Below are 55,491 nucleotides of genomic sequence, written 5' to 3'. Positions count from 1 at the left end.
GAGGGCAAACCCTGCTGGATCGGGATCGACCTCGCGAGCAAGGTCGATATCGCCTCAATGGCCATCGCCTTTGAGCAGGACGGCAAAGTGGTGGTGTTTGTGCGCCACTTCCTACCCGAGGACACGGTGTTCTCGGCGGCCAATAGCCAGTACCAAGGCTGGATGAATGCGGGGCGCCTGACGGCCACCCCCGGCAACGTGACCGATTTCGGCCAGATCGAGGCCGAGCTTCTGGACTGGAGTGCCCGCTTTGAGATCAAGGCCGTGGCCTTCGATCCCTTCCAGGCCACCCAATTCTCCACCCGGATGCTCGCCGAAGGCCTGCCCATGATCGAGGTGCGCCCCACGGTGCTGAATTTCTCCGAGCCCATGAAGCAGCTCGAAGCGCTCGTGCTGCAGGGCAAGCTCGCCTTCGATGGCGATCCGGTGCTCACCTGGATGGTCAGCAACGTCGTCTGCCACCGCGACGCCAAGGACAACATCTACCCGCGCAAGGAACGCCCCGAGAACAAGATCGATGGCGTGGTCGCCTGTCTCATGGCCTTGAACCGCCTGATGCTCGATGCTGGTGAAGCGGGAGTCATTGAACAGGGATTTGTGGTGATCAACTGATGTTCAAACTCTTTGACTTCTGGGGCGCAAGCCCCACCCCGACCGAAACGCCTTCGAGCGTCCGAGTTGAACCCACCCTTGGGATCATCGCCAATGCCGTGGCCTGCCCCGTGCCATCGTCCGATGCGATCCGGATGTTCGAGATCTTTGGCGACCCAACGACCTCGGCAGGCGCCGTGGTCAACGCCACCACCTCCATGCGCGTCTCGGCGGTCTTTGCCTGCGTGAGTCTCATTGCTGGATCCGTCGCACAACTGCCGCTTCCCGTGTACCGGCGAGACGGCCAGGCGCGCACCCGCATCGATCACCCCTACTGGTGGGTGCTGAACGAACAGTTTTGCCCCACCTGGGCGGCCACCGCCGGCTGGGAGTTTCTCGTCACCCAGATGCTGTTGCGAGGCGACGGCCTGGCCTATATCGACCGAGGGCGAGACGGCGCCATGCGCGCGCTCATCCCCTGGCCACGCGACCGGGTCGATATCGCCTGCCAGCGCGAGACCTCGCCGCGCAGCATCCACCGGCTGCAATACACCTTCTATGCCGATGAGGGTTACTTCACGGCAGACCAGGATGATGTGCTGCACTTGCCTGGCTTTGGCTTTAACGGGGCGCAGTCCATGTCAGTCATCCAATGGGGGGCTCGCAACGGGATCGGCATCGCCATTCAGGGCGACGATCACGCGGGGCGCTTCTTCAATAGTGGCGGCAAGCCCGAGGTGGCCATCCAGGCCGCTGGCCGCATGAGCCTGGATCAGCAGGAGGATTTTCGCGCCGCATGGGTCGCTAAATACAGCGGACCGACGGCCAACACCAAGATCCCGCTCATTCTCACCGAGGGGCTCGATGTCAAGGAGCTGACCATGTCGGCGGTCGACCAGCAACTGCTCGAATCGCGTCAGTGGCAGGTGATCGATATTGCCCGCGCCTTTGGCGTACCGCCCCACATGATCGGTGAGACGACGAAATCCACCAGCTGGGGCTCGGGCATCGAGCAGATGTACATCGGCTTTGTGCGCAACACCCTGGGCTCACATCTGAAACGCATCAAGGATGAACTGAACAGGAAGCTCTTTCGCACCCCTGCACTATTCGTTGAACACAACGTCGATGGCTTTATGGCGGGCGACAGTCAGGCCCAGGCCACCTATTTTGGCAAAGCGCTCGGTGGCCCCGGCGCCCAGGGTTGGATGACCGTCAACGAGGTAAGGCGCCTTAAAAACCTGCCGCCCATCGAAGGCGGCGACACGCTCTATCAGCCAGCCGTACCCGTTCCCACCAACCGCGACAGCACTCAAACCGACAACCTCCAATCACCCGAGAAGGATACCAATGAGAATCCCCAATCTGCTGCAGCTGGCGCGCGATAACGCAGCGCACTCGAAACCCCTACGCCTGCAGGCGAACGACCCGGAACCGACTATTTACCTGCATGGCGTCATCGGGGGCTTTTGGGGCGATATCGACGAAACGGACTTTGCCAAGACGCTGGCGGCCACCACGGCCGACGTCATTCACCTTCGCATCGACTCGCCCGGGGGCGATGTCTTTGCCGCACGCGCCATGATGACAGCGATTGCCCAGCACCCGGCGCGCATCGTCGCCCACGTCGATGGCCTGGCCGCCTCGGCCGCCACCGGCCTGTGCATGGCCTGCGACGAGGTGCGCATGAGCCAAGGCGCGGGATTCATGATCCACAACGCCTGGACGGTCGCCATGGGCAATCGGGACGATTTCATGGACGCCGCCGCGCTGCTGGAGAAAATCGACGCGGGGCTGGCCACCGACTATGCCCGCCGCACCGGCAGGCCCGTTGATGAGATCACCGCCTGGATGGATGCCGAGACCTGGTTTACCGCCGAGCAGGCGCTCGACGCGGGCTTTGTCGATCAGGTCGATCAGGTCGTGGGCAAACGTGAGGCTCGCGCCTGGAACCTGTCGGCCTACCGCCACGCGCCGACCGAACCGCCTGCGGCAGGCCCAAGCCCGGATGCGGCCCTTCTCGCCCATCGGGCGGCCATCGAGCGGCGATTCGCCCTCTTCGAGCGGCTGCCCGCATAGGTCTGATTTCTCCCTGCCCTCTCCTGCTGTTTCCCTCCTTTGGCCCGCCTCCTGGCGGGTTTTTCTTTTTCTACTTGAAGGATTCCCACCATGTTCCATCTGCAAGCCGAACGCGAACGGCGCACCGCCCTCGCCAAAGAAACCCGCAACCTCCTCGACCAACATCCCGGCGCCGCCTGGACCAACGACCACCAGAAGCAGTACGACGAGCGCGTGGCCGAGATCGAGCGCATCGACGAGGCCATTGCTCGTCACCAAAAGCTCATGGATCTCACCGCCGAGGAACATGTACGCACTGCCGTGCGTGATACGGCCCCGACAGGCACCAAGGACGAGGCCGTGGCCCTATTCGATAAATGGTGCCGGGGCGGCGACAACGCTCTCTCCCCCGACGAATGGCGAGCGGTGCGCAACACCATGTCGACCACCACCGACTCCGAAGGCGGCTACACCGTGCCCACGACGGTGGCCACCACCATTCTGGATGCCTTGAAGGCCTACGGCGGCATGCGTGCTGTGGCCGATGTGATCCGCACCACAACGGGCGAGGCGATGAACTTCCCGACCTCGGACGGCACGAGCGAAGAAGGCGAACTCGTGGGCGAGAACACCGCTGCCACCGATGCCGATATTTCCTTTGGGGTGAAATCGCTGCCCGTCTACAAATACAGTTCCAAAGTCGTCACAGTCCCCTGGGAACTGCTGCAGGACTCGAGCGCCGACATTGAAGGCTTCGTGCGGGACCGCCTGCAAAAGCGTCTGGGGCGCATCACCAACAAGCACTTCACCGTCGGCACCGGTTCGAGTCAACCGAACGGGCTCATCACCGCCGCCTCGGTGGGGGTGACCGGTGCGGTGTCCGCCACGGCGAAAATCACCTACGACGACCTCGTCGATCTTGAGCATTCAGTGGATCCAGCCTACCGGGCGGCAGCCTCCTGGATGATGCACGACGATATGCTCAAACTCATCCGCAAGGTCAAGGACACCGATGGTCGCCCCATCTTTGCCCCTGGCTACGAACAGGGCAACCCGGGGGGCGCCCCGGATCGGCTGCTTAACCGCACGATCACCGTCAACCAGAGTATCGCAAGCCCTGCGGCCTCGGCGGTGTCGCTCGCCTTTGGCGACTTCAGCTACTACAAGATCCGAGACGTCCTGGCCGTCACCCTTTTCCGGTTCACCGACTCGGCCTACACCAAGAAGGGCCAGGTCGGGTTTCTCGCCTGGATGCGCGCGGGCGGCAACCTCGTCGATGTGGGCGGCGCTGTCAAGACCTTCAAGCACGGCGCGGCGTCCTGATCACCCAAATCACTCAGTGATCCCCCCGGTGACTGCGCCTGAGTAGCCTGGCCAGTCACCACCCCCCTTCCCTATTTCTTCCCTCTATACAGAACACACGCTATGAGCAAACCCACCAAGGATGAAACCGTCGTCTGCGCCGTTCGCATGGACTGCATCTATGGCAAGCACGACGATGTGATTGAACTTCCCGCACCTGAGGCCATGGCGGCCGAGCAAGCCGGATTCGTTGACTCCCACCCGAACGCCATCGCTGCCATTCGGGAGCAAAAACCCACGGAGCAACAAACTTCGTAGGAGAGCAAGCCCATGTTACGTGTGACTGTCGCCGCCACAGAGGAACCCGTCACGGTCGATGATGTGAAGGTCATCTTGCGCTTGGGCGATACTGGTTTTGACACCGTACTGCCCGCCATGATCGTCGCTGCACGCGAGATCGTGGAGCGGCAAACGGGGCTTGCGCTTGCCTCGGCCACTTATGAGTGGACGCCTAATGCAGGTCGCACCGAGCCTTTGCCGCTATTACCGGCCGTAATCACCAGCGGCGAGGGCATCTACCCAATGACTCTGCAAACGACAGCCACCATTACTCCAGAGGCATTGAAGGCCGCCATGTATCTGCTCGTAGGTGACATGATCGCTAACACCGAAGCCTTCACCGAGCGCGCATTGGTCGAAAATCCTGCCTTTGACCGGCTCATCGCCCCTTATCGACGGGCACTTCCATGAAGGCCGGACAGCTCAATCGACGCATCGAGATCCAGGAGAAACAAGGCGGTCTTGACGAGTATGGCGAACCTATCCCCGGTCAATGGACGACTATTCACACCGTCTGGGCATCGATTCGCTTGCTCTCCGGGATGACCGCCGTGAAATCCAACATCGAAGTATCGGTCATCAACGCCAGCGTGCGCATCCGCTATCTCCCTGGTATCACAGCCGCCATGCGCATCGTCTACGACAACAAATATTACGACATCCAGGCTGTCCTGAACGATGAGGCAGGCCGTGTCTACACCGACATCCTTGCCAAGGTCGGCATCAATACTGGCTAACTCATCACTATGAATCATACCTACAAGGACGAGATCGACTCGATCCTCGCGCAACAGCGTCTGCACACCGAGCAGATCCAGGAATTGTGCGCGGTGGTCAAGAAGATCGAAACCGACACCGCTGGCATCGTGGACGTCTTCCAGAGCCTGAACGGTGCATTCAAGGTCCTGCACTGCATCGGCAAGCTCGCACGCCCCATCGGTTGGATCGCCGCTGCCATCACGGCAGTGGTCGCGGCCTGGACTTCCATCAAGCACGGAGTCATCAAATGAAAAAACCTCGCGGAATTCGTAATCACAATCTGGGCAACCTGCGCTGGGGTGATCCCTGGCAGGGCCTGGTACCAGAGAAGTGGCGCACCGACAAGACGTTTTGTCAGTTCGTGTCGGCGGCCTACGGCATCCGGGCCTTGGCCAGGACCTTGATCACCTACCAGGACAAGTACGGGCTTCGCACTGTGCGCCAGATCATCGGCCGCTGGGCTCCGGAGTCTGAAAACGACACGGCAGCCTACATCCGAGCGGTGGCCGCGCAAACCGGATATGCACCCGATGATCGGCTGGATATGCAGTCCTACCGGGATATCAAGGCGGTGACTGAAGCGATTATCCGGCACGAAAACGGTCGCGGAGTTCTGTCCACACCCAACACCTGGTACGACAGCCAGACCGTCGACAAAGGCCTGGCCCTGGCTGGCGTCGAGCCACCCAAAAGGGCGGCAGGGTCGGTTCCAATCACCCGCGAGACCATCGGTGCTACGGCTACCGGCGGGATGGGCATCGCCCAGATTGCGGACGTCTTGCCGCAGGTGTCTGACGCCATCAACCAGGCGAACGGCCACCTTTCAAGTGGTTCCGCTGTGCGCATGGGCATTGGCATCACGCTCGTAGCCATTGCCATCTTCATTGCCTGGGCGCAGGTACGACGCCACCAGGCGGGGACGCTGTGATGTGGGCGGTGATCTGGGCTGGCCTCTGGCCACGCGTTCAAGGGTGGGTGCTCATGGCGGCGGCCACCTTGCTTGTGCTCACCGGCGCCTACGCCGCCGGCAGCCGTGCCGCCAGACGATCAGCGCAGTTGGACGCCGCGCGCAAAAGCATCAAAGCCCAGAAGGAGGCCCGTCGTGTGGAACAGGAAATTGATGCACTGGACGATGATGCTGTGCGTCGTCGTGCTCGTCGCTGGGTGCGCGATCAGAGGCGGTGACTACTGCGACATTGCAAAGCCAATCTGGTGGGGCAGCACCCAAGGGTTGGAGGCCACTCCAAACCAGATTACGCGGCAAGTCATCAAGCACAATGAGCAATGGTCAGCGCTGTGCCTACAGAGTAATACGTCTCATTTACAATAACATCCGAAAATGCCGCTTATCTGCATCAGAAGACTTGAGAATCCGGTATTCCATTCCGCTGGCTACGGCGATCTGCTGAGCGAACTCTTTCTTGGCCTGCACCACTGCATCCTCAATCTGATTGTCCGCCTTCACCTCCACAATCACGTATTTCAGGCTGCCGTCGGGCTCTTCACGCTGAAAAATGAAATCGGGGTAGTAGCTTCGGACGAGGTGCGTTTCTGGGTCGATATATTGGATGAAGAAGTCCGATTGGCCGTGGGTCAGCATGCCGGTGAAGTATATCTTCTTCACCCGCTGTTCGCGCAGCAGATCCCAGAACAGCCAGTTTTCAGAACCTGAGTCAAAGCAATAGGTATCGAGATGGAAACTCTTGGCACGCTCGTCGTCCTTGATCTGAGAGTCCCCCATTCGGACGACTTTATCCTTCGCCGCAGATACCTCGTAGTAGCCGTTCGCGGGCACCTTGATTAGATCGACCTCGTATTCGTCCTTTCTCTCATATTCGTCAAGTTCGAACAACGAGCGAAATAGGCGAGGAATAATCTCGTCATAGAGTAACTCGTTGAACTCATTGGTGGCGGCCACCAGATCGTCAATGCCCTCCTTGGTGGTCTCCAGCAGCTTCTCAATCTCCAAGGGATTGCGATTGAGGTAACGCGACACCTCGGCTACCAACGTCATGGCCGAAAAGGTGCGCTTTTCACGGCGAGCGGTCAGATCGAACGTACGACTGCCTGAAGCGCGCGCTGCGTCGACAGCAGTCAGGCCGTCTTGCTGCGTTTCGATCAAGCGATATTTTTCAATGAGTTCGTTCCATTTTTCGCGATCGGATCTTTCCGGTATCAGCTCTTGCCCTGGGATCAGCTGCTTCTCCCGCATCTGATAGAGCTTACGCACACGTACAAGTTTGATCTTGACTGGTGGCTCAACCACCCGCACCTCTACGCGTTCCGTGTCCTTGCCTCCCTTCTGCAGTTCATCGACGCTGATGCGGAAATTCTGCTGCAATTCATCATTGAGTATATTGAGGTTGTCGCCCGACAAGAAAACATGGCCAGTGTGCTGCGCCTCGCCAATCGCACGCAGGCAACGCATCGTTGCCTGGAGCACAAATATTTTTGACTTGGGTTCACGGAACAGCCCGACGCCAAATAGTGACCGACAATTCCAGCCCTCGCGACCCTTGTTGACCAGTAGGACGAACTGCTTTTCCGAGCCTTCGGTGTCCAGCCGATTGAACTCGCGAATGTCGTCGTTGGTGGTGATCTTGCTGTCGCCCACGTTGACGAGAATGCGAGTGGTTGAAATCCCATGTTTGAGAAGCGCCCTCTCGACCGCCGGCTTTAATTCATTCATCAATTCCTCGATGGTGGCTGCGAAAAATGCCAACTTGGGCAGCAACCCTTCTGGACGCAAATCACCAGTTTCCTTTAGGAATTCTTCAACCGCGATATCCACAAACTCGTCAGTGCGCGTGTTGGCGTAACCGTGCAGCGTCACCTTTTTCAGGAAACCTTTGTCGATAGCCTCTTTCAGGCCATAGGCATAAACCACTTCCGGCAACACTTCACGCCCCACATAGGGCGTGCCCGTGTAGTTATAGCAGGCAACCACCCGCGTGCCCGTTGCGCTCAAGCTAGCGGCCAAGATATCGATAGTGGTGCGCAGGCTGGTGTCTGTTTCCTTCCCCCCCACGCCCATATCCTTGGCCAGCGCCTTGCCAAAAGCGTGGTGAGCCTCGTCCACGAAGATTCCCAACTGCTCCAGGCGGCGCAGCTTCTCGAAGCGCTGATTGGTGGTGAGTTCGCCTTCTTCTTCAGGTTGATCGAAGTTGTAGAGATCAGCGGCATCAGCATAAACACCGGTAGCGGTCAGTACCTCTCCGGTCGCACCGAATAGCATATCGACTGAAGTCTTCTCCTTTTGCTTGCGCTTGAGGATGATCTTCTGCGTGTTGGAGACGATAATATTGAAGCGGGATCGGTCAAGCGTATCCAGAGACGTACCCGCTTCCTCAAGATAATGAAAGCGCAGATGCGTGGTCAGGAAATTCACGTACTCAGGCGGAACCACTCGAGTCAGATCGAATGCTTCAATTTCTTTGAGTGATTGCAGCACCGTCTTGTCCGGTGCAAATACCAGCGCATTGTGGCAGTAGCGCTCATCCTTCGGAAACTTGTTGGCCAACAAGAACTCATAGAAGATGCAAGTCGCCATCAGGATGGTTTTGCCGGTACCCATCGTCAGCGCAAAGATGTAGTTCGGGTAGGCACGCGAATTCTTGCGCATCTTCTCGAATAACGCTTTGTACGAGGTCAGCTCCAGCTCATCAGATTCGCCGAACTGGAACATTTCCTGCCCCGCAGTGCCACGGAATGAGCCAAACCGGCGCCCCGCGAACTTGCCACTGCGCTCATACCATGCCTTAAAAACTTCCTCGACCTTGGCATTATCGAGGAACTCCTTGAGGAAGACATACGTTTCCAGCGCTTCGAACTGTGGCTGGCGCAGAAAGGATTTGGGGTTTCCGTCTGGATTGTTGAAATCAAGGTACTTGCGTGTCAACTCGCGGTAGCTTTGGCGCAACTTGCCCCGGTTGTCCTGCTGGAACTGCCACAGAAAACGAAAAAAGGCGAAATTCAGTGATGCACTAGTACTGCTGGCCGCCTTGGTGATGCGTTTAGTCGCCATGGCCAATGCTCCCTTCCCAGGACTCAGACAGCAGATCTGTGATTTTTACACGGATGGTGCCTGCATCCTCCGGGATATGGTAAACACCCTTGACCAGCTCGTTCTTACCCGGAATGTCCAGCACTGCTGGTTGCAATACCGCGCCGTCGTAATTCCAATCGATCAGCACGCTTTCGACTAGTTCCTTCCATTCCTCGACCGCTTCCTTTTGCAGCGAGAGTTTTTGCAACAAATTCATCGGGTAGAACTTCTCGATGACCAGTTCGCCTTTCTTGATGACCACCTTGGCCTGCGAGTCGCGCTTGAACTCCAGATCGGCCTTGTCGCGCAGGATGTCCACCACCTTGACGTGGATCTTGAAAGGCTCGGTGGCTAGCTCCAGTTGCGCGGCCAAGTCTGGCTCGTGGCCCATGCAGATAAGAGTGATATTCTCAACCGGACGGTTCGGGGACTCGTGCTGCTTGCGCTCCCACGCCTTGTAGTCGAAGCCCGCTATCAGCTCGTTCAAGTCTGCGCGGGTGGCTATGCGATTGACGGGCATGATCTTGACCATGCGCCCGTCCTTCTCGCCGTCGAACACTGTGCTGAATTCCAGCTTCTGTACTTCCAGCGCCTCGATCAGCAAGTCCTTGGCCTGAATCGGGTTGCGGAAGATGTCATAGTGGTTGACGTTGTAGACCTCGAAGCCGGTGAACCTTTGTTCGGATGCTTCAAGACGTTGTTGCCGCAACGTGTCAGCAAGGCCAAGTAATCGCTTGGTAGTTGTCTGGACTGCACCGAGATTGATGTCGGCGCCAATGAATCGGCGACCGAGCTTCATTGACGCTGCCTGCGTAGTGCCAGAACCCATAAAACAGTCGAACACGAGGTTCCCGGGTTGCGTGGAGGCCTTGATGATTCGCTCCACCAGGGCTTCCGGCTTTTGGGTGGGGTAGTCCTGACGCTCTTTGGCCACGGGATTCACCGGTGGGACGTCGTCCCACACAGAGTCAATAATGTCCCCTTCCACCTCATCAAGGTAGATGATCCTTGCGCCACCGCCCGTCGGGTTCACATCATCCCGATAGAGGCGTCCGTTCTCATCCTTCTTGAAGCGCTTGATGTAGTCCTCCCCGTGAGGGCGAAACTGCACCTGCCAGAAATACTCCTCGGAACATGCATAAGACAGAATCGTGTCGTGCTTCTGAGGGAACTTCTTGGTCGTTGAACGTTTGAACCCGAAGTAACTCCAGATAATCTCATTGCGGAAGTTATTCGGCCCGAACACTTCATCAAGGATCATGCGGATAAAGTGGTTCTTATGCCAATCGCAGTGAACGTAAATGCTTCCCTGCCTAGACAGCAGTTCACGGGCAAGGACAAGCCGCTCGTAGATAAACTGCAAATACTCGTCGTTCGTCCAGATATCTGTATATTGTTTCTCTTCAAAGACGCTTGGCTCGGATTCGGCTTGCGTCCCCTGAAGTTTTATCTTTTTCTTGTAGTCGGCCTTCGAGTCGAAAGGCGGGTCGATGTAGATCAGGTCGACCTTGCCCCTGAACTCCTTCAGCAAGTGGCTCATCACCTGAAGGTTGTCGCCCCAGAAAATCTTATTTCTCCAGCCATCCACCTCTTCGCCATGGACCTCTTTTAACTGCGCCGGGTAATACTGCGTCGAGTTGAAGGGACGCTTGCCGCGCCAGTTGAGCATCGGATAGCCCTTGATCGGCTCGAACTCGTACTTTTCGACATTAGTGATATCGCCTTCGGGCGTGGCCAGTTGCAGGTTCTCCTGCGTGGGGTTCGTTGTTGCCATTAATCGTTCTTCCTGAAAATCCAATTCTTATTGTCGCAATAAGGACGCAAGTCGCAACTCAGACACAACTTCGTCGGACGTGCCGCCATCTGGTAGTCTTGGTGCTCAATACGGTCCACGACGCCATCAAATCGTGCAATCGTCCGGTCGATGACTCGGTCGTCCTTCTTGAACGTGACGTACGGATTGCCACCATCTTCGCCCGTATAGTACAGGTGCATCCGGCTGACCTTCTGACCAGTGCGCTGCTCCACTAGGTGGGCGTACACCTCCAGCTGGTGCCGGTACTGCTCCAGGCGGCCGCGATCCTTCTCCATATCAGGCTTCTTTTCCGACTTGAAGTCAACGATCTCGACCGTGCCTCCCTCGCCTCGAATCAGATCCACGCTGCCCTTGAGGATATAGTGCTCCTTCACAAGAGAAATCTCGACCTCCGCCTCCTTGATGCGATCCCAATGACCGTTCTCGCGCTCGTAGTAGCGCAGAACATGCTGCAGCGCTGCCTGCTGCGACGAAGGGGCCAGATACACGCGCTCCTTCTTAGACAGCATGGCGTAATTGGTCGAGAACCAGCCCTTGATGCCTTCGATGGTGATCGTACCTTCTTCGCCACGCAGCACCGTCTTGTGAATATCCTCGATGGTCTGGTGCACCAGGGTACCGAAGAGCATCGGGCTCTCACGGATGGGTGAAAACTCCAGCTCCTTGAAGAACCGGTACTGCTCCGCACAGTTTTCGAACACAGTGATATGCGAGGTAAACGAATACTCACGCTTGAGGTTGATCTGCTTGACAGCGTCGAAGGTCAGGGCCGAAAGATCCGTTTCACGCCAACTCGGCACCTCATAAAATAAGCGCTCGAAATATTTCGATGGCGATTTCCCCAGGCCTCGTCCTTCACGCTCATGGGCTGCCAGCACCAGCAGGTTCTGTGCGCGTGAAAATGCCGTATAGAAAAGCCTGCGAAAGTCGAAGTGCTTCATCTGCTCCAGCGGCTCGAAGCGCGCCTTGGACAAATAGCCCCCCTCTTCCAGCAAGACGTCCAGGTCACTGTATTGCTTGCGTGGTACTGCCTCGAGGGAACCACAGACAACGACCGGAAACTCCAGCCCCTTGGACTGGTGGATGGTCAGAAACGATACGCAACCCTTTGGGGCATATTCGGCCTCATCCTCATATTCTCCAATCCCGCCTTCGGCCAGAAACCGTAAAAAGTGGTTGAACAGGTCGCGCAGGTTTTTTTGCAGAAACTCGGGGTTAAGCACACTGACATAGTGCAGGTACTCGAATTTCGTAAGCAACTTTGAAAAAGTACCCAAATTTCGAGCAGCACGCCCCTTATCCACGCCTTGGACCGCATCCTCGGTCAAGAAGCGGGAAAACAGCGGAAACTGAAGCAGTTGGTAAAACAGACCCGAGAACGAGTAATCGGTATTCTGGGCGAGGACAGCATGACGCTTGGCCAGCGGACGAGCCCATTCAAGCAGGGGCTTGTTTTCAGGCTTGCGCAGCTCATCCGTGAAGGGCTTGAAGCAAAGCTGATCGTAGTAGTCCCAGATCGACAGCGTGACGCCCTCAGCCCACGCCCGCACCTTGGGAAACTGAGGGAAAAGGAAAATCAGCGCGCCAATCATCAGTCGGATTTCCTCGCGTTCGAAGAACATGTTCGAGCGCGGCGAGAATACGGGCACGCCCTGCCCCTCAAGAAAGCGAGCCAGCGCCACCACCCTGTCGTTCTTGACTGAGCGAAATAGGAATGCGACCTGGTTCCAGTCCGCAAGCTGCCCCGAATCCTTCAAATCGTTCAAGAAGGTCAACACCTCGGCGTGCCAACTAGCGGTTTCGCCGTCGACGTCGCTGGCAGCCAGTCGCACTGCAGCAGGCACATCAGGGAAATCTGCCTCGCGCGGTTCAATCTGCTTGGCGAAGCGAAAAACCTGCGCGCCGTCGTCCCAGACCTGCTCTTTCATCCACTCGTTATAGACACGGATAATGTCGGGGTGCGAGCGGTAATTGACGGTAAGCCTGGTCTGCTTGCACCGGCCTTCATCAAATAATCCCGGAAACTCCAGGATATTGCGGATGGTAGCGCCACGAAAACGGTATAGGCCTTGATCGTCGTCTCCAACCACACAGAGATTGCAGCGATCACCGGCCAACAGTAACAGGATACGCTCCTGGATCGTATTGGTGTCTTGGTACTCATCGACCATCAAGTAGGTGAGTTTTTCACGAAGCTGCGCCAACACATCTGGCCGACCCTCCAGAAGCTGAAGGGCTTCATATTGAATGCCAGAAAAATCCAGCGCGTTGTTTTCAGCGAGCAGTTCCTGATACCTCGTAAAACAGGCCGCCAGTGCCCGAATCTCAGGCTCAGGTGCTGACGCCAACGTGATCGGATCTAAGGCCTCCTCACCGACCTTATTTACCCAAGCGAGCAAATTTTCCGACTGCTTCCAGCGGCCCCTCTGATCTTCACCCATCACGAGTTCGGCGTCGGGTAACGCTCGGAACTCCTTGATACGTTGGTACAAAAAGTATTGCTGGTCGAACTGATCAAATAGCGTGAAACTACGCTTGAGCCGCGTGAACTCCTGATAGTCCTCCAAAAATCTCAGGCAGATCGAATGGAAGGTTCCAAGGTACATCTCGTTCAGGTTGAACGTTACCCCGACCTCGGTCAACCGGTTCGAGATCCGGGTTGTGAGTTCCCTAGCCGCCTTGTCCGTGAAGGTGACGACCAGCAACGATTCCGGAGCAACGCCCTTCTCAGTAATAAGATAGACGATGCGCTCGACCAGCGTGAAGGTCTTGCCTGAACCCGGGCCAGCGATGATCAACACCGGCCCATCAGTAGCCACGATGGCTTCGAGCTGCTGAGGGTTTGCACGCGTTCGCAATGTCGACGCCGAAGCCATTGCCCTACGCTGCTGAGTCCCATCCATTTCGCTGTGCCCCTCCCCTACCCGCTTTGGTTATTGATCACATTTTGTCATAAGATGGCCGTCTGATCGAACAGAACGCGAACGGTTGTGCTGTACATGTTGCTCTCTACAAGAGGCAAGAAGATGACCACATCCGTACCAGGGAGATAGATGTGGCGACAAACTATGAACGAATCAGCCAGGAAAATCGGAGGAGGTACGGAACTGAGGGTGGCCAAAAATCCGGAGATCTGGCTGCCAGGCTTTATGACGACCGGACGCACTTCATCTTTGAGCTGCTGCAAAATGCTGAGGACGCTCTCAAAAAGCGTGGCAAATGGGGCGGCGAACGCAAAGTCTCGTTCACCCTAGACTCGAGCAAGTTGGTGATTTCGCACTTTGGCAAGCCGTTCGATGAAAATGACGTCAGAAGCATCTGTGATATCGCGGAAAGCACGAAAAGCGAATCATCTATAGGCCGATTTGGGCTGGGCTTCAAATCCGTCTATGCGATCACCGACCTTCCAGAAATTCGTTCTGGCGACGAAGATTTCGTCATTGAAGGATATGTCTTTCCGAAAGAACTACTGCGTTCTGCACGCAAAAGCGACGAGACGCAGATCGTCCTACCGCTGAAGCCAGGAGATATGAATGCGGTGGAAGACATCACTGCTGGATTCCGGCGCCTAGGCCCAAGAGCTCTGCTCTTCTTACACAACATCGAAGAGATCGGTTGGAGCGTCGAAGGCGGCCCATCAGGGTTCTACTTACGTAGCGCTCCGATCACACTTGCCTCAAGTGTCCAACGTATTCAGGTGATCGGCGGTGAGGATGGTGAACCCGAAGTCGATCAGAACTGGCTGGTGTTCCACCGCGACGTCTTCTCAGACGAAGGAAAGAGCATCGGGCGGGTGGAAATCGCCTTCTCAGTGGTCGCTGCAAAGGACGCGCCTGATCGCTGGACCGTTCGGCCACTGGCCAAGTCGCCACTAGTGGTGTTCTTCCCAACTGTAGTCGAAAGCCATTTTGGCTTTCTCGTGCAGGGGCCTTACCGCACTACGCCTAGCCGCGACAACATCCCGTCCGGCGACCCGTGGAACCAGCACCTGGTCAAGGAAACGTCTAGCCTTCTAGTCGATGCACTGCGCTGGATGCGGGATGAGGGCATGCTGAACGTCGCAACGCTACGCTGCCTGCCACTTGACCGCGAGAAATTTCCGCGAGATTCCCAGTTTGCACCGATGTTCGATGCCGTTCTTCAAGCATTCCAGGAAGAAGCCCTTCTCCCCGCCTCCGACGGCACGTATATCTCCGCCCTTCAAGCCAAACTGGCGCGTACGCAAGAGTTACGCGAGCTGTTCAGCCCGGAACAGGTTGCGGCGCTGTTCGGTTCTGAGATCGCCGCTTGGCTGTCCGGCGACATTACTCAGGACAAGGCACCCGAGATCCGCCAGTACCTGATGCGCGAACTCGACATCGACGAGATCACGCCGACGAAGCTGGTGCCGAACCTGACCAAGGCGTTCCTTGAGGCGCAATCCGACGAGTGGGTGTTGCAGCTGTATGAATTCCTGAGCGGCCAGGAGAAGGCACTGCGTCGCCACCTGGACACTGTTCCGCTCATCCGCCTCGATGACGGGACACACGTCGTCGCCCGCAAGAACGGAAAGGCCAAGGCATTCCTGCCCGGCGACACTGCCACCAGTTTCCCAACGATGCGCCGCGCGGTGTGTGCGACATCCGAGGTGCGCTTGTTTCTGATCTCGCTGGGCATCACCGAACCCGACCTGGTGGATGACGTCGTCTGGAACCTCCTGCCGAAGTACCAGCAGCAAGAGGTAGATGTGGGCAACGAGGCCTACGCGGCCGATATCGAGCGCATCCGTGCGGCCTTCAACACCGACTCAACGGCGCAGAAGGAAAAGCTACGGTCAGCCCTGCGCGACACCACCTTTGTGATGGCGGTCGACACCGGCGATGGCAAAGGCTACATCGACAAGCCCGGGGAAATCTACATCGCCGCCGACCGCCTGCAGCAGCTCTTCGCCGGTGTGCCCGACATCTTGATCGTCGACAACGAATACGACTGCCTCCGCGGTGAAGACATACGTGACCTGCTGGTATCGTGTGGCGCGAGTCGCTACCTCATCCCGCAAGCAACACCGTCGGGACTGGGAGATTCTGAGAAAGCGCAGATTCGCAGAGAAGCAGGTCTTGAGCGTGCGAGCTGGCAAAACGAGCCAAAAGACTTCACCCTTCGCGGGCTGGCGCAGCTGCTGGAGTTCTTGCCCACGCTGAAGCCCGAGGAGGCCGCAGCCAGAGTGAAGGTGCTGTGGGAGGCGTTGGCTGATCTGGAGGCGCGCGGGACTGCCGCCTTCTACGGCTCCTACGAGTGGGGCTACTCCCACGAGGCAAAGACCGCCCGATTCGACGCCGCCTTCGTCCGGACGCTCAATCAGGTCGCCTGGGTGCCCGACACCAATGGCGATCTCGTGCCACCAAGACTTGTGGTGTTCGACACCCTCGGCTGGAAGCCCAACCCGTTCCTGCTGACCAAAATCGCCTTCAAACCGCCGATCATTGACCAGCTCGCAAAAGAAGCTGGCATTGACCCTGCCGCTCTCGAGTTGCTGCGAAAGCACGGCATCACCAGCGTGGCGGACCTGGCCTTCAGGCTTGGAATTGCTGAGCAGCCTCCAGAGTACAAAACGTCTGATGAAGCTCTGACCGGTGAGCCTTCTACTGAGGAAGAAGCGGACGACACCGATTCGTGCGGTGATGACGTCTACGGCAACGCGAAGGACTTGTACGGCGACGATATGCCGGAAATTCCGCCGGGAACGCCTGACCTAAGCGGCAGCGACCGCCCGACGAGAGGCGCAGGACACGACAGTCAGGGCCGAACCGGCACTGGGACTTCACGCGGAGGTGGTCAGAGCAACGGCGCGGCACACCGTGGCTCAGGCGGCCACACCAGCGGCGGCAAGGAAGGTGAGACCAGCAGCAATGGGCAGGGAAAGCGAGCGCCCGGCTCAGCAGGCGGAAGGCCGTTCATTTCCTACGTTGGCACACACCCCGACGGTGAAGAACCTGACCCAGATGGCCTCGATCAAGCAATCCGGATGCAAATTGAGGATGAAGCCATCAGACTGATCATCGCACGCGAACCCAGGCTGCAGCGTACACCTGATGGCAACCCAGGCTTCGACCTCTTCGAAGTCAACGGCAGTGGCCAGCAAATTCGGTGGGTTGAGGTCAAATCGATGACTGGCGGCCTGGAGAACCGTCCTGTGGGTCTTTCTCATACACAATTTGACTACGCTCGCGCAAAGGGCGACGCGTACTGGCTATATGTGGTCGAGTACGCAACCGACCGAGAAAAGGCTCGGGTACTCAAGATTCAGAACCCAGCAGGACACGCTCGAACGTTCACGTTTGACCGAGGTTGGATCGGCATAGCGCAGACCGCACAACTCCGCGTGATTCCGCCGTTGCCAACCCCGATTGAATAACCATATTTGCAGAATGCGAGTTCTACACCACCAAAACACTCGCCTGACAGTTCTCTGTCAGGCGTTTTGTTTTTGGCGATCCCCGCGTGGTGCGCCACTCTTCGCGTTCCTCGCTGGTCACGCCCGGGCGCACACCGCTATCGATCTCTGTGCGCTCGACCCAATCCAGCAGGGTGGTCGGCGTGCACCTGCGATCTTCGGGGCGATCGAACCGACCGCTGCCCATAACGATGGATACTCGCCGCGATGCTCCTGCACCAGCCGCACGGCGCGTTCGCGCACTTCGGGGGAAAACTTCGTTTGATTTGCCATGACTCCACTCTCTCAAAGCTTGGAGCCTCCGCAAAACCCAGGGTGATTCAGTTCGATTACATCGAACGGTTCTACAACACGCGACGCCAGCACTCAATAGTGGGATATGCCAGCCTCATGCAGTTCGAGGCGGCGGCTTGTTAGGTTAACCAACCTGTCCGGCGAAACGGGGAAAGCCCATGAAGGACAGCCATCCGGGCCAGGCCTGGAACGGAATGGGCGGTATGGATGCAGGCCCTCCGGGCCACTCAGCGCGAAGGTCCCCCACCCACCCCGATGGGCGCCGGCGCCAGGCTGGTAATGCGCTTGAACAAGTCTGCGTAGCGGTTCTCCGGGCCCGACCAGGGATCGCCATTGCGGACGAATTCAGCACCGATGGCCTCCCACTCGTCCGCACTGAACAGCCGCCGCACGACGGGCAGGATATGGCGCTCCTCGGTATTCAGATGCACCCATTCGTCCGCGACATAGGTGCGTACGGCATCACGGAAGCCGGGGAAACCCGCCACACCGCCCTGCACATAACTGACCAGGGCGCGATCGAGCAGCCCGGTGGCATGAGTCGTAGCCCGGTGGTCGGCCTCCAGCCGATCCAGGTGCTCGTTCACCTCCCCGGTCTTCGTGCGCAGCAGAGCGAAAATCCGGTCCTCCTTGGGATGATGCAACTTGTCGGGCATCTCGGAGATGTACTCGATCATGCTTGCCAGCAGCGTGTAGTCCGGTTCCAGCTTGCCACCCTCGATGTCCCGCACGATGCTCGACAAGCCGTTGAGGATGGCCGCGAGGGCCCGGTGCTCATCGTGGATCACCTCGATGGCGGTGATGCGCTCGGCCGTCATCCGGCGCGATGACACCTCCACCTCCCCGGCCGCCTCTTGCGTCGAACCCGCGCCCAGCCAGCGGTCCAGCGCCGCGCTGTCGTGCAACAGTTCGGCGCTGCCGCCTGCGTACACCACCCGGCCGCGTTCCAGCACCAGGGCCTGGCGTGTGATGGGCAGGATCTGGCGGGCATGCTGCTCGACCAGGATGACTGCCATGCGACCTTCCGTGACCATGCGGCCGATGATGTGCAACAACTCCTGGGCGATCAAGGGCGCGAGACCCTCGAGCGGCTCGTCCAGCAGCAGGACCTTGGGATTGAGCATCAACGCCCGCCCCATGGCCAGCATCTGCTGTTCGCCGCCCGACAGCTGGCTGCCCAGGTTCGCGCGGCGTTCCTGCAACCGGGGAAACATCTCGTAGACCCGATCCAGGGTCCATTCTCCCGGCCGGGCGACGACGGTCAGGTTCTCTTCCACGGTCAGGGAACGGAAGATATCGCGTTCCTGGGGCACCCAGCCCAGGCCAGCCTGGGCACGACGATGGCTGGGCACCTGGGCGATATCCTCACCCTGAAAAACGATGCGGCCACGCCGCAGCCGGGTAGCCCCCATCAGAGTGGCCAGCAGCGTCGTCTTTCCCATTCCGTTGCGCCCCAGCAGCGCCAGGCTGTCACCGGCCGTCAGGGACAGGGACAGATCCTCCAGGACGACGGCATCACCATAGCCCGCCCAGACATTCTCCAGGCGCAAGAGCTCAGACATGGGCTTCTCCCAGGTAGACTTCCTTGACGCGCGGATGATTCGCGATCACCTCGGGAGTGTCCTCGATCAGCAGCGAACCCGACACCAGGACGGAAATGCGTTCGGCAAAACGGAAAACCAGATTCATGTCATGTTCGATCAGCAGGATGGTGACGTCGCGCGGCAACCGGGCGATGGTCTCGAACAACTCCTGGCTTTCACCGGTCGGCACGCCGGCCGCGGGCTCATCGAGCAGCAGGACCTTGGGTTGCAGTGCCAGAGCCAGGGCGATTTCGATCAGACGCTGACGGCCATAGGCCAGATTGCGCGTGGTTTCATGCGCATCGGACAACAGTTTCAGACGTTCCAGTATGGCGGCAGCCTCGTCGATGATCTCGCCCCGGGCGGACAATGGCTGCCACCAGCGCGTGCCCAGCCCGTTGCGCTCGCTCACGGCGAGCGCAACGGATTCGAGTACCGTCATGTCCATGAACAACTGGTTGATCTGGAAGGTGCGCACCAGCCCCCGGCGGGCGCGCTCATGCTGCGGCATGCGTGTGACATCGTCGCCCATCAGTTCGACACGGCCGGCGCTGGGTTCCAGATAGCCTGTCAGCAAGTTGATCAGCGTGGTCTTGCCAGCACCGTTGGGGCCGATCAGCGCATGGCGCGCGCCAGATGCGATCGACAGATCGACATCGTCGGTGGCCACGAAGCCGCCGAAACGGCGCACCAGGCCATGGGTCTGCAGGACGGGGTTCATGAACGCGACTCCGTGCGGGCGCGCGATTGGGCGCGAAGGCGGAAAGATTCGATCCACTGACGGGCCGTCCCCAGGATGCCCCCCCGGGCAAACAGCACCACCAGCACCAGGATCAGGCCCAACCAGAATTGCCAGTACTGGGGATTCATATCGGACAGCAGGTAATTGGCGATGACGAAGACGATGGCGCCCAGCAGCCCGCCATACAGATGCCCCGCCCCACCCAGGATCAGGATCAGCAGCAAGTCGGCCGAACGCTGGAAACTGAGCACGTCCAGCGAGACGAACGAATTCGTCTGGGCCAGCAGGGCGCCGGCCACCCCGGCATAGCCAGCACCAATGGTGTAGACCGTAACCAACCGGCGATTCACGGGCACGCCCAGGGCCGGCATGCGCAGGGTGTTCATGCGGATGCCGCGCAGGCTCTGGCCAAAGGGTGAATGCACCAGGCGGCGGGCGAACCAGAACAGAATGAACAGCACGACGACCGAATAGACATAGCCGACGCGACCGAACATGTCGAAATCGAACATGCCCAGGATCGGCTTGACCTCGACCCCCGGCATGCCATCCACCCCCCCGGTGATATTGGTGAACTTGTTCGCCAGTTCATAGAGCATCAGGGCAACACCCAACGTGACCATCAGGCGCGACAGATCACTGCCGCGCAGCAGCAGGAAACTGCTGAGAAAGCCCAGCACGGCGGCGACCACGGCGGCCAGGAACAGGCCAAGTATCGGATCCCCGTAGCCATTCGAGCCCAGCAGGCCTACGGTGTAGGCCCCCGCACCGAAAAAGGCGGCGTGGCCCAGGGAAATGATGCCCGCATAGCCGAAGATCAGGTCCAGGGACAGGGCGAACAGGCTGGTGATGACGATCTGACTGAGCAGCAGGTAATTGCTTGGAAAAGCGAAATAAGCCAGAATCGGCAGGCACCAGAACAGGTATTCCAGCGGCTTCGAGCGGGCCGAGCGGCGATAGCGGTCGAGTGCGGCCTCCGCGCCGGAATACGGTTGGGACGACGTCCCGATCGAGTTTGAGGTCGTCATGTCGGGGCCTATTTGTGAGGACGGCCGAACAGGCCATGGGGTCGGAAGATCAACGTCGCCACCATGACGGCATAGATGATGAAAGCACCGATCTGCGGCACGTAATATTTACCCGCCACATCGGCCACACCGAGCAGGATGGCGGCGTACAGCGACCCGAGGATGTTGCCGCTGCCCCCCACGGAAACAACGATGAGAAAGTACACCAGGTACTTCACGGGAAATTCGGGATCCAGCCCCAGCATCTCGACGCCCAGCGCCCCGCCCAGGCCCGCCAGGGCGGAACCCAGGGCAAAGGTCAGGCTGAAGACACGGTTGACATCAATGCCCATGCCACGCGCGACGCGCTGGTTATCCACGGCTGCCCGCAAGCGTGCGCCGAAAGACGTACGGATCACGGACCATTGCAGCAACAGGGCAACCACCACGCCCGCAATGATCAGGAACAGCCGATAGACACCAATGTCCACGCCGGGCAGATGAATCTGTCCGGAAAGAAAGGCGGGCAGGTGCAGCGGCTGCTGCTGCGCGCCGAAGAAATAGTGGGCGGCGGCCACGGCCATGAACACCAGACCGATGGAAAACAGCACCTGGTCCAGATCGGAAGCTGCGTACAGACGACGGTACAGGGTGCGTTCCAGCACGATGCCGGCCAGGGCCGGTACGATGATGGCCGCCGGCAGTGTCGCCAGGAACGGGACGTCGTAGTCGTTGAGCAGCACCACACAGGCATAGCCGCCCAGCATGGCAAAGGCGCCATGGGCCAGGTTGACGAAATTCATCAGACCCAGCGTCACCGACAGGCCCACGCTGATCAGAAACAGCAGCATGCCTGCAGCGATGCCATCAAAGAGAATAGTCATGATTGATTCCAGGACTGGGAGGGATCCGGTTCCGGACCGTCCCGGCGCCCGACCCCGCCAGCACCGGGGACGAAAGCCGTGCGCCAGGACCTGCGATCACTTCTGTTTGCCGGGGTCCTTGACCGCCTCGATCTTGTCGAACTCGACGTTCTGCAGCATGCCATCCACCTTCTCGACTTTGCGGATGTAGACGTTCTGAATGATGTCGCGCGTTTCCGGATCGATTTCCACCGGGCCGCGCGGGCTGGTCCACTTCATGCCCTTGACGGCCGCCATGAAGGCGCTGGCGCTGGCATCGCCCTTGGTCTTTTCCAGGGCCTTGTAGATCAGGTTCATGCCATCGTAGCCGGCGGCCGCCACGAAGTTGGGGCGGTCATTGGGGAAAGCCTTGTGATAGGCGGCCACGAAAGCCTTGTTTTCCGGCGAATCATGCGCGGCCGAATAGTGGAAGGATGTGATCATGCCGATCGCGGCGTCGCCCATCGCGTCGAGCACGTCCTCGTCGGTCACGTCACCCGTGGCCAGTTCCTTGATCCCGGCCTGGTCCAGGCCGCGTTCCTTGTAGCCCTTTGCCAGAGCCACGCCCTGCTCTCCATTGGGTACGAAGAAGAACACGGCATCGGGCTTGGCGTCCTTCACACGCTGCAGGAAGGGTGCGTAGTCCGGCGTATTGACGGGGGTGCGGACCTCGCCCGCGATCTTGCCGCCCAGACTGGTGAAGGTCTTCTGGAACTGTTGCTCGGCATCATGCCCCGGGCCATAATCGGCCACCAGGGTGTAGACCGACCGGATACCGTTCTTGTAGGCCCATTGCGCCAGCGGTGCCGTGTCTTGCGGCAGAGTCATCGACACCCGGACGATATTGGGGGACTTCTCGGTGATCGAGGATGTGGCCGCGTTCAGGACCACCATCGGTACCTTGGCCTCCGTGGCCAGGGGCGCAACGGAAAAGGCATTGGGCGTCAAGGTGAAGCCGGCCAGAATGTTGACCTTGTCCTTGATGAGCAGTTCCTGGGCCTGGCGCTTGGCTACCGCCGGAGCAATGCCGGTATCGTCCTTGATGATGATCCTGACCTTGCGACCGGCGACCGTGTCACCGTGCTCGGCCAGGTACAGATCGATGCCATGCCTGATCTGCTTTCCATGGGCGGCGAACGGCCCGGACATCGGCATCACGATGCCGATCTTCAAATCCGCGGCGCTGGCCGTGCCGAAGGCCGTGGTCAGGCCGAAAGCCAAAGCCATCGCCCCAAGGGTTTTGCTGAATTTCATGGTCTCGCTCCTGTTTGTCGGGATGAAAAGGTGAATCACATCCGGGCCATCTGGCCGGACAGCTGCTGCTCCAGATCATGCAGCACCTGGTAGCACGGCAGGACCTGGGCCACACTGGCGTTCGGTTCCCGCCCCTCGCGGATGGCTGCGAAGAATTCACGATCCTGCAGTTCGATGCCGTTCATCGACACAGCCACGCGGCTCACATCGATGGCCTCGTCGCGGCCAGTGAACAGATCGTCATAACGGGCGACATAGGTCGCCGTGTCACCAATGTAGCGAAAGAAGGTCCCCAGCGGCCCGTCATTGTTGAAACTCAGCGACAGCGTGCAGATGGCACCGCTGGCCGCCTGGAGCTGGATCGACATGTCCATGGCGATACCCAGTTCCGGATGGATCGGGCCTTGCACCGCATGGGCCCGCACGACAGGGCTGCCGCACTGGTAGGCGAACAGATCCACCGTATGCGCCGCGTGGTGCCACAGCAGATGATCCGTCCAGCTGCGTGGTTCGCCCAGCGCATTCATATTGGTGCGGCGAAAGAAATATGTCTGCACATCCATCTGCTGGATACTGAATTCACCGCGTTCGACGCGCCGATGCACATACTGGTGACTGGGGTTGAAGCGCCGCGTGTGGCCGCACATGGCGACCTTGCCGGTTTCACGCACCAGAGCGGTCAGCGCCTGGGCGTCAGCCAGGGAGTCCGCCATGGGAATCTCGACCTGGACGTGCTTGCCCGCGCGCAGGCAGGCCATGGCCTGGGCTGCGTGCATCTGCGTCGGCGTGCACAGGATCACCGCGTCGATCTCGGAGCGCGCCAGAACTTCGTCCAATTCGGTCGCAGCCTGACCAATGCCGTATTTCCGGGCTGTTTCCCGAGTCTTTTCCAGATCCCGGCTGACCAGGGCGGCGACCTCCACGCCGTCGATGCGGGCGATGCCATCCAGGTGCTTGATACCGAAGGCGCCGGCGCCGGCCAGCGCAACTTTCAGAGTTCGATCAGTCACGATTATTGTTCCTCCAGGATCAGGTGGCCCACGGCCGTGTTCGAGGCCGGCACGTGATAGAAGCGGTACGCGACGCGCGGCTTCGGGCCATCCGCCCCATCGGCCATGGCACCACGGGCGATCAGCCACATGACCAGTTCGATGCCCTCGGAGCCCGCCTCGCGTACATAGTCGATATGCGGCATCTGCGCCAGCCCCTCCGGATCGGAGATCAGGCGGTCCAGATAGGCATTGTCGAATTCACGGTTGATCAGGCCGGCACGCTGCCCCTGCAACTGGTGGCTCATGCCTCCCGTCCCCCAGATCTGCACGTTCAGGGGCTCATCGTAGCTTTCGACGGCGCGGCGGATGGCCCGGCCCAGTTCGAAGCAGCGACGGCCGGACGGTACGGGATACTGCACCACGTTGACGGCAAAGGGGATGACCGGGCATGGCCAGGCCTCGGGCTGGCCGCACATCAGCGACAAAGGCACCGTCAGGCCGTGATCCACGTCCATCTTGTTGACGATCGTCAGGTCGAAATCCTGCTGGATCACCGACTGGGCGATATGCGAGGCCAGTTCCGGGTGACCGACCACGAGGGGTACCGGGCGGGCACCCCAACCCTCGTCGGCCGGGACGAACTGCGCCGCGCAGCCAATCGCGAAAGTCGGAATCATCTCCAGGCTGAACGCCGTGGCATGATCGTTGTAGACCAGGAAGATGACATCGGGGCGATGATCCTTCATCCACTGCCTGGACGGCTCATACCCCTTGAACAGGGGTGCCCAGTATTCGTTCCCGGTCTTGCCCAGATCGATGGCGGCACCAATCGCGGGCACGTGCGAGGTGTAGACGCTCGCGCTGATGCGAGCATGCTGCTGCTTGATCACTGTTTCTCTCCGGTGCGGCGATTACCCTGGATGCCCCGGCCGCCGGCCAACATCATCGCGGCATATTCTTCCTGGGTCATGCCGGTCATGCTGGCGGCCATGTACTGGAAGGAACGCCCATCGGTGGCACCGAGCTTGGCAAGGAAATAAATGTTTCCGCCCAACCCCAGGCAACGGTTCAAGTCGCGCGCCAGCACGGCCTGTTTCTGCTCCTCGGTCATGGGCCACTCATCCAGGTAGGCGCGCTCATCGGCGCGGAACCGATCCCGATTCTCCGCCTTCATCAGCGACATGCAGAACTGGTTCAGATGGTAGCCCTTGCGGGACTGGTCGGCATCGAAGATGGTCGTGCCGGGCACATCGACATAAGGCTTGTTCAGGGACATGGTTCAACTCCAGTACAACCGGTCGGGATTGTCGACCAGCAGCTTGCGCTGCAGCTCGGCCGTCGGTGCGATCCGGGGGATGTAGTCCACCAGCAGACCATCGTCGGGCATGTGGGATTTCAGGTTCGGGTGCGGCCAGTCGGTGCCCCACAGCACGCGGTCGGGGAAGGACTCGACCAGGCGCCGCGCGAACGGAGCGACATCGCGGTAGGCGTACTGCTCGCCGTTCAGGGCCGGGGGGCCAGCCTGGCTCAGGCGTTCCGGACAGCTGACCTTGCTCCAGATGTTCGGGTGATCCCGCATCATCTTCACGAACAGGCCGAATTCCGGACCGTCCACGGACTTGGCCACATCGGGCCGCCCCATGTGATCCACCACCACCATGGTCGGCAGCGTGACGAAGAAATCATACAGTTCAGGCAGGTCCTGCGCCTCGAAATAGACCACTACGTGCCAGCCCAGCGGGGCGATGCGCGCGGCGATCTCGGCCAGAACCTCGCGCGGCGTGAAATCGGCCAGGCGCTTGACGAAATTGAAGCGCGTGCCGCGCACGCCAGCCTCGTGCATGGCCCGCAATTCGGCATCGGTGACCCCGCGCGAGACGGTCGCCACCCCGCGCGCCCGGCCGCCTGACGCGCGCAGCGCATCGACCAGTGCGCGGTTGTCGGTACCATGGCAGGTCGCCTGCACGATCACGTTCTTCTCGAAGCCCAGGTGGTCGCGCAGAGCGAACAGGGCTTCCTTGGGCGCGTCGCAGGGCGTGTACTTGCGCTCCGGCGCGTAGGAAAACACCGCGCCGGGGCCGAACACATGGCAATGGGCGTCCACCGCGCCTGCAGGCAGACGGAAGCGTGGGCGGCTCGGACCATCGTAGTAGTCCAGCCAGCCCTGAGTCTTGGTGAAGGTTTCGGCGGTCGTCATCGTGCGTCCTCAGTCGATGTACTTCAAGCCGGCCTTTTCGAGGCCCTCGCGCATCTTGTAGTAGTCCAGGCCGAGCACACCCGAGGCGAAGATCTCGCGCTTGGCGCCCTCGTTGTCCTCGCGGGCCTGGGCTCTGGCCGCGACCTGGGCGGCGATGGCGGCTGGCACCACCACCACGCCGTCGGTGTCGGCCACCACCACGTCGCCCGGGTTCACCAGCGCGCCGGCGCACACCACGGGGATGTTGACCGAGCCCAGGGTGCCCTTGACGGTGCCCTTGGAGCTGATGGCACGGCTGAACACCGGGAAGTCCATGGATTCCAGGGTATCGACGTCGCGCACGCCGCCATCGATCACCAGGCCACACGCACCACGCGCCTTGAACGAGGTGGCCAGCAGGTCGCCGAAGAAGCCGTCGGTACTGTCCGTGGTGCAGCCGGCCACCACCACGTCGCCGGGCCGGATCTGTTCGGCGGCCACATGCAGCATCCAGTTGTCGCCCGGTTGCAGCAGCACGGTGACGGCCGTGCCGCACATCCGCGCGCCACGCCAGACCGGGCGCATGTGGATCTTCATCAGGCCCACGCGGCCCATGGCCTCGTGGATGGTCGCCACGCCAAAGCGCGAAAGCTGCTCGACGGCCGCCGGATCGGCGCGCCGGATCGTACGGTGGACGACACCGAGCGGATTCAGGGGGGTGCTCATGTCCATGTTCTCCTGAGACGTTACAGGCCCTTGGCCTTCAGGGCGGCGTCCAGGCGCGGATAGACGCGGCGCACGTTGCCCTCGTAGATCTGGAAGCGGTCGGCGTCGCTGAGCGTCGCGGCGGCTTCGATGTAGCGTTTCGTGTCGTCGAAATGATGCCCGGTCTCGGGATCGATGCCCCGCACCGCGCCGATCATCTCGGAAGCGAACAGCACGTTCTTCACCGGAATCACGCGGGTCAGCAGGTCGATACCCGGCTGGTGGTAGACGCAGGTGTCGAAGAACACGTTGTTCAGCAGGTGCTCGTCCAACAGGGGCTTTTTGAGCGCCTGGGCCAGGCCGCGGAAACGACCCCAGTGGTAGGGCGCCGCGCCGCCGCCGTGCGGGATCACGAAGCGCAGGGTCGGGAAGTCCTTGAACAAGTCCGAGGTCAGGCACTGCATGAAGGCCGTGGTGTCGGCGTTCAGATAGTGGGAGCCCGTGGTGTGGAAGCACAGGTTGCAGCTGGTGGACACATGGACCATCGCCGGTATGTCGTATTCGACCATCTTTTCATAGATGGGATACCAGGAACGGTCCGAAAGCGGCGGCGAAGTCCAATGACCGCCGGACGGGTCCGGATTCAGGTTGATCCCGACCGCCCCGTATTCCTTGACGCACTTTTCCAGTTCCGGGATACAGGTGGCCGGGTCCACGCCGGGCGACTGCGGCAGCATCGCGGCCATGACGAAATGATCGGGAAACAGCGTCGAAACCCGGTGGCAGAGCTCGTTGCAGATCGCGGCCCAGATGCTGGACACCTCGAAATCCCCGATGTGGTGCGCCATGAAACTGGCGCGCGGCGAGAAAATCGTCAGGTCGGAACCGCGCTCGCGCATCAGGCGCAGCTGGTTGGCCTCGATGCTTTCACGCAGTTCACCATCTCCGATCCGCAGGTCCGAGGGGCTGGGCCGCTGCGCGGGATCCTGAATGCCCGCGATCTGCCGGTCGCGCCAGTCGGCCAGCGCCTGGGGCGCGGTCGTATAGTGGCCGTGGCAATCGATGATCAGAGGTTCTCTGCTCATGTCGTATGCTTCCTTTCCTAGATCTATGGATATCATGTTCCGGGATCAGAACCCCTGGGGCCAGGCCGAGGCTGGTACCATCGCTTCTCCGCGCATAACGAGTCGGGCGGTGCGCAGCAATGCCGCACGCATGACTTTCTGAGAGTCCCCGGGATCGAGTTCCAGTTCGACCGTGAACTCACCGCTGGGATGTTCAATCGACACGGCCTTGCGCGCGCCCTCGGGCAGGCGTGCCAGATCGTGCGGCACGGACCCCTCCAGGACACAGGCCGTACCCACCGTCACCGCCGCCAGCACGCCGATGGCCTCGTGACAGACGTGCGGGATGAAACTGCGCGTATTGATCGCCCCACCCTCCCGGGGTGCAGACACCAGGGTCATCTTGGGATAGTTGCGTGACGATACGTCTCCCAGACCCATGAGCTCACCCGCACGCAGCCGCAGAGTCTCGATGCGGGCCTTCAACGCCAGATCGGCATTGAGTTCGGCCGGAGTCTCATGACCTGTGCAGCCCACATCGCCAGCCCGAAACAGCACCAGCGGCATACCGTTGTCGATACAGGTGACCTCGATTCCAAAAGCCTGGAAATCAATCCCGGAGGGGGGCTCGACACGCACCAGATCGCGCACGCGGCCCGTGGGCAACAGCCCGGAACACACCGAACCGGCCGTATCCAGGAAGTTGATCGTGATCGGCGCGGAACGACCTGGCACGCCATCGATGCGCGCCTCACCCTCATAGGCCACCCGACGGCCTTCAGGTGTCATCGGAGTCAGCACGGTAATGTCGCATTGCATGCCGGTGTTGCGGGTCAGCACCCGGGCCGTGGTTTCATCTCCCCGAGCCTGGATCAGACCGCGTTCCAGCGCGAACGGGACGACCGCGGCCAGCATGTTGCCGCAATTGGCCGTGGTGTCCACCGTATCGCGGTCGGGCTGCAGCTGGGCGAACAGAAATTCCAGGTCCACGTCCGGCGTCGTGCCGGGCCGCACGATGCCGACCTTGCTGGTGAGGGGGTGGGCACCGCCCAGGCCATCGATCTGGCGCCGATCGGGGGAACCCATCACCGCCAGCAGCACCCGGTCCCGCGCCGCCGTGTCCGATGGCAGATCGGATTCCAGGAAGAACGGCCCGCGTGACGTGCCGCCACGCATGAACAAGGCCGGAATGGGTTTCTGCATCGCCGTCACCACACTGTGTTCGATGAAGCCCATTATGGGCGCGCGGTGCATGATGAATAAGGGTTGGCACCCACTATCAGCTATGCCGAAATGATATAATGCGTAGGGCGTAATGCCGGATTTTAAGGGTAAACCCTGACGGATTCGAGACCATGGATCTCAAACAACTGCAATACTTCACGCGCGTCGCCGAGCTGGGCAGCTTCACACAGGCCTCGTACGCACTGAACATTGCCCAGCCGGCTCTCAGCCGTCAGGTCCGCATGCTCGAGGTTGAACTGCGCCAGAATCTGTTGAACCGCAATGGACGCGGCGTCACCACCACCGAGGCCGGCAAGCTGCTGCTGGAGCACTGCCGCGGCATCCTGCATCAGGTCGACCGAGCCAAGGAGGACATGAGCCGGGTCCAGGGCGCGCTGGCCGGCCGGGTGGCCCTGGGCATCGCACCCAGCGCCTCGAAGATGATGACGGTGGAATTGACGCGGCAATTCCACAAGCGGCTCCCGAATGCCAGCCTGTCGATCAGCGAAGGCCTGTCCCTGGTCATGCAGGAATGGCTGCTGGCGGGCCGCCTGGACATCGTCCTGATGTACAACCCCTCTTCCTCCGCGGACCTGGACCTGTCGCCGCTGACCAGCGAACGGCTGTATCTCATCGGGACCCGGGGGCCACACCCCTCGAATCAGCCGCTGCCCCTGCAGGCGCTGGTCAACATCCCCTTGATCATCCCGAACCGGCCGCACACCATACGCATGCTGCTGGAATCCGAGATGGCGCTGATCGGCGCCCATCCGAACATCCGCCTCGAAATCGACAGTGTCCAAGCGATCCTGGATCTGGTCGCCGATGGCACGGGCTATGCCATTCTGACGGAACACGCTGTTCTGACCTCGGCCCAGCCCGATCACTACCACATCCGGCCCATCATCCAGCCCGAACTGCACAGCCGTCTCTACCTGGCGACGGCGGCGGGCCGGATCACCACATTGACGCAAAAGGCCATGCTGGAACTGGTCCGCACCACGGTGCGCCAAGTCTATCCGCCGGCCATGACCCGCCCCGCCTGATCCAGGGGATGCGTCAGCCGCGCACCTGCGCAATCAGGCGATCCGCGTAGGCCTGCCAGCCGTCCGCCGCATCGACATCCGCAAACAATCCCCGAGCGGCCAGGCCAGCAACCCAATCCTGCTTTTCGGCGGTCGCGGCAGCCATCCAGGGATCGAACCCCGCTTCTCGCACGGTATTGGCGACTTCGCGCATCTCCTCGGCGCGGCGGCGCCCGTGCTGCACGACCCGGCTGTAGAAATAACGACCCTGTTCCGTCCAGTCGATGGACGGGAAGGTCTCCTGCAGCGTAGGCAGCACATAGTCCTCGACCCCATAGGCGCGCGCGGCCGTGTAGCTTTCGATCACCAGGGCCTCCAGACCCTTGATCATCACACTGCGACACATCTTGATCGCCGAAGCCATACCCAGTTCGGGAGAGACGGCCGAGACATCCATGCCAAAGGCGCGCAGCCGCCCGGCCAGGGATTCGGCATGCGGCCCGCCCAGCAGCATCGGAACCCGGATGCCATAGGGCGGGACCGAAGTCATCACCCCCGCCTCGACATAACGTCCACCCGCGGCCTCCACCAGTCCAGCGGCCTGGCACTTGGCCCCCGGCGATGCGGAGTTCAGATCCAGGAAGACCGTGCCCGGCCGCAGATGGGCGGCCGCCTCGCGGGCCACCGCCACGGTGTTCGAGGCAGTGACGGCGGAAATCACCAGATCACTGGCCGCGCACAAGCTCATCGACGAATCGCACAACGCAACACCATCGCGCACCGCGCGTTCACGCAGCGGGATCGCCAAGGCCGCATCGGCCAACTTGATGTCCCAGGCGTGGACGCCGTCCACCTGCGCTTTCAGGCCGGCACAGAGAATACCTCCGACCTCACCGTAGCCGATCAAGCCCAATCGAGTTTCTTGCATGGCTTTCGAAGCTCCATTCAATTCCAATGATCCCGATCCAACCGGAAACCGGACGCATGATCCGGCACGGACAGCGGGCCACGAGGCGTTCTCAGGGCACCGGAAACTGTTCCGTGTCGACCTCCGACTGGGTGGCCGGCCCATACCGATCTCCTGCGACCCGATCGCGTCCGAACAACCACGCCAGCTCATCGCAGGTTCCAGCATCCAGACACACGCTGGCGGCATCGAGGTTTTCATCCAGGTGGGCCAGCCGGGTCGTCCCTGGAATGGGAATGATGTCCTCTCCCCGATGCAGCAGCCAGGCCAGCGCCAGCTGGCCCGGCGTGCACCCCCGATCCCGGGCCATGCGGCGCAACGGCGCCAGCAACGCCTGATTGCGCACCAAGGTATCGGGCTGGAAGCGCGGCATGCGCCGCCGCAGGTCCGCTTCATCCAGGGACGCCATGTCGGGCAGGCCATCCGCCAGGAACGCCCTGCCCAGCGGGCTGAAGGCCACCAGTGCCACGCCCAGTTCGCGGCAAGCTTGCAGGACGGCGATCTCGACCTCGCGCGACCACAGGGAATATTCACTCTGGACGGCGGTGATCGGATGCACAGCATGCGCCCGTCTCAGCGTGGTGGCCGAGACCTCGGACAAGCCGATATGAGCGATCTTGCCTGCGCGAACCAGATCCGCCAGTGCGCCCACGCTGTCTTCGATGGGTACCGACTTGTCCCAGCGATGCAGATAATACAGATCGATCACATCGGTGCGCAGGCGACGCAAGGAATCCTCGCAGGTCCGTCGCAGGGTCTCAGGTCGGCCATCGATGCGCCGCCGCCCGGCATCACGGAAAATCCCACACTTGCTGGCCAGCATGAAGCGGCTGCGATGAGCGGCCAGCACCCGGCCCAGGAGTTCTTCGTTGTGGCCAAAGCCATAGAGCGCCGCCGTATCGAACAGCGTCACCCCCCGATCCAGGGCCCCCAGCAGCAGGTTCTCGGCATCGGCCAGGGAAGCCACCTGGCCATAGCCATGGCTCAGACCCATGCATCCCAGACCGATGGGAAAAACCTGAAACGCGCCCAACGCCCGGCTCATCGTCATCGTCGTCATGAATTCCGATTATCCACGCATCCGGGCAGTCCGGTAAGACCGCGCGTACCACTAACAGCTATAGCGGATTGCGATCGCAGCCGTACGCCTGGCCCGCCATCGACGCAGCCACCTGCGGCAGCGTCATGGACGTGCACACGATACAGGGTGATTTCCCGGTGATCCGGGGCGACGCGCCATGCGCAGCAACGGCGTGATTCCGATCCCGCCGGCGAATGACAGGCTGCGCTCGGCCAGATCCAGGCACCGGACATGTGGACATCCCGCCACGGACCGCTCCACGCGATCCGCGCCAGCCCACCTTCCCTCCCTGTCCGTTCCAGGAGATTCCATGAACGACCCGCGTCCCTCTTTCGTCCTGCTGCACGGCCTTTTGCGCGACGCGGACACCTGGACCGATTCCATCGAGGTGCCCGAGGTCTGCCTGTCGGCGATCACCGGCTGGCTGGCACGGCAGGATCAAGCCACGAGGTGATCCGGCCGAAGGCCCTTCCGGATCATGCCGGCTCCAGCACCAGGAGCCCGGTCGCCGTGTTGGAGATCGGGACATGGTAGTGTGCGTGCTGCTGCTTGACCGGTATATCACCCAGGGCGCCCCGCGCCGCCACCCACATCAGCAGCTCGATGCCCTGGGTCCCGGTGAGCTCGACCAGTTCTTCATTGGAATACTGGGTGATCCAGGCCGGATCATCCACCAGACTGTCCATGAACCGCAGGTCGAACGGCTTGTTGATGAAACCGGCGCGCTCGCCGTCGAGCTGGTGCGACAGGCCGCCACTGGCAATGATGAGCACACGCCGGCTGTCATCCCAGGAGTCGATCGCGCGGCGCAACGACTGTCCCAGCCGGTAGCAACGCGAGGCCGAGGGGTACGGCGCCAGGACGGTATTGATACACACCGGCACGATCTCGACCGGCCACTCGCCGGCTTCCTTGCCTTCTGGCCAGAGCAGCGCCAGAGGCAACGAGACCGAATGGTCGATCAGGGCCTCCTGGCAGGTGGTAATGTCGAACTCATCCTCGACCAGGGTCTCGACGATGTGCCAGGACAGGTCCACACAGCCCCGCGCCGCGGCCAGAGATGGAATGCCCCAACCTTCATCAGCGTTGCGATAGACGTCCGCGGCGCCCACCGCGAAGGTCGGCATCTTGTCGAGGAAGAAATTCAATCCGTGATCGTTGTGCAGGATCACCACCACGTCCGGGCGCTCGCGTCCCAGCCATTCGCGCGCCTTGCCGTAGGCATCGAAGAAAGGCTTCCAATAGGGTTCCTGCTGCTTCTGCCGGGCCAGCGCCCCGCCGATGGCGGGGACGTGGGACGTGCTGATGCTGCCGATGATGTGAGCCATGATCAATCTCCCGCCGCGGTGAGTCTGGCCTGAAAGGCCTCTTTGGTGACGCCGGTCTGCTGGGCACCGATATCCTGCATGTCCAGACCGAAGATCCCGGCCAGCTTGGCCAAGTAGTAGGGATGCCCTCCGGCGGCAATCATGCGCAGCACCTGGCGGCTGCGCACGGCCTCCTTCTGCGCTTGCGTCAGATGGTACCGCGTCATGTAGGCCTCCTCGTCCCGCTGGAAGGCCTCGCGGCACTCGGCCGCATTGAAGCTGAAGCACATGCGATTGAGGGCGTAGCCGATGCGGGCGAGATCGCCGTCGAAAATGACGGTACCGGGGATTTTCCGCCGGCGTTCGCGTATCGCTGCTGTCATGAGATGTCTCCTTGGAATCGAGGCCGCCGCGCTGGTGCCGCGGCGGGATGGACGGGTCCATGATGCTCCCGGACGGGCCGCCGGAGAATGGACTTTCGTTTTTTAAAAATGTACATTTGGCGGATACTCGCCACTTCCTGTCCAGAGGACTCCATGGCGTCCCCGACCCCGGCGCCTCCGGCCCGCGACCACACCGCCATTCCCATCTACAAGCTGTACGGCTATGGCAACGTCTGGACGGCCTCGGATCCGCTCTATTGTGAAACGATCGCGGCGCAGGAAAAATTGCATGATTGGCATGTGACGGCCCATAAACACGCAGACCTGTTCCAGGCGCTGTTCCTGGAATCGGGCGAAGTCACGGTGATGCTGGACGGACGAACGAGTACGCTGGGGCCGGGGCGGCTCGTCCTGGTCCCGCAGCGGGTGGTCCACGAATTCATCTTCCGCCCCGGCTCGGGCGGCTACATCCTGACATTGACCTACGCGCTGCTGCACGGGCTGTGCGTGCGCTTCGGACTGGGCCTGAGCGCCGCCACTGATCCTGCGGTGCTGACGCTGGGCGAGGACGAGGCCGGCCGGCATGCGGCCCTGAGCCTCCACCGGCTGGACCACGAATATCGAGGACTGCACAGCCCGCAGCGCGGTCCATTGCTGGAGTCGCTGCTGTCGGGCATCCTGGTCTGGATCCACCGCCAGGGCTATCCGGCGGGCACGACCGCCACAGGGACTGATCCGGGCAGCCAGCATCTGGCGCACTACGCCCGGATGATCGAAGAGCACCACCCTCACCAGCACCAGGTCGCCTGGTACGCGCGGCATATCGGGGTCACGCCCGCCCACCTGAACACCATCGTCCAGGCGCTGGCGGGCAAGTCCGCGCTGGAGCTGATCCACGAACGATTGCTGCTGGAAGCCCGCCGCGAACTGATCTACACCCCGCGCACCATCGGGACGATCTCGGATTCGCTCGGGTTCACCGATCCGGGCTATTTCACACGTTTCTTCAAGCGGCTGACAGGTGTGTCGCCCAAGGACTTCCGCCGCCAAGCACTGGCGCCCGGCACGGATCAGGCCACCGGCTCGTAGGGCAGACCGACATAGTTCTCGGCGATCGTGGTCAGGCCGGCCTGGGTGCCGGTGTAGTAATCCTGCTCGGCCTTCTGGATGCGCCGGCTGAAGGCATCATCGTTGAAAGTGTGCAGCAGCATGCTCATCCACCAGGAAAAACGTTCGGCCTTCCAGACACGACGCAGGGCGATTTCGGAATAGCGATCCAGCAGTTCGGGGCGTCCATCCAGGCAGGCCCCACGCAGTGCGTGATAAAGCGTGTACACGTCGCTGGAGGCCAGATTCAGGCCCTTGGCGCCGGTGGGCGGCACGATATGCGCCGCGTCGCCGACCAGGAACAGATGGCCGAACTTCATCGGTTCGGCCACGAAACTACGCAACGGCGCGATACTCTTTTCGATGGAAGGTCCGGTCACCAGTCGCCCCGCGACATCTTCGGGCAGGCGGGCGGACAGTTCCGTCCAGAAACGGTCATCGGACCATTCCTCGACATGCTCCGCCAGGCTGCACTGGATATAGTAGCGGCTGCGCGTATGCGAGCGCATGCTGCACAGCGCGAACCCGCGCGGATCATGGACATAAATCAGCTCATCCTCGAGGGGCGGCGTCTCGGACATCAGGCCCAGCCAGCCAAAGGGATAGACACGCTCGAATTCCTTGAGCCTGTCCCTGGGCGCGGACCTGCGCGACACGCCGTGAAAGCCGTCGCAACCAGCGATATAGTCGCAATCGAGCGTCTTGCGTTCGCCCCGATGGGTAAACGTGACGCTCGGCTTGCCATTCAGAAAATCATGCAGTTGGACATCCTCGGCCTCATAGTAGATCGGTGCACCGCTCTCCTTGCGGGCATCCATGAGGTCGCGCGTGACTTCGGTCTGCCCATAGACCATCACCGACTTGCCGGTCAGGGTCTTCATGTCGACGCGGGCACGTCGTCCCTGGAAGGCCAGGGTGAAGCCATCATGCACCAGGCCCTCGCCATCCATGCGCTCGGACACACCAGCCTCGCGCATCAGGTCGACGAAACCGTATTCCAGCACGCCGGCGCGAATGCGTCCCAGCACATATTCCGGCGCATGACGCTCCAGAATCACATTGTCGATCCCGCAGCGATGCAGCAATTGCCCCAACAACAACCCCGAGGGACCCGCGCCGATGATGGCGACTCGTGTCTTCATGCCCATGATCTCTCCTCCGTTCTCACTCATCATGTCCCCTGGCCGCCAGGAAGGCGCCGGACCCGCTCCGGGGAACGGATTCCTCACTTTTCCGAGCTCCAGGCGTCGCATCAATGGTGCGCTCTTCCATTTCTTTTTTGAATGGATTTTTCTGGATTAAACTTACCAATATGAAATATTCTGACCATGCGCCAATCTTCAGACTCTATGGCGGGCAGGAAGAGTGGTCAGGGATCGAACGGGTGCACTGCGAGACCATCGCCTCGCGCAGCCGATTACACGATTGGCATATCCGGCCACACCGTCATTCCGGTCTCTACCAGATCCTCCACCTGCACCGGGGACGGGCCACTGTCTGCCTGGACGAAGCGCGGCATCCGGTCACCGGTCCGGCAATCGTCGAAGTGCCGCAGGCATTCGTGCATGGATTCGAATTCGACGAGGACTGTGGCGGCCATGTCGTGACCATCACCTACCCTCTGCTTGCGCACTTGGCCCAGATGCTGGGACCACGGGCCACCCCGCCCGCCCAACCCGTTATCCATGCGATCGGACGCGGCGGCGGTACGGGCCTGCGCGATGCGTTCGGGCACCTGAACGCCCAATACCTGTCCCAGAACGACTTCCGGGATGCCCGGATCGAGGCCTGGCTGACGCTGATCTACGCACAACTGCGCAGCCTCCATCCCGGCGTGGAACCTGATGCCCTTCCCCGCGCCCGGGGACTGGAGCACCACACACGTTTCGGCGAACTGCTGGAAGCCTCGTACGCGGTGCATCACGACGTAGCCTGGTATGCGGACCGGATGGGCATGACCGCTGCCCACCTGAACGTGATCACACGCGCCCACGCCGGCAAATCCCCACTCCGACTGATTCACGAGCGGTTGGGACTGGAGGCCGGGCGCAGCCTGATCTACACATCCATGACGATCGGCGAGATCTCCGACACCTTGGGGTTCTCCGAGCCGGCCCATTTCACGCGGTTCTTCCGCAGGGCGACCGGGGAATCACCGCGCGCGTTCCGTCAGCGCGCCCAGGATCAGGGCCGCGCGATCATCCGCTAGCCCCATGCTCTTCACTTAAATCGACCATCCGCTGCTCGTCGCTCTGCGCCCGCAGGCTGCGCAACTGCGGATTGCGGCACCGCAGGCGGTCGCCATGATCGAAGGCGCCCGGTAAAAAGGCATCACGCACCCGCCTTCGGTTGCAACGCAATCACCGCCATCCCGATCAGCGCGATGGCCGCGCCGGACACATCCCACCGGGTCAATGCGACCCCCTCGAAAAAACGAAGCCACAGCAACGCCATGGCGATGTACATCCCGCCATAGGCGGCATAGGTGCGGCCCGCGGCGCTCGGATGCAACGTGAGCAGCCAGGCAAACAAGACCAGGGACAGCACCGCCGGAGCAAGCAGCCAAAGCGCATGCCCCCGCTTGAGGACCTGCCAGAACAGGTAGCAACCGACAATCTCTGCAAATGCCGTGATAGAGAAAAGACCCGCCACTTTGAATATCACCATCACACCGTCGCTCCATGATCTATGATTCAAAACAACCACGTCCAGACACCCGGGATTATGAACGATCAACACACCAGCGCCATCGAACCCAACACCCTGCTCATCACCGGCGCCAGCCGTGGCATCGGCGCAGCGACCGCGCTGGCAGCCGCGCGCCAGGGTCGTGACATCGTTCTGAACTACGTCCGGGACGAGCCGGCAGTCCGCGCCGTGGCACAGTCCGTCCAGGCCCTCGGACGCCAGACTACCATCATTCAGGCCGACATCGGCGAGGAAGCCGACATCCGTCGGATGTTCGATGAAATCGAGACCCGCATCGGACCGCTCCTGGGCCTCATCAACAACGCCGGCATCACCGGCCCGATCGGGCCGTTCGTGAACACGACCCACGCCACCCTCGAACACGTATTCCGGATCAATGTGCTGGGCGCCATGCAATGCGCGCGCGAGGCGCTGGCCAATTTCAAACGCCACGAGACCAAAGGCGTCATCGTCAACGTCTCCTCGAGCGCCGCCAGGCTGGGCAGCGCCAATGAGTTCGTCCATTACGCAGCCAGCAAGGCCGCCATCGAGACTTTCACCATCGGCCTCGCCAAGGAAGTCGCCGCCGAGGGCATCAGGGTCTGCGGGCTGGCGCCCGGCAGCACCCTGACCGACATCCACGCCATGGCCGGCGAACCGGGCCGCCCCGCCCGCGTCGCCCCCCTGATTCCCATGAAACGTCTGGCCGAGCCCGCCGAGATCGCAGAGGCCATCGTCTGGCTGGCCTCTCCGGCGGCCTCTTATGTGACCGGCACGACCCTGCTCTGCGCCGGCGGGCTCTGACCGCATCCGGCCCGGCGCCTCAGCCAGGCGCCCTTCTTTTCTGCCTGCTTTTCTTCTATAATACATAGATAGTCTATATATATTTGATTGAATCCCGATATGCAGCATCCCCCGCCCACCGTCTCGCCCGGCGCCGATTTGCTGGACCGCATCGTCCGGCTCAACCGCTGGGTGACACGCCACACGGCCTGGACAGTGCCGCTGGCGCAGGCACGCGTCCTGTCGCTGATCGACGAGATGAAAACCGCCCGCATCGGCGATCTGGCCCGGGCCGAGCATTGCACACAGCCCACCATGACCACACAAGTCCAGCGCCTTCAGGCCATGGATCTGGTCAGCCGCATCCCCGACCCGCACGACGCGCGCGCCTCCCTGATTTCGCTGACGGCGCAAGGCCATCAGGCCCTGGCCAAAATCCGTCGCGCCCGCGCCGGCATCGTCGAATCGCTGCTCGATCAGCTCGACGCCGCCGACCGCGCGCACCTGCAGGATGCCCGGCGCGTGCTGTCGGCGCTGCTCGAGGCCGCCTATCGGCAGACCGACCCGGGCGTCCGGCAGGCACCGGATTACCCCCCCATTCCCTGAGACCTCACTCACAGGACACACACCAGGAACCTCTCTCATCATGAAGCTGCTGCAACAACCCAAAGCTGTGCTGGCGGTGGCATTCGCCTGCGTCATCGCCTTCATGGGCATCGGACTGGTCGATCCGATCCTCAAGCCCATCGCCGATTCCCTGGGCGCTACACCATCGCAGACCTCGCTGCTGTTCACCAGCTACATGGCCATCATGGGCCTGGCCATGCTGATCACCAGCGCCGTCTCCAGCCGCCTGGGTGTCAAACAGACCCTGCTGCTGGGGCTGGTGGTCATCATCGTGGGGGCCGGGCTGGCCGGCCTGTCCGATTCGATCCGGGCCATCGTCGGTTTTCGCGCCATCTGGGGGCTGGGCAACGCTCTGTTCGTCGCCACCGCGCTGGCCGCCATCGTCAGCGCCTCGTCGGGATCCGTGCGCGATGCCATCATCTTCTACGAGGCCGCGCTGGGTGTCGGCATCGCCGCTGGCCCGCTGATCGGCGGCGTGCTGGGATCCATTTCGTGGCGCGGACCGTTCTTCGGGGTGTCCGTGTTGATGACCATTGCCTTCCTGGTCACTTTTCTGCTGCTGCCGAATGCGGCTGCCCGCCCCAGGCCCAGTTCGCTGCGCGACCCGTTCCGGGCGCTCAGGCACCCGGGCCTGCTCGGCGTCGCCCTGACGTCCCTGTGCTACAACTTTGGTTTTTTCACTCTGCTGGCCTACACACCGTTCCCGCTGGACATGTCCACCCAGCAGGTCGGACTGATCTTCTTTGGCTGGGGTGTGATGCTGGCCTTCGCCTCGGTGATTCTGGCGCCCAGGCTGCAAGGCAGCTTCGGAACCATCCCCTCGATCCTGATCGCGCTCACCGGCTTTGCGCTGATCCTGGCGATGATGGCGATCTGGACCGACAACAAGACGGTGCTGGTGGTCGGCGTGGTCGCGGCCGGCTTGTTTCTCGGCATCAACAACACGCTGGTGACCGAAACCGTGATGAATGCCGCGCCGGTGGAGCGCGGCGTAGCCTCGGCCGCCTACAGTTTCGTGCGTTTCAGCGGTGGCGCGGTCGCGCCCTGGCTGGCCGGCTATCTGGGCGAGACGATCAATGACCACGTGCCGTACTGGGTGGGCGCCGCCGCCGTGATGCTGGGCGTGCTGGTGCTGATCGCCAGCCGGCGATACCTGAGCCATCTCGACGAATCCCACGAGCTTCCGGCCATCCCTGCGCACGAGATCCCGGAGGCCCCGGCGGGCGACACCTTGGGCGACACTCCGGAAGACGCGCCCGTGGCGGCCATGGCCCGGAGCTGACTCCTGAAAACCCGCCCCTGAATTTTGACGTCTTAACTTTCCACCCGGGGTCTTGTAAAATTTTTTTGCCTTTGGACGTTTCCAAGGCAAAAACCACAACCTGAACAACGGCCGCAGTACGGCGGCATCCGGTCTGCGTCTTTCATGCCCACCCTGCCGAACTCATGACTCCGGGCCTCGGACCGACGCCCCTGCCCCGCCACCTGGCTGTGGGCACGCTGATCCTGATCAGCACGATCTTCGCCACCAATCATGTGGCAGCCCGTGTCGCCTTCGACAACGGCGCGGGGGTGCTGCTGGGCGTCACGTGCCGGGCCGGCGCGAGTCTGCTGGCCCTGTCGGGGATCGTCCTTTGGCGCCATCAGGACCTGCGCCTGCCGGCCAGACTGGGGGCCTGGCAAATCCTGCTCGGTCTGCTGATCGCCCTGCAAAGCTTCTGTCTATACTCCGCCGTGGCCCGCATCCCGGTCGCGCTGGCCCTGCTCATCAGCAGCCTGTTCCCCCTGCTGTTCGCCTTGATCACCTGGGTGCTGGGCGGCCCGCGTCCGACGCGCCGCGCGAGCGTGCTGATGGGGCTGATTCTGGTGGGACTGACACTGGCGCTGGATCTGCCCGGCCTGCTGACAGGCACCTCGCTCCCGGGCGCTCGATGGACCGAGGGAATCCTGCTGGCCTTCGGCAGCGCCAGCTTCTTCGCCAGTGCGCTCTGGGTGACCGAGAACAGACTCGCCTCTCTGCCCGGCCCCGTCCGCAGCCTGTACACCATTTTCATCGTCTTCTGCGCCATGCTGGCCGCGGGCGCCGCCAATATCATGCCGGGCGGCATGCGATCCCCGGACGCTTTCGCGGGCTGGGCCGCCCTGGCGGTCCTGTCCCTGTGCTACTGCACCGGCTTCTGCACCCTATTCATTCTCATGCCCCGGCTCGATATGCCACGCAACGCGCCCGTGATGAACGCCGAGCCAGTCTCCAGCCTGATCCTGGGCTGGCTGATCCTGGACCAGGCATTCAACGGCCGCCAGCTGGCAGGCGGTCTGATCGTGCTGTCCTGCATCGTGATCCTGGCCTACTCGCGACAGCGCTGACGACCCCGGTGACCCATTTTCAGCCCCCATCATGTCCCTGCTCTGGTCGGACCGCAATCTCATGAAACACTTCCTGACCCGTCAATCGCGCCTGTCCGCGCGGATCCTGCTGTGCCTGATCCTGACTCAACCGCTGATTGCCCGGCCCGCCCCAACCGTCGAGGCCGCGCCGTCTCATGCTGCCTCGCAGGCCAGCGCGCCCCCACCCTCGATGCCTGTGGACTGTGAACAAGGCAAAGTGCTCAGTTTCGTCGCGCATCCCGATGACGACCTGTTGTTCATGAACCCCGACCAGGATGACGCGATCAAGGAAGGCCGTTGCGTGCATACGGTCTACCTGACGGCCGGCGACCGGGGCGAGGGCCTGGGCTACACTCTGGCCCGCGAGCGCGGCATCAAGGCCGCCTACGCCAGCATGGCGGACACCACCAACGACTGGCGCACCGACGGCCTGAGGGTCGGCCGGCATACGCTGGTACGCCACATCCTGCGCGCCAATGCGCGCGTTCAGCTGATCATGCTGCGCCTGCCCGACCCCTGGCTGGGCACCGGCTGGGGCAGCCTGACCCCCATGAGCCGCGTCGAATCCGTGCGCCACGCGCGCGTGCGATCCTATGCGCCTTATCCGGATACCTATACACGCCGCGAACTGGTCCATCTGCTGGCCGACCTGATCCGGCAGGAGCGACCGCAGGCCATCCGCCTGATGGACGCCTCGATCCCCACACCTTATCGATCTCTGTGCTGGCGCTGCGCAGGGCACGATCACCCCGACCACATCGCAGGCGCCCGGCTGGTCGAAGCCGCCATGGCGATCACCCCGGGCCCCTATGTCCACACCGCCTATCTGAACTACCCGAGCCAGGAGCGTCAGGCCAATCTGGATACGGCGCGGGCTGCCCGCAAAACGGCCATTTACCTGCGCTATGCAAAGGACGACCCGCATTCCTGCCCGCCCGGCACTGACTGCTCAAAACCCAGGGGCCCCGAAGCCGCCTGGGTCAAACGGCAGTATTACGCCCGCCCCACGGGCCTGCCACTGCAGGCCCGCACGGCTCAAACCGCGTCGTCCGGCCCCTGATCCCGCGCCGGCTCGTCGCGAGCGCCCCGCGCCCGATCCAGCACCTGCTCATCACGGGCATCCAGGGCCCCCGCCGAACGCGCCCGGTCGATCAGATCGGGACGCCGCGCCACCGTCAGCGCCAGCGATTGCTCCCGCCGCCAGACGGCGATACGGGCATGATGGCCGGACAGCAACGACTCGGGCACGGACTGGCCGCGCCAGACCTCGGGGCGCGTATAGTGCGGGCTGTCCAGCAGGCCGCTCAGCGCGGGATTGAAGGAATCCTGTATCGCGGACTCGGCATCGTGCAGCACACCGGGCAATAGCCGCACCATGCTGTCCATCAGGATCATGGCCCCCAGTTCACCTCCTGACAGCACAAAATCCCCCAGGGATACTTCTTCGTCCACGAGGCGATCGATGAAACGCTGATCGATGCCTTCGTAACGGCCACAGATCAGGATGGCGCCCGAGCCTTGCGCCCCGTGCTGGGCGCGCGCCTGATCGTGTGTGCGACCGGCGGGAGACAGCAGCACGACCGGAACCGGCCTGTCGGGCCTGTCGATGCCCGCCCGCAGCCGGGCCTCGCGCGCAGCCTCGACCGCCAGAGCCAGCGGCTCGGCCAGCATCACCATGCCCGGGCCGCCCCCGTAAGGACGGTCGTCCACGGTCCGGTGGACGTCCGTCGTGAAATCACGCGGATTCCAGGTTTCCAGGGACCAAAGGCCACGCGCATGCGCGCGCCCGCAAACCCCCTGGTCGCGCACAGCGGAAAACATCTCGGGAAACAGCGTGATCAGGTCAAATCGCATGAATGAACTCGGACACGCCGTCGCTCCTGGGGGCGGCCGCACGCCTCATGACTCAGAAATCGGCCGGCCAGTCGCTGTCGATCCGTCGGGCCTGCAGATCGACGTGCTGCACATGCGCTGTCACGAAAGGCACCAGGGCATGACGCGGCCGCCTCCGCGCATCGAGTGAGGGCTGAAAAACGCCGTCGGCATCCGGCGCGCCCAGTGCCACTTGCAACACGGCATGTGCGCCATTGTCCAGCACCTGATCGACGCGTCCCAGCAGCTGAGGGCCCTGATCCCCCATGCCATGAAAATCGCAGCCGATCAGATCGATCCAATAGTATTCGTCCTCGCCCGCCGAGGGGAATGCGGTCCGGGGCACCCAGACGGTATGCCCCCGCAGGGACTCGGCCGTATCGCGGTCGGCAATCCCGGCCACCTGGGCCGCCAGGTACTGACCCGCCTGCCGGCGGCAGGCGCGAATGTTCAGCCCCCGCAGACGCGACGAAGCGCCCGCCCCCAACGTGGGATCGGGCGCTTTGAACCACCAGACCTGCGCGCCCCGCAAGGCGTCCGCCTGGGGCGAATAAGGCTGGATTTTCAGCCAGCCGCGCACCCCGTGCGCAGCCACCACCCGGCCGACTTCAACCAGATCATCCGGGGGAGCAACATCCAGGAAAGTGGAATCGGGCATCGCCGGCACGACCCACCGCGATCAAGCGGCGGACGCGACCTTGGCGGAATATTCCTTGACCAGGCGGGCCACCGTATCGGACAGCTGAGCGCCTTGGCCGACCCAATGCTGGACGCGATCCAGGGACAGGCGCAGGTTTTCCTGGCCTTCACCGGCGACAGGGTTGTAAAAACCCACGCGCTCGATGAAACGGCCATCGCGGCGATTACGCGAATCGGCAGCAACGACATTGTAGAAGGGACGCTTCTTCGAGCCGCCGCGGGCCAGACGAATCACAACCATTGATAATCCTTTGAAAATGCTGTGAAAAACGTAAAATTCTAGCACCAGACAGACCTTGACCGCAATGGATGCGGCCCGACGGCCTGCGAATGCCGGGAAAAACAACACTCAGCGGCGACGGACGTAATGCACCTGAACGGTGTCGTCACGTATCTGCTGCGCCAGCAAGGCATTGCCGGTCTGCTGGCAGAACGCCTGGAAATCCCGGGCCGCATGCGGATCCGTGGTCAGCACGGCCAGGATCTGACCACTTTCCAGTTGCACCAGCGCCTTCTTGGTGCGCAGGATAGGCAACGGGCAATTCAGTCCCCGCGCATCGATTTCCTGGTCTGCTTCGGGCTGTACCTGGGTCATGCCACCTTCTCCGAGGGTCATGCCACGCCCAGCCGGTCGGCCAGCCAGCCCCGCACGCCCGCCAAGGCGCCATCGAGCGATGCCACATCGGCGCCACCGCCCATGGCCATGTCCGGACGGCCCCCGCCCTTGCCACCCACCTGGACAGCGACGGAGCCCACCAGATCGCCCGCCTTGACCCGCGCCGTCAGCTCGGGACTGACGCCAGCCACCAGACTGATCTTGTCGTCGGCCACGGCGGCCAGCAGGATCACCGCGCCGGGCAACTTGGATTTGAGCTGATCGACCATGCCGCGCAGCGACTTCGGATCCACCCCGGTCAACCGGGCCGCCAGCAGCTTGACGCCGGCCACATCGACCGCCTGGCTGGCCAGGTCGGAGCCCGCCGCCGCCGCCAGCTTGTCCTGGAGGCGTTCGAGTTCGCGCTCGATCTGGCGCGTCTGCTGCTGCAGGGCCTGAATCCGGTCGGGCACCTCGGCCGGCTGGGTCTTGAGCAGTCCGGCCGCCTGATCCAGCACATCGCGCGTCTGCTGCACCCATGCCAGGGCATTGCGTCCAGTGATGGCCTCGACACGGCGGATCCCGGCGGCCACGCCGCCTTCTGCCACGATCTTGAACAGACCGATGTCGCCCGTGCGCGCCACGTGGGTGCCGCCGCACAGTTCTCGCGAGAAACCGATATCGAGCACCCGCACCACATCGCCGTATTTCTCGCCGAACAGGGCCATCGCGCCGCCCGCCACGGCCTCGTCATAGGCCATGAGTTGCGCCTGCACCGCCTGATTGGACAGAATTTCGTCATTGACGATGGCTTCCACCCGCGTGATCTGCTCGGCCGTCATGGGCGCATCGTGCGCGAAATCGAAACGGGTCTTGTCGGGATCGACCAAGGAGCCGCGCTGTTGCACATGGCCGCCCAGCACCTGACGCAGGGCCTTGTGCATCAGGTGGGTGGCCGAGTGGTTGCGCATCGTGTCGGCGCGGCGCATGACATCGACCTGCGTCCGGACCGGATCCCCCACCGTCAGCATCGTCCCCTGCTCCAGGATGCCGTGATGACCAAAAACATCGACCTGGATCTTCTGGGTATCCTCCACCCGGAAACGGATCGCATCGCCCGCCAGCAGACCGGTATCGCCCACCTGACCGCCGGATTCGGCATAGAACGGCGTCGCATCGAGCACGACCACGGCCTGCCGCCCCTGAGTCACGGACGGTACCGAGACGCCATCCACATACAGCGCCGTGACCGTGGCCTGACCCTCGAGGCGATCATAGCCATCGAAACGCGTCGCCACACCGTCATAGCTGAGGTCGGTCGCGGCCTTGAACTTGCCGGCGGCGCGCGCCTGTTCGCGCTGATGCGCCATGGCCCGCTCGAACCCCTCCAGATCGACGGGAATGGCGCGTTCGCGACAGATGTCGGCGGTCAGATCGAACGGAAAACCATAGGTGTCGTAGAGCGTGAACAAGGTCTGGCCGTCCAGCGCCTGCCCCGCCGGCAGCGCCACCAGGGCGGATTCCAGGATGCGCATGCCGTTTTCCAGGGTCTCGCCGAAGCGTTCTTCTTCCTGGCGCAGCACCTGCTCGACCCGGGTCTGCTGGGCGGCCAGTTCGGGATAGGCGCCGCCCATCTGCTCGACCAGATCGGCCGCCAGCCGATAAAAGAACAACCCTTTCTGGCCGAGCTTGTGCCCGTGCCGCAGCGCACGCCGGATGATGCGGCGCAGGACATAGCCACGGCCTTCGTTGCCGGGAATCACGCCGTCGACCACCAGAAAACCGCAGGCGCGGATGTGATCGGCAATGACTTTCAGGGAGTTGTCGTTCAGGTCCTTGCAGCCGGTTTCCCGCGCCGCGGCGCGGATCAGGCTCTGGAACAGATCGATCTCGTAATTGGAATGCACATGCTGCAGCACGGCCGAAATGCGTTCCAGTCCCATGCCGGTATCGACGCAAGGCCTGGGCAGCGGATGCATCGCGCCCTGCGCATCGCGCTCGAACTGCATGAACACCAGATTCCAGATCTCGATGTAGCGGTCGCCGTCTTCTTCGGGCGATCCCGGAGGGCCGCCCCAGATGTCCGGACCATGGTCATAGAAGATCTCGGAACACGGACCGCACGGGCCGGTATCGGCCATCTGCCAGAAATTGTCCGAGGCGTAACGCGCGCCCTTGTTGTCGCCGATCCGGATGATGCGCTCGCTCGGCACCCCGATTTCCTGCGCCCAGATGTCGTAGGCCTCGTCGTCTTCCTGGTAGACGGTGACCCACAGCTTTTCCCTGGGCAGGCCGTAGACCTCCGTCAGCAGGGTCCAGGCGTACGTGATGGCGTCACGCTTGAAATAATCACCGAAACTGAAATTGCCCAGCATCTCGAAAAACGTGTGATGCCGCGCGGTATAGCCGACGTTTTCCAGATCGTTGTGCTTGCCTCCCGCGCGCACACAGCGCTGCGCAGTGGTCGCCCGGCGATAGGGCCGGGTGTCCTTGCCGGTAAACACATCCTTGAACTGGACCATGCCCGAATTCGTGAACAGCAAGGTCGGGTCATTGCCCGGCACCAGCGACGAGGATGGCACGATCTGGTGTCCCTTGGACTCGAAAAAGGACAGGAATTTCTGACGGATTTCGGAGGTTTTCATTCGTTTGGAGGCGAAGAGGAGGCTAGCCGGGCATTATAGATGGAATGCCCCGCTCTCCGCGCGGGTCCGGTCCGGATCAGGCCGGAACATGGCAGTAGCGCTCGGCCAGGGACAGAAAAGCATCGGGATCCCCGTCCGTGCCGATTTCCTCCGCCAGGATGCGGGACACGGCCGGAACGGCCTGAATGGCACAGTTCGCATTCAGGAACAGCATGCGATGGCGTCGGGCCAGCACATCCTCGACGGTGCGGGCGTACTCGCGGCGCGCCGCATGGCGGACCATGGCCTCGCTCAGGCCCAGCCCCAGATCCCGGTCGTTGCCCGACAGCGCCTGAACATCGGCTGCCTCGGTGCCATAGGCATGCAGCCCCGGCGACGCCGTCAGGCTGGTGGCGGGCGCGCCGGGCGCGGGCGCGCCCAGCAGCGGAAAACGCGCCGTGCGGCAAGGCGGCAAGGCCTGCAACAGGCCAGCCTGCTGACAATGACGCAGGACGTCCTCGGCCATGGACCGATAGGTCGTCCATTTGCCCCCGGTCACGGTCACCAGTCCGGACGGACTGACCCGGACCGTATGCTCACGGCTGATGGTCTTGGTGCCGCCCTCTTCTTCGTGTTCGGGCCGCACCAGGGGCCGCAGGCCGACCCAGACACTGAGCACGTCTTCGGCCCGGGGCGCGCGCGCCAGCACATGAGCCGATTCGTTCAGAATGAAGGCGACCTCCTCGGGCAGCGCCCGGGGTTCCCGGGCCACGGCATCCCGCGGCGTGTCGGTCGTGCCCAGGATCAGGTGCCCCAACCAGGGCACGGCAAACAGCACCCGGCCGTCGCGAGTGCGCGGCACCAGCAGCGCATCGCTGGCCGGCAGGAAGGACCGGTCGACCACCAGGTGCACCCCCTGACTGGGCGCGACCATGGAGGCGGTCTCCTGTCCCCGGGCGGCATCGTCCAGCCGGCGCAGATCGTCGACCCAGACCCCGGTGGCGTTGATGACGCAACGGGCGCGGACGGTCCCCTCCCGGGCCTGCGCGCCGCCCAGGGCATCGCGCCAGCGCACGGCGCTGACGCGGCCGTTCTCGTGCAGCACGTCGACGACAGGACAATAATTCAGCACCCGCGCCCCCTGGGCGGCCGCCGTGCGCGCCAGGGTCAGGGCCAGCCGGGCATCATCAAACTGGCCGTCCCAATACTTGACGCCGCCAAACAGGCCGGACGGATTGACGCCCGGCAACTGGGCCTGCGTCCGGGCGCGGCCCAGCCATTCCGTGCGTCCCAGACTGGCCGCGCCAGCCAGGGCATCATAGATTTTCAGGCCCGTGCCATAGAACGGCACTTCCCAGGGCCGGTAGGCGGGCATGACGAAAGCCAGCGGCTGGGCCAGATGCGGCGCATTGTTCAGCAGCGCCCGGCGCTCGTGCAGCGCTTCGCGCACCAGGCTGATATCGCCCTGGGCAAGGTAGCGGACACCGCCATGCACGAGCTTGGTCGCGCGCGACGAGGTGCCGCCGGCAAAATCGTGGGACTCCAGCAGCAGGACCGACAGGCCCCGCAGCCGGGCGTCCAGCGCGACGCCCAGGCCGCTGGCGCCGCCGCCGATGACGATCAGATCGACTTCGGACAGGGTCTCGAGATCATGCAGCAATTGATCCCGGTCCGTCGTGACGGGCGGCAGGACAGCAGTCTGGGACATCGTTTCACACTCCACTTAACGAACGCGGCCTTCCTTCCAGGCCCGCAGCAGAGAATCATAAGACACGGTTTCCGGCTTTGGATTCTCGTTGGCGAGTTTCTTCCACGGCGCATGCTCGTCGCTCAGCCATTTGGACGGATCGCTCTTTTCATTGAGCTTGGGCGCGCAACGCTTCATGCCGGCGCGTTGCAGGCGGGCCATGACCTTGTCCATGTCGTTGGCCAGATTATCCATGGCCTGCTGAGGCGTTTTCTCTCCCGCGATCGCTTCGGACACATTGCGCCACCACAGTTGGGCCAGCTTCGGATAGTCGGGCACGTTGGTGCCGGTCGGCGTCCACGCCACCCGCGCCGGGCTGCGATAGAACTCGATCAGACCACCGTATCTGTCGGCGTTCTTGGTGAAATACTCGCTGTGGATGTCGCTGTCGCGAATGAAGGTCAGCCCCTTGATGGATTTCTTCAGCGAGGTCGTCTTGGCGGTCACGAACTGGGCGTACAGCCAGGCGGCGGCGATCTTGCCCGGATCATGATCCTTGAAGAACGTCCACGAGCCCACGTCCTGATAGCCGTTCTGCATGCCGTCTTTCCAGTAGGGGCCGTGCGGCGCCGGCGCCATGCGCCACTTGGGCGTGCCATCCTCGTTGACCACCGGCAGGCCCTTCTTGGTCATGTCCGCCGTGAAAGCGGTATACCAGAAGATCTGCTGCGCGATCTCGCCCTGGGCAGGAACCGGACCGGCCTCGGAGAAGGTCATGCCCAGCGCCTCTTTGGGGGCGTATTTTTTCATCCAGTCGATGTACTTGGTCAAGGCATAGACGGCGGCCGGCGAATTGGTCGCCCCGCCCCGCGACACGGAGGCGCCCACCGGCGTGCACTTGTCGTCGGCGACACGGATACCCCACTCGTCGACCGGCATGCCATTGGGCGTGCCCTTGTCGGCCTCACCCGCCATCGACAGCCAGGCATCGGTGAAGCGCCAGCCCAGGGACGGATCTTTCTTGCCATAGTCCATATGGCCGTAGATGGGCTTGCCATCCAGGGTCTTGATGTCCTCGGAGAAGAATTTGGCGATGTCCTCGTAAGCGGTCCAGGTCACCGGCACACCCAGTTCGTAGCCATACTTGGCCTTGAATTTTTCTTTCAGGTCGGGACGATTGAACAGGTCGTAGCGGAACCAGTACAGATTGGCGAACTGCTGGTCGGGCAACTGGTACATCTTGCCGTCCGGTGCCGTGGTGAAGGACGTGCCGATGAAATCCTTCAGGTCCAGCCCCGGATTGGTGTACTCCTTGCCGGCGCCCTGCATGTAGTCGGTCAGCGACAGGACTTCGCCGTAGCGATAGTGCATGCCGATCAGGTCGGAATCGGAAATCCAGCCGTCGTAGATGGATTTGCCCGACTGCATGGATGTCTGCAGTTTTTCGACCACGTCACCTTCCTGGATCAGATCATGGTTGACCTTGATCCCGGTGATTTCCGTGAAGGCCTTGGCCAGGACCTTGGACTCGTATTCGTGCGTGTTGATGGTCTCGGACACGACGTTGATTTCATTGATGCCCTGGGCCTTGAGTTTGGCGGCGGCATCGATGAACCACTGCATTTCGGCCATCTGCTGATCCTTGCTCAGCGTGGACGGCTGGAACTCGTTGTCGATCCATTTCTGGGCTTCGGCCGGGCCGGCCCAGGCGGCCTGGCCTCCCAAGGCGCAGGCGACAGCCAGCGCCAAGGCGGTATGGCGGAATCTCATGGTGTTCTCCTCAAAATGCTCCCCAGCCCTGTCAACCGGCACCGCCCGGGGAAATAGGCTGGCGCCGTCAATCTCTCCACTTCGCCGCCTGCAGGCGGCGACCCCAACCGCGGCATCCCTCCACTTCGCCGCCTGCAGGCGGCTCTGATTCGCCAGGCTGATGACAGTCCGCAGGGGACTGTCATCAGTCCTGGCTCATCCCTTTCTCATGATCCAGGTTAGGGTGAGCATGGAGAGGACGAAACTGATCCAGACGGACGGCTCTTCGTCGAGGGAGAACCAGTCCATGAAGGTCTCGCCCAAGCCGAGAAAAGCCAGATTGATGTAGGCAGCCACCAGCAGGCCGATGAACAACCGGTCTCCACGCGTGGTGGCCATGTGCAGAAAGCCTTTGCGCAGCACGGTGGGCGAACGGATCTCCCAGACCGTCATGCCGATCAGCATCAAGGCGATGCAGACGAAGAACACGGCGGTGGGGGTGGTCCAGACCATCCAGTCGAACATGGCGGTCTCCTTTTAAACCCGGCCCATCGCGAACCCTTTCGCGATGTAGTGGCGGACGAACCAGATGACGATGGCGCCGGGGACAATGGTGAGCGTGCCGGCGGCGGCAAGCGTGGCCCAGTCCATGCCCGAGGCCGAGACCGTGCGGGTCATGATGGCCACGATGGGCTTGGCTTCGACGCTGGTGAGCGTGCGCGCCAGCAGCAGTTCCACCCAGCTGAACATGAAGCAGAAAAAGGCGGCCACCCCGACCCCCGACTTGATCAGCGGCAGGAAGATCGTCAGGAAAAAACGCGGAAAACTGTAGCCGTCGATGTAGGCCGTCTCGTCGATCTCGCGGGGGATGCCGCTCATGAACCCCTCCAGGATCCAGACCGCCAGAGGCACGTTGAACAACAGGTGCGCCAGCGCCACGGCCCAATAGGTATCCATCAGCCCCAGCGTGCTGTAGAGCTGGAAGAACGGCAGCAGGAACACGGCAGACGGCGTCATGCGGTTGGTCAGCAGCCAGAAAAAGACATGCTTGTCGCCCAGAAAGGAATAGCGCGAGAACGCATAGGCCGCCGGCAACGCCACGGCGATCGCCATGACCATGTTCAGGCAGACGTAGATCAGGCTGTTCACATAGCCCATGTACCAGGAGGGGTCCGTCAGGATCAAGCGGTAGTTGTCGAGCGTGAACTCCCGGGGGAACAGGGAAAATTCGGCCAGGATCCCCTGATTGGTCTTGAAGCTCATCACCACCATCCAGTAGATGGGGATCAGGGCGAACAGCAGATACAGGATCAGGAAGACGGTGCGCTTGCGCGGCAGCAACGAACGATCAGTCATGGGCGGCTCCCGAATCCCGGGTGCCGACGCGCAGCATCCAGTTGTACAGGACGAAGCAAAACAGCAGGATGATGAGGAAATAGATCAGGGAAAAGGCGGCGGCGGGCCCCATGTCGAACTGGCCGATGGCTTTCTGTGTCAGGTACTGGCTCAGGAACGTCGTGGAATTGCCCGGCCCCCCGCCCGTCAGCACGAACGGTTCGGTATAGATCATGAAGCTGTCCATGAAACGCAGCAGCACCGCGATCATCAGCACGCCACGCATCTTGGGCAGCTGGATATAGCGGAAAACCGCCAATTTGCTGGCGCCGTCGATGCTGGCCGCCTGGTAGTAGGCCTCGGGAATGGATTGCAGCCCGGCATAGGCCAGCAGCGCCACCAGCGGCGTCCAGTGCCAGACATCCATCAGCAGCACGGTCAGCCAGGCATGAACGGGATTGCCCACGTAGCTGTAATCCAGGCCCAGGCGAGCCAGCGTCCAGCCGAACAGGCCGATGTCCGTGCGCCCGAAAATCTGCCAGATCGTACCCACCACGTTCCAGGGGATCAGCAGCGACAGGGACACGATCACCAGCACAGCCGATGCCCGCCAGCTGCGGGCCGGCATGGACAGGGCCAGCGCCACCCCGAGAGGAACCTCGATGGCCAGCACCGCGCCGGAGAAAAGCAGTTGCCGCCACAGCGCGGCATGCAGGTCCTCATCACGCATGATGCTGGCGAACCATTCCGTGCCGACGAACACTGTATTGTCCGGCGAGATGATGTCCTGGACGGAATAATTGACCACGGTCATCAGCGGGATGATGGCCGAGAATGTCACACACAGGATCACCGGCAGGATGAGCCACCAGGCCTTCTGATTGACGGGTTTGATGGTCGAGCTCATGCGACGAGTTCCTCGTTGCGGTAGTAGCGAGTATGCGGGCCGATCAAGGCCAGATGCACGACATCGCCCTCGGCGGGCGGCTCGGCATCGGCCGGCAGATGGAGCTTGACCTGGCGCTCGCCGATCCGGGCTCCGAGCAGTTGACTGGTGCCCACATGACGCACCTGCACCACCGTGGCCGGCACCGCGCCCGCCTCGCTGTCATGCGTCAGGCGCAGGTATTCGGGACGGATCCCCAGCGTCAGCGGGCCAGGAGGCAGCGCCAGGGATTCAGGGCGGCCGATGCGTTGTCCGCCCAGCCAGAGCATGCCATCGTCACGCGCCTCGACAGGCAACAGATTCATGCCCGGCGAGCCGATGAAATGTCCCACGAAAGTATGCCGCGGGCGCTCGAACAGGTCGGCCGGCGTGCCCTGCTGGACGACCCGCCCGCGCGCCATCACCAGAACCTGGTCGGCGAATGTCATGGCCTCGACCTGATCGTGGGTGACGTAGATCAGCGTCATGCCCAGTTCATGGTGAATCTGCTTGAGCTTGCGACGCAGTTCCCATTTCAGATGCGGATCGATCACGGTCAACGGCTCATCGAACAGCACCGCCGAGACGTCCGGCCGCACCAGCCCGCGCCCCAACGAAATCTTTTGCTTGGCATCGGCCGCCAGATTGGCCGCGCGCTGATCCAGCTGCGCGGACAGGTCGAGCATTTCGGCGATGCGCCCGACCCGTTCCTGGATCTGCGCGGCAGGCACCTCGCGGTTACGCAGGGGAAAGGCCAGATTCTCCCCTACCGTCATGGTGTCATAGATGACGGGAAACTGAAAAACCTGGGCAATGTTGCGTTCCTGGGGGGGGGCGTGCGTGCGGTCCTCCCCGTCGAAATGAACCGTACCATGGGAGGCCGTGACCAGCCCCGAAATGATGTTCAGCATGGTGGTCTTGCCGCAGCCCGACGGCCCCAGCAACGCGTAGGCCCCACCATCTTCGAAGGTGATGTCCAGCGGCAGCAACGCATAATCGGCATCGGAGCGGACCGTGCGCGCGTAACTGTGCGCCAGCTTGAGTTCGATGCGCGCCATGTCAGGCCTCCCGCGCCAGAGGCGCCCGCAGCAAGGACTCATCCGGCCCGAACACATAGGCCCGGTGGCTGGAAAAATGCAGGTCGATGGCATCGCCCAGTCCATGGTGCTGAACCCCCGACACCTGAGCCACCAGGTTGCCGACGGGGGTTTCGGCATGCACATAGGTGGCCGAGCCGGAAATCTCGGCAAGCTGGACCCGGCCAGGGATCCGGCAGTCGCCGCCCTGATCGGTCAGCGACAGGTCGACCGCGCGCAGGCCGACGGTCACATCGCCAGCGGGCACATCCTGTCCGGCGGGCAGACTCACGTCGGACAGCGCACGCAGGCTGACAGCCCCGGGGCCGGCGTGAGCCGCCATGAAATTCATGGGGGGATCGCTGAAGGCGCGCGCCACGCGGATCGACGCGGGCCGCCGGAACACCTCCAGCGTCGGACCGTATTGCAGCAGTTCACCCTGATCCAGCACGGCCGTGTGCCCTCCGAGCAGCAGGGCCTCGCCAGGCTCAGTGGTGGCATAGATCACGGTGGAGCGGCCCCGATCAAACAACGCGCCGAGCTCCTCGCGCAGTTCTTCGCGCAGCTTGTAGTCCAGATTGACGAGCGGTTCGTCCAGCAGCATCAGGGGCGCGTCTTTGGCCAGGGCCCGCGCCAGCGCGACGCGCTGCTGCTGGCCGCCGGACAGTTCGGACGGCAGACGATCGAGGAACTCCTCGATGTGCAGCGTGCGCGCGATTTCACGTACCCGGGGCATGAAATCGGTCTCGCTCCGCAGACGCAGCGGCGAGGCGATATTGGCCGCCACCGACATGGAAGGGTAATTGATGAACTGCTGATAGACCATGGCTACATTGCGGCGGCGCACCGGCACCCCGGTCACATCGACACCATCGACCAGGACACGGCCGGTGGTCGGCGCATCGAGACCGGCCATCAGCCGCATCAGGCTGGTCTTGCCGGCGCGGGTCACCCCCAGCAGGACCGTGATTGCGGATTCCCGCGGCTCCAGATCCAGGGGATGGAGCCAGGTTTCGGCACCGATTTTCTTGCCGACGCGTGCCAGCTTGAGTTGCATGGGCCTTTACTCCAGAAATTCCTTTTTGCAAATTATTGTTCGTTTCAACTCTTTTTTCTGTCCATACAAACCCTAGGATTTTTTCTTTTGCTTTCGCTGTACAGTGTTTCCGTCATGCCACAATCCGGTTCCATGCATCCCAATCCTCGTCAGATCAAGCTGCTCAATTCCCTGCAAGGCTCAGGTTCCTGTAGCCTGGAAGCGCTCGCCAGCGACTTGAATGTCACGGT

General features: G+C 62.1%; 54 protein-coding genes and 2 pseudogenes (2 of these 56 cut by a window edge). 21 read left to right on the top strand and 35 right to left on the bottom strand.

What is annotated here, in order from left to right; translation table 11 throughout:
- From ACK5JE_RS08060 to ACK5JE_RS08015, 10 genes are all read left to right on the top strand, one after another.
- Nucleotides 1-612: the 3' portion of a terminase large subunit gene (locus ACK5JE_RS08060; protein WP_416801180.1), read on the top strand. The gene continues 1,086 nt to the left of window position 1, outside the view; 612 of the gene's 1,698 nt are visible here — the last part of the coding sequence; its start codon lies beyond the left edge, outside the window; it ends in the stop codon at nt 610-612.
- On the top strand, nt 612-1,979 hold the full coding sequence (locus ACK5JE_RS08055) for a phage portal protein (protein ID WP_416801179.1): 1,368 nt from the start codon (nt 612-614) through the stop codon (nt 1,977-1,979). Before ACK5JE_RS08060 ends, ACK5JE_RS08055 begins: the two co-directional genes overlap by 1 nt.
- Nucleotides 1,942-2,670, top strand: a complete 729-nt coding sequence (locus ACK5JE_RS08050) for a head maturation protease, ClpP-related (protein ID WP_416801178.1) — start codon at nt 1,942-1,944, stop codon at nt 2,668-2,670. Before ACK5JE_RS08055 ends, ACK5JE_RS08050 begins: the two co-directional genes overlap by 38 nt.
- 90 nt (nt 2,671-2,760) lie before the next feature.
- Nucleotides 2,761-3,972, top strand: coding sequence for a phage major capsid protein (locus tag ACK5JE_RS08045; RefSeq protein WP_416801177.1), 1,212 nt, complete (start codon nt 2,761-2,763; stop codon nt 3,970-3,972).
- A gap of 102 nt (nt 3,973-4,074) precedes the next feature.
- Nucleotides 4,075-4,269 (top strand): hypothetical protein, encoded by a 195-nt coding sequence (locus tag ACK5JE_RS08040; RefSeq protein ID WP_416801176.1) that lies wholly within the window; start codon nt 4,075-4,077, stop codon nt 4,267-4,269.
- A gap of 12 nt (nt 4,270-4,281) precedes the next feature.
- Nucleotides 4,282-4,701, top strand: coding sequence for a head-tail connector protein (locus tag ACK5JE_RS08035; RefSeq protein ID WP_416801175.1), 420 nt, complete (start codon nt 4,282-4,284; stop codon nt 4,699-4,701).
- Nucleotides 4,698-5,027 carry a phage head closure protein gene (locus ACK5JE_RS08030; protein WP_416801174.1) on the top strand — a complete coding sequence of 110 codons (330 nt, stop codon included), beginning with the start codon at nt 4,698-4,700 and terminating at the stop codon, nt 5,025-5,027. Before ACK5JE_RS08035 ends, ACK5JE_RS08030 begins: the two co-directional genes overlap by 4 nt.
- A 9-nt stretch (nt 5,028-5,036) precedes the next feature.
- Complete coding sequence (locus ACK5JE_RS08025; protein ID WP_416801173.1) at nt 5,037-5,300, top strand: hypothetical protein; 264 nt, start codon at nt 5,037-5,039, stop codon at nt 5,298-5,300.
- Nucleotides 5,297-5,977, top strand: a complete 681-nt coding sequence (locus tag ACK5JE_RS08020; RefSeq protein ID WP_416801172.1) for a hypothetical protein — start codon at nt 5,297-5,299, stop codon at nt 5,975-5,977. Before ACK5JE_RS08025 ends, ACK5JE_RS08020 begins: the two co-directional genes overlap by 4 nt.
- A gap of 53 nt (nt 5,978-6,030) precedes the next feature.
- Entirely contained in the window at nt 6,031-6,234 is a 204-nt protein-coding gene (locus tag ACK5JE_RS08015; RefSeq protein WP_416801171.1) for a hypothetical protein, read from the top strand.
- Between the two features lie 136 nt (nt 6,235-6,370).
- On the opposite strand, the gene ACK5JE_RS08010 is transcribed toward ACK5JE_RS08015, so the two are convergent.
- The 3 genes from ACK5JE_RS08010 to ACK5JE_RS08000 are packed head-to-tail and all read right to left on the bottom strand — an operon-like array spanning nt 6,371 to nt 13,786.
- Nucleotides 6,371-9,073 (bottom strand): TnsA endonuclease N-terminal domain-containing protein, encoded by a 2,703-nt coding sequence (locus tag ACK5JE_RS08010; protein ID WP_416801170.1) that lies wholly within the window; start codon nt 9,071-9,073, stop codon nt 6,371-6,373.
- Nucleotides 9,063-10,868 (bottom strand): site-specific DNA-methyltransferase, encoded by a 1,806-nt coding sequence (locus ACK5JE_RS08005; RefSeq protein ID WP_416801169.1) that lies wholly within the window; start codon nt 10,866-10,868, stop codon nt 9,063-9,065. Before ACK5JE_RS08005 ends, ACK5JE_RS08010 begins: the two co-directional genes overlap by 11 nt.
- The gene (locus tag ACK5JE_RS08000; protein ID WP_416801168.1) at nt 10,868-13,786 is read right to left on the bottom strand and encodes an ATP-dependent helicase; all 2,919 of its coding nucleotides are present in this window, start codon (nt 13,784-13,786) and stop codon (nt 10,868-10,870) included. Before ACK5JE_RS08000 ends, ACK5JE_RS08005 begins: the two co-directional genes overlap by 1 nt.
- Before the next feature lie 179 nt (nt 13,787-13,965).
- Between ACK5JE_RS08000 and ACK5JE_RS07995 the strand changes: the two genes are divergently transcribed.
- Nucleotides 13,966-17,304, top strand: coding sequence for a sacsin N-terminal ATP-binding-like domain-containing protein (locus ACK5JE_RS07995; RefSeq protein WP_416801167.1), 3,339 nt, complete (start codon nt 13,966-13,968; stop codon nt 17,302-17,304).
- Nucleotides 17,305-17,404: 100 nt separating this feature from the next.
- Here the strand turns inward: ACK5JE_RS07995 and ACK5JE_RS07990 are convergent.
- From ACK5JE_RS07990 to ACK5JE_RS07925, 14 genes and pseudogenes are all read right to left on the bottom strand, one after another.
- Nucleotides 17,405-17,616 (bottom strand): annotated as a pseudogene (locus ACK5JE_RS07990) (IS3 family transposase); the annotation flags it as partial.
- A 248-nt stretch (nt 17,617-17,864) separates the two neighbouring features.
- Nucleotides 17,865-18,455, bottom strand: a complete 591-nt coding sequence (locus ACK5JE_RS07985; protein WP_416801214.1) for a hemerythrin domain-containing protein — start codon at nt 18,453-18,455, stop codon at nt 17,865-17,867.
- A gap of 60 nt (nt 18,456-18,515) precedes the next feature.
- Nucleotides 18,516-19,199 (bottom strand): annotated as a pseudogene (locus tag ACK5JE_RS07980) (ABC transporter ATP-binding protein); the annotation flags it as partial.
- Nucleotides 19,192-19,941 carry an ABC transporter ATP-binding protein gene (locus tag ACK5JE_RS07975; RefSeq protein WP_416801166.1) on the bottom strand — a complete coding sequence of 250 codons (750 nt, stop codon included), beginning with the start codon at nt 19,939-19,941 and terminating at the stop codon, nt 19,192-19,194. The gene ACK5JE_RS07975 and the pseudogene ACK5JE_RS07980, both read right to left, overlap by 8 nt.
- A complete protein-coding gene (locus ACK5JE_RS07970; RefSeq protein ID WP_416801165.1) occupies nt 19,938-20,990 on the bottom strand; it encodes a branched-chain amino acid ABC transporter permease in 1,053 nt (350 codons plus the stop codon). The genes ACK5JE_RS07975 and ACK5JE_RS07970 overlap by 4 nt, the downstream gene beginning before the upstream one ends.
- An 8-nt stretch (nt 20,991-20,998) precedes the next feature.
- Entirely contained in the window at nt 20,999-21,853 is an 855-nt protein-coding gene (locus ACK5JE_RS07965) for a branched-chain amino acid ABC transporter permease (RefSeq protein WP_416801164.1), read from the bottom strand.
- A 96-nt stretch (nt 21,854-21,949) separates the two neighbouring features.
- Complete coding sequence (locus ACK5JE_RS07960; protein ID WP_416801163.1) at nt 21,950-23,125, bottom strand: ABC transporter substrate-binding protein; 1,176 nt, start codon at nt 23,123-23,125, stop codon at nt 21,950-21,952.
- 35 nt (nt 23,126-23,160) lie between these two features.
- On the bottom strand, nt 23,161-24,135 hold the full coding sequence (locus ACK5JE_RS07955) for a Gfo/Idh/MocA family oxidoreductase (RefSeq protein ID WP_416801162.1): 975 nt from the start codon (nt 24,133-24,135) through the stop codon (nt 23,161-23,163).
- A gap of 2 nt (nt 24,136-24,137) precedes the next feature.
- Entirely contained in the window at nt 24,138-25,007 is an 870-nt protein-coding gene (locus ACK5JE_RS07950) for a class III extradiol dioxygenase subunit beta (protein ID WP_416801161.1), read from the bottom strand.
- Nucleotides 25,004-25,393: a protocatechuate 4,5-dioxygenase subunit alpha gene (gene ligA / locus ACK5JE_RS07945; RefSeq protein ID WP_416801160.1), complete on the bottom strand. Its 390-nt coding sequence runs from the start codon at nt 25,391-25,393 to the stop codon at nt 25,004-25,006. The genes ACK5JE_RS07950 and ligA overlap by 4 nt, the downstream gene beginning before the upstream one ends.
- A gap of 3 nt (nt 25,394-25,396) precedes the next feature.
- A complete protein-coding gene (locus ACK5JE_RS07940; protein ID WP_416801159.1) occupies nt 25,397-26,314 on the bottom strand; it encodes an amidohydrolase family protein in 918 nt (305 codons plus the stop codon).
- Nucleotides 26,315-26,323: 9 nt separating this feature from the next.
- A complete protein-coding gene (gene ligK, locus ACK5JE_RS07935) occupies nt 26,324-27,019 on the bottom strand; it encodes a 4-carboxy-4-hydroxy-2-oxoadipate aldolase/oxaloacetate decarboxylase (protein ID WP_416801158.1) in 696 nt (231 codons plus the stop codon).
- A gap of 20 nt (nt 27,020-27,039) precedes the next feature.
- Nucleotides 27,040-28,068 (bottom strand): amidohydrolase family protein, encoded by a 1,029-nt coding sequence (locus tag ACK5JE_RS07930; protein ID WP_416801213.1) that lies wholly within the window; start codon nt 28,066-28,068, stop codon nt 27,040-27,042.
- Nucleotides 28,069-28,128: 60 nt separating this feature from the next.
- Entirely contained in the window at nt 28,129-29,265 is a 1,137-nt protein-coding gene (locus ACK5JE_RS07925) for a 4-oxalomesaconate tautomerase (protein WP_416801157.1), read from the bottom strand.
- A gap of 152 nt (nt 29,266-29,417) precedes the next feature.
- Between ACK5JE_RS07925 and ACK5JE_RS07920 the strand changes: the two genes are divergently transcribed.
- The gene (locus ACK5JE_RS07920) at nt 29,418-30,332 is read left to right on the top strand and encodes a LysR family transcriptional regulator (RefSeq protein WP_416801156.1); all 915 of its coding nucleotides are present in this window, start codon (nt 29,418-29,420) and stop codon (nt 30,330-30,332) included.
- 13 nt (nt 30,333-30,345) lie between these two features.
- On the opposite strand, the gene ACK5JE_RS07915 is transcribed toward ACK5JE_RS07920, so the two are convergent.
- Together ACK5JE_RS07915 and ACK5JE_RS07910 are read right to left on the bottom strand one after the other, a co-directional pair.
- Nucleotides 30,346-31,239, bottom strand: coding sequence for a DUF1932 domain-containing protein (locus ACK5JE_RS07915; protein ID WP_416801155.1), 894 nt, complete (start codon nt 31,237-31,239; stop codon nt 30,346-30,348).
- Nucleotides 31,240-31,330: 91 nt separating this feature from the next.
- A complete protein-coding gene (locus ACK5JE_RS07910; protein WP_416801154.1) occupies nt 31,331-32,338 on the bottom strand; it encodes an aldo/keto reductase in 1,008 nt (335 codons plus the stop codon).
- Between the two features lie 331 nt (nt 32,339-32,669).
- Here ACK5JE_RS07910 and ACK5JE_RS07905 point away from each other — a divergent pair, with 331 nt between their 5' ends.
- Nucleotides 32,670-32,813 (top strand): hypothetical protein, encoded by a 144-nt coding sequence (locus ACK5JE_RS07905; RefSeq protein ID WP_416801153.1) that lies wholly within the window; start codon nt 32,670-32,672, stop codon nt 32,811-32,813.
- Between the two features lie 22 nt (nt 32,814-32,835).
- Here the strand turns inward: ACK5JE_RS07905 and ACK5JE_RS07900 are convergent, their stop codons facing one another.
- The gene (locus ACK5JE_RS07900) at nt 32,836-33,687 is read right to left on the bottom strand and encodes a class III extradiol dioxygenase family protein (RefSeq protein WP_416801152.1); all 852 of its coding nucleotides are present in this window, start codon (nt 33,685-33,687) and stop codon (nt 32,836-32,838) included.
- Between the two features lie 2 nt (nt 33,688-33,689).
- Nucleotides 33,690-34,049, bottom strand: a complete 360-nt coding sequence (locus ACK5JE_RS07895; protein ID WP_416801151.1) for a protocatechuate 4,5-dioxygenase subunit alpha — start codon at nt 34,047-34,049, stop codon at nt 33,690-33,692.
- Between the two features lie 153 nt (nt 34,050-34,202).
- Here ACK5JE_RS07895 and ACK5JE_RS07890 point away from each other — a divergent pair, with 153 nt between their 5' ends.
- On the top strand, nt 34,203-35,138 hold the full coding sequence (locus ACK5JE_RS07890; RefSeq protein ID WP_416801150.1) for a helix-turn-helix domain-containing protein: 936 nt from the start codon (nt 34,203-34,205) through the stop codon (nt 35,136-35,138).
- Here the strand turns inward: ACK5JE_RS07890 and pobA are convergent.
- Nucleotides 35,120-36,298, bottom strand: a complete 1,179-nt coding sequence (gene pobA, locus ACK5JE_RS07885) for a 4-hydroxybenzoate 3-monooxygenase (RefSeq protein WP_416801149.1) — start codon at nt 36,296-36,298, stop codon at nt 35,120-35,122. The genes ACK5JE_RS07890 and pobA overlap by 19 nt on opposite strands.
- 170 nt (nt 36,299-36,468) lie before the next feature.
- Between pobA and ACK5JE_RS07880 the strand changes: the two genes are divergently transcribed.
- Entirely contained in the window at nt 36,469-37,365 is an 897-nt protein-coding gene (locus ACK5JE_RS07880) for a helix-turn-helix domain-containing protein (RefSeq protein ID WP_416801148.1), read from the top strand.
- A 122-nt stretch (nt 37,366-37,487) separates the two neighbouring features.
- Here the strand turns inward: ACK5JE_RS07880 and ACK5JE_RS07875 are convergent, their stop codons facing one another.
- Nucleotides 37,488-37,823 carry a YnfA family protein gene (locus tag ACK5JE_RS07875; protein WP_416801147.1) on the bottom strand — a complete coding sequence of 112 codons (336 nt, stop codon included), beginning with the start codon at nt 37,821-37,823 and terminating at the stop codon, nt 37,488-37,490.
- 57 nt (nt 37,824-37,880) lie between these two features.
- Between ACK5JE_RS07875 and ACK5JE_RS07870 the strand changes: the two genes are divergently transcribed.
- From ACK5JE_RS07870 to ACK5JE_RS07850, 5 genes are all read left to right on the top strand, one after another.
- Nucleotides 37,881-38,648, top strand: a complete 768-nt coding sequence (locus ACK5JE_RS07870; protein WP_416801146.1) for an SDR family oxidoreductase — start codon at nt 37,881-37,883, stop codon at nt 38,646-38,648.
- Between the two features lie 99 nt (nt 38,649-38,747).
- Entirely contained in the window at nt 38,748-39,233 is a 486-nt protein-coding gene (locus ACK5JE_RS07865) for a MarR family winged helix-turn-helix transcriptional regulator (protein WP_416801145.1), read from the top strand.
- A gap of 40 nt (nt 39,234-39,273) precedes the next feature.
- Complete coding sequence (locus ACK5JE_RS07860) at nt 39,274-40,536, top strand: MFS transporter (RefSeq protein WP_416801144.1); 1,263 nt, start codon at nt 39,274-39,276, stop codon at nt 40,534-40,536.
- Nucleotides 40,537-40,700: 164 nt separating this feature from the next.
- Nucleotides 40,701-41,621: an EamA family transporter gene (locus tag ACK5JE_RS07855; protein WP_416801143.1), complete on the top strand. Its 921-nt coding sequence runs from the start codon at nt 40,701-40,703 to the stop codon at nt 41,619-41,621.
- 61 nt (nt 41,622-41,682) lie between these two features.
- A complete protein-coding gene (locus ACK5JE_RS07850; protein WP_416801142.1) occupies nt 41,683-42,702 on the top strand; it encodes a PIG-L family deacetylase in 1,020 nt (339 codons plus the stop codon).
- Here ACK5JE_RS07850 and trmD read toward each other — a convergent pair.
- The 12 genes from trmD to ACK5JE_RS07790 all read right to left on the bottom strand — a co-directional run bounded on the left by trmD (nt 42,678) and on the right by ACK5JE_RS07790 (nt 55,261).
- A complete protein-coding gene (gene trmD / locus ACK5JE_RS07845) occupies nt 42,678-43,496 on the bottom strand; it encodes a tRNA (guanosine(37)-N1)-methyltransferase TrmD (RefSeq protein ID WP_416801141.1) in 819 nt (272 codons plus the stop codon). The two genes, ACK5JE_RS07850 and trmD, sit on opposite strands and share 25 nt — an antisense overlap.
- A 52-nt stretch (nt 43,497-43,548) precedes the next feature.
- A complete protein-coding gene (rimM, locus tag ACK5JE_RS07840; protein WP_416801140.1) occupies nt 43,549-44,172 on the bottom strand; it encodes a ribosome maturation factor RimM in 624 nt (207 codons plus the stop codon).
- A 21-nt stretch (nt 44,173-44,193) separates the two neighbouring features.
- A complete protein-coding gene (gene rpsP, locus ACK5JE_RS07835) occupies nt 44,194-44,454 on the bottom strand; it encodes a 30S ribosomal protein S16 (RefSeq protein ID WP_416801139.1) in 261 nt (86 codons plus the stop codon).
- 108 nt (nt 44,455-44,562) lie between these two features.
- Nucleotides 44,563-44,808: a sulfurtransferase TusA family protein gene (locus ACK5JE_RS07830; RefSeq protein ID WP_416801138.1), complete on the bottom strand. Its 246-nt coding sequence runs from the start codon at nt 44,806-44,808 to the stop codon at nt 44,563-44,565.
- Between the two features lie 17 nt (nt 44,809-44,825).
- Nucleotides 44,826-47,453 carry an alanine--tRNA ligase gene (alaS, locus tag ACK5JE_RS07825; RefSeq protein WP_416801137.1) on the bottom strand — a complete coding sequence of 876 codons (2,628 nt, stop codon included), beginning with the start codon at nt 47,451-47,453 and terminating at the stop codon, nt 44,826-44,828.
- 76 nt (nt 47,454-47,529) lie between these two features.
- Nucleotides 47,530-49,140, bottom strand: coding sequence for an FAD-dependent oxidoreductase (locus ACK5JE_RS07820; RefSeq protein WP_416801136.1), 1,611 nt, complete (start codon nt 49,138-49,140; stop codon nt 47,530-47,532).
- A 15-nt stretch (nt 49,141-49,155) separates the two neighbouring features.
- A complete protein-coding gene (locus ACK5JE_RS07815) occupies nt 49,156-50,889 on the bottom strand; it encodes an ABC transporter substrate-binding protein (RefSeq protein ID WP_416801135.1) in 1,734 nt (577 codons plus the stop codon).
- Nucleotides 50,890-51,084: 195 nt separating this feature from the next.
- Nucleotides 51,085-51,393, bottom strand: coding sequence for a DUF2160 domain-containing protein (locus tag ACK5JE_RS07810; RefSeq protein WP_416801134.1), 309 nt, complete (start codon nt 51,391-51,393; stop codon nt 51,085-51,087).
- A 12-nt stretch (nt 51,394-51,405) separates the two neighbouring features.
- Complete coding sequence (locus tag ACK5JE_RS07805) at nt 51,406-52,224, bottom strand: carbohydrate ABC transporter permease (RefSeq protein WP_416801133.1); 819 nt, start codon at nt 52,222-52,224, stop codon at nt 51,406-51,408.
- A complete protein-coding gene (locus tag ACK5JE_RS07800) occupies nt 52,217-53,110 on the bottom strand; it encodes a carbohydrate ABC transporter permease (RefSeq protein WP_416801132.1) in 894 nt (297 codons plus the stop codon). The genes ACK5JE_RS07805 and ACK5JE_RS07800 overlap by 8 nt, the downstream gene beginning before the upstream one ends.
- Nucleotides 53,107-54,186 (bottom strand): ABC transporter ATP-binding protein, encoded by a 1,080-nt coding sequence (locus ACK5JE_RS07795; RefSeq protein ID WP_416801131.1) that lies wholly within the window; start codon nt 54,184-54,186, stop codon nt 53,107-53,109. Before ACK5JE_RS07795 ends, ACK5JE_RS07800 begins: the two co-directional genes overlap by 4 nt.
- Nucleotide 54,187: 1 nt before the next feature.
- The gene (locus tag ACK5JE_RS07790) at nt 54,188-55,261 is read right to left on the bottom strand and encodes an ABC transporter ATP-binding protein (protein WP_416801130.1); all 1,074 of its coding nucleotides are present in this window, start codon (nt 55,259-55,261) and stop codon (nt 54,188-54,190) included.
- Between the two features lie 132 nt (nt 55,262-55,393).
- Here ACK5JE_RS07790 and ACK5JE_RS07785 point away from each other — a divergent pair, with 132 nt between their 5' ends.
- On the top strand, nt 55,394-55,491 hold the beginning of the coding sequence (locus ACK5JE_RS07785) for a DeoR/GlpR family DNA-binding transcription regulator (protein WP_416801129.1). Its footprint extends 667 nt past the window's final position; 98 of the gene's 765 nt are visible here — the first part of the coding sequence; its start codon is at nt 55,394-55,396; the stop codon falls past the right edge of the window.

This window comes from Castellaniella sp. (assembly GCF_047971665.1).
GTDB lineage: Bacteria > Pseudomonadota > Gammaproteobacteria > Burkholderiales > Burkholderiaceae_B > Castellaniella.
The sequence above is the reverse complement of the archived record's forward strand: the minus strand, read 5'-3'. Positions and strand labels throughout refer to the sequence as shown.

What these genes read in the sequence shown, in the direction of transcription:
- ACK5JE_RS07960 (WP_416801163.1), bottom strand. Translation starts at nt 23,125, where the DNA reads ATGAAATTCAGCAAAACCCTTGGGGCGATGGCTTTGGCTTTCGGCCTG.
- ACK5JE_RS07925 (WP_416801157.1), bottom strand. Translation starts at nt 29,265, where the DNA reads ATGCAGAAACCCATTCCGGCCTTGTTCATGCGTGGCGGCACGTCACGC.
- ACK5JE_RS07920 (WP_416801156.1), top strand. Translation starts at nt 29,418, where the DNA reads ATGGATCTCAAACAACTGCAATACTTCACGCGCGTCGCCGAGCTGGGC.
- ACK5JE_RS07830 (WP_416801138.1), bottom strand. Translation starts at nt 44,808, where the DNA reads ATGACCCAGGTACAGCCCGAAGCAGACCAGGAAATCGATGCGCGGGGA.
- ligA (WP_416801160.1), bottom strand. Translation starts at nt 25,393, where the DNA reads ATGTCCCTGAACAAGCCTTATGTCGATGTGCCCGGCACGACCATCTTC.
- ACK5JE_RS07940 (WP_416801159.1), bottom strand. Translation starts at nt 26,314, where the DNA reads ATGACGACCGCCGAAACCTTCACCAAGACTCAGGGCTGGCTGGACTAC.
- ACK5JE_RS08025 (WP_416801173.1), top strand. Translation starts at nt 5,037, where the DNA reads ATGAATCATACCTACAAGGACGAGATCGACTCGATCCTCGCGCAACAG.
- ACK5JE_RS07820 (WP_416801136.1), bottom strand. Translation starts at nt 49,140, where the DNA reads ATGTCCCAGACTGCTGTCCTGCCGCCCGTCACGACGGACCGGGATCAA.
- ACK5JE_RS07890 (WP_416801150.1), top strand. Translation starts at nt 34,203, where the DNA reads ATGGCGTCCCCGACCCCGGCGCCTCCGGCCCGCGACCACACCGCCATT.
- ACK5JE_RS07850 (WP_416801142.1), top strand. Translation starts at nt 41,683, where the DNA reads ATGAAACACTTCCTGACCCGTCAATCGCGCCTGTCCGCGCGGATCCTG.
- ACK5JE_RS07915 (WP_416801155.1), bottom strand. Translation starts at nt 31,239, where the DNA reads ATGCAAGAAACTCGATTGGGCTTGATCGGCTACGGTGAGGTCGGAGGT.
- ACK5JE_RS08050 (WP_416801178.1), top strand. Translation starts at nt 1,942, where the DNA reads ATGAGAATCCCCAATCTGCTGCAGCTGGCGCGCGATAACGCAGCGCAC.
- ACK5JE_RS07975 (WP_416801166.1), bottom strand. Translation starts at nt 19,941, where the DNA reads ATGAACCCCGTCCTGCAGACCCATGGCCTGGTGCGCCGTTTCGGCGGC.
- ACK5JE_RS07985 (WP_416801214.1), bottom strand. Translation starts at nt 18,455, where the DNA reads ATGACGGCCGAGCGCATCACCGCCATCGAGGTGATCCACGATGAGCAC.
- ACK5JE_RS07895 (WP_416801151.1), bottom strand. Translation starts at nt 34,049, where the DNA reads ATGACAGCAGCGATACGCGAACGCCGGCGGAAAATCCCCGGTACCGTC.
- rimM (WP_416801140.1), bottom strand. Translation starts at nt 44,172, where the DNA reads ATGCCCGATTCCACTTTCCTGGATGTTGCTCCCCCGGATGATCTGGTT.
- ACK5JE_RS07865 (WP_416801145.1), top strand. Translation starts at nt 38,748, where the DNA reads ATGCAGCATCCCCCGCCCACCGTCTCGCCCGGCGCCGATTTGCTGGAC.
- ACK5JE_RS07795 (WP_416801131.1), bottom strand. Translation starts at nt 54,186, where the DNA reads ATGGCGCGCATCGAACTCAAGCTGGCGCACAGTTACGCGCGCACGGTC.
- ACK5JE_RS08040 (WP_416801176.1), top strand. Translation starts at nt 4,075, where the DNA reads ATGAGCAAACCCACCAAGGATGAAACCGTCGTCTGCGCCGTTCGCATG.
- ACK5JE_RS08015 (WP_416801171.1), top strand. Translation starts at nt 6,031, where the DNA reads ATGGCGGCGGCCACCTTGCTTGTGCTCACCGGCGCCTACGCCGCCGGC.
- ACK5JE_RS07860 (WP_416801144.1), top strand. Translation starts at nt 39,274, where the DNA reads ATGAAGCTGCTGCAACAACCCAAAGCTGTGCTGGCGGTGGCATTCGCC.
- ACK5JE_RS08055 (WP_416801179.1), top strand. Translation starts at nt 612, where the DNA reads ATGTTCAAACTCTTTGACTTCTGGGGCGCAAGCCCCACCCCGACCGAA.
- ACK5JE_RS07965 (WP_416801164.1), bottom strand. Translation starts at nt 21,853, where the DNA reads ATGACTATTCTCTTTGATGGCATCGCTGCAGGCATGCTGCTGTTTCTG.
- ACK5JE_RS08010 (WP_416801170.1), bottom strand. Translation starts at nt 9,073, where the DNA reads ATGGCGACTAAACGCATCACCAAGGCGGCCAGCAGTACTAGTGCATCA.
- ACK5JE_RS07905 (WP_416801153.1), top strand. Translation starts at nt 32,670, where the DNA reads ATGAACGACCCGCGTCCCTCTTTCGTCCTGCTGCACGGCCTTTTGCGC.
- ACK5JE_RS08000 (WP_416801168.1), bottom strand. Translation starts at nt 13,786, where the DNA reads ATGGCTTCGGCGTCGACATTGCGAACGCGTGCAAACCCTCAGCAGCTC.
- ACK5JE_RS07800 (WP_416801132.1), bottom strand. Translation starts at nt 53,110, where the DNA reads ATGAGCTCGACCATCAAACCCGTCAATCAGAAGGCCTGGTGGCTCATC.
- ACK5JE_RS07805 (WP_416801133.1), bottom strand. Translation starts at nt 52,224, where the DNA reads ATGACTGATCGTTCGTTGCTGCCGCGCAAGCGCACCGTCTTCCTGATC.
- trmD (WP_416801141.1), bottom strand. Translation starts at nt 43,496, where the DNA reads ATGCGATTTGACCTGATCACGCTGTTTCCCGAGATGTTTTCCGCTGTG.
- ACK5JE_RS07900 (WP_416801152.1), bottom strand. Translation starts at nt 33,687, where the DNA reads ATGGCTCACATCATCGGCAGCATCAGCACGTCCCACGTCCCCGCCATC.
- ACK5JE_RS07875 (WP_416801147.1), bottom strand. Translation starts at nt 37,823, where the DNA reads ATGGTGATATTCAAAGTGGCGGGTCTTTTCTCTATCACGGCATTTGCA.
- ACK5JE_RS07870 (WP_416801146.1), top strand. Translation starts at nt 37,881, where the DNA reads ATGAACGATCAACACACCAGCGCCATCGAACCCAACACCCTGCTCATC.
- alaS (WP_416801137.1), bottom strand. Translation starts at nt 47,453, where the DNA reads ATGAAAACCTCCGAAATCCGTCAGAAATTCCTGTCCTTTTTCGAGTCC.
- ligK (WP_416801158.1), bottom strand. Translation starts at nt 27,019, where the DNA reads ATGAGCACCCCCCTGAATCCGCTCGGTGTCGTCCACCGTACGATCCGG.
- ACK5JE_RS07790 (WP_416801130.1), bottom strand. Translation starts at nt 55,261, where the DNA reads ATGCAACTCAAGCTGGCACGCGTCGGCAAGAAAATCGGTGCCGAAACC.
- ACK5JE_RS07970 (WP_416801165.1), bottom strand. Translation starts at nt 20,990, where the DNA reads ATGACGACCTCAAACTCGATCGGGACGTCGTCCCAACCGTATTCCGGC.
- ACK5JE_RS07855 (WP_416801143.1), top strand. Translation starts at nt 40,701, where the DNA reads ATGACTCCGGGCCTCGGACCGACGCCCCTGCCCCGCCACCTGGCTGTG.
- ACK5JE_RS08045 (WP_416801177.1), top strand. Translation starts at nt 2,761, where the DNA reads ATGTTCCATCTGCAAGCCGAACGCGAACGGCGCACCGCCCTCGCCAAA.
- ACK5JE_RS08035 (WP_416801175.1), top strand. Translation starts at nt 4,282, where the DNA reads ATGTTACGTGTGACTGTCGCCGCCACAGAGGAACCCGTCACGGTCGAT.
- ACK5JE_RS07880 (WP_416801148.1), top strand. Translation starts at nt 36,469, where the DNA reads ATGAAATATTCTGACCATGCGCCAATCTTCAGACTCTATGGCGGGCAG.
- ACK5JE_RS07810 (WP_416801134.1), bottom strand. Translation starts at nt 51,393, where the DNA reads ATGTTCGACTGGATGGTCTGGACCACCCCCACCGCCGTGTTCTTCGTC.
- ACK5JE_RS08005 (WP_416801169.1), bottom strand. Translation starts at nt 10,868, where the DNA reads ATGGCAACAACGAACCCCACGCAGGAGAACCTGCAACTGGCCACGCCC.
- ACK5JE_RS07815 (WP_416801135.1), bottom strand. Translation starts at nt 50,889, where the DNA reads ATGAGATTCCGCCATACCGCCTTGGCGCTGGCTGTCGCCTGCGCCTTG.
- ACK5JE_RS08030 (WP_416801174.1), top strand. Translation starts at nt 4,698, where the DNA reads ATGAAGGCCGGACAGCTCAATCGACGCATCGAGATCCAGGAGAAACAA.
- rpsP (WP_416801139.1), bottom strand. Translation starts at nt 44,454, where the DNA reads ATGGTTGTGATTCGTCTGGCCCGCGGCGGCTCGAAGAAGCGTCCCTTC.
- ACK5JE_RS08020 (WP_416801172.1), top strand. Translation starts at nt 5,297, where the DNA reads ATGAAAAAACCTCGCGGAATTCGTAATCACAATCTGGGCAACCTGCGC.
- ACK5JE_RS07910 (WP_416801154.1), bottom strand. Translation starts at nt 32,338, where the DNA reads ATGACGACGATGACGATGAGCCGGGCGTTGGGCGCGTTTCAGGTTTTT.
- pobA (WP_416801149.1), bottom strand. Translation starts at nt 36,298, where the DNA reads ATGAAGACACGAGTCGCCATCATCGGCGCGGGTCCCTCGGGGTTGTTG.